Raw genomic sequence first — 43,713 nt, 5'->3', positions numbered from 1 at the left:
CGTCACTTAACTCATTCGACTTTTGGGGAGGTACTCCTTTTTTCGTGCCTTGAAAACCTTGCGAGACTAAGGGTTCAAATTATGAAATTGACTCATTTACTGATTTTTTTAATCCTCCCATCATAGTAGTAGATTAGTGGATGCTCGGCCACACTGGTTCATTTTCAATTAAGGACAACTTATTCGGTTTCCTTTCTCATTTCGACAACTTTTTTATCATTTATGTCGAACGCCGATCCCACCCTTTCAAGAAAAAATTCATAGCCTCGGTTTCAGTGAAAGCGTTGATTAGTAAAGGCTTCTGCCGCTCTCTTAAATGAAAATTTTTGGGATTGAGATTTTATCCTTTTCTTTTAAGCAATAATTTATTATAATTACAATGTGAGAATGATTATTGGTATCTAGTTAGTACTTTTCTTGCTGCTAGAAAGATAATCTTTCTATATTAATTCTTATTTGAAACAGGGAGGAGAATTTTTTATGGAAAACAACGGTAATATCGAGAAATGCCCTTTCCACGGCAGCGCTACAAGCAACAAGTCCCGCGGCACAACTAACAAAGATTGGTGGCCAAACGCGTTAAACTTAAATATCCTTCAACAGCATGATACAAAATCCAATCCGATGGATGACGATTTTGATTACACAGAAGAGTTCAAGAAACTGGACTACTTTGCCCTTAAGAAAGACCTTGAGGAGCTGATGACGAACAGCCAGGACTGGTGGCCTGCTGACTACGGACATTACGGTCCATTCTTTATTCGGATGTCCTGGCACGCTGCCGGTACGTACCGGATCGGCGACGGCCGTGGAGGCGGCGGAACCGGCGCGCAGCGCTTTGCGCCATTAAACAGCTGGCCTGACAACGGCAACCTTGATAAAGCACGCCGTCTTCTCTGGCCAATTAAGCAAAAGTACGGCAACAAAATCTCCTGGGCTGACTTACTCGTCCTTGCAGGGAATGTTGCAATTGAATCAATGGGCGGAAAAACAATCGGCTTCGGTGCTGGACGTCCAGACATCTGGCATCCGGAAGAAGACGTCAACTGGGGTTCTGAAACAGAATGGCTCGGTGACAACCGCTACTCCGGTGAACGTGAGCTGGAAAATCCGCTTGCCGCTGTGCAAATGGGTCTGATCTATGTAAATCCGGAAGGACCTAACGGAAAACCGGACCCAATCGCCAGTGCGAAGGATATTCGCGAAACATTCGCCCGGATGGGAATGAATGATGAAGAAACAGTTGCTTTAATCGCCGGTGGTCATACATTTGGTAAAGCACATGGCGCAGGAGATGCAGCACATGTTGGCGCCGAACCTGAAGCGGCATCGATTGAAGCGCAAGGCTTAGGCTGGTTAAGCACGCACGGCAGTGGTAAAGGCCGCGACACGATCACAAGTGGACTTGAAGGTTCTTGGACTGCCAACCCAACACAATGGGATAATGGCTACTTTGATCTGCTGTTCAAATATGAATGGTGGTTGACAAAGAGTCCAGCAGGTGCTTACCAATGGCATGCGGTAGACCCTGACGAACAAGATCTTGCACCAGATGCCGAGGATCCTTCCGTTAAAGTACCAACGGTGATGTTTACGACAGATATGGCTTTGCGCTATGATCCTGAATACGAAAAAATTTCACGCCGTTTCCACGCCAACCCGGACGAATTTGCTGATGCGTTTGCCCGTGCCTGGTTTAAACTTCTTCACCGTGACATGGGTCCTCGCGCTCGATATCTTGGACCGGAAGTTCCGGAAGAAGAGTTTATCTGGCAGGATCCGATTCCAACCGTTGATTATCAATTAACTGATGCGGAAATCGAAGAGCTTAAAGAAAAAATCCTGACTTCAGGCCTTAGCGTGAGCGAGCTTGTCACAACTGCCTGGGCTTCCGCAAGCACATTCCGCGGCTCTGATATGCGCGGCGGTGCCAATGGAGCACGCATTCGTCTCGCGCCACAAAAGGATTGGGAAGTGAACCAGCCGGAGCAGCTTGCCAAAGTACTTTCTGTTCTTGAGGATATTCAAAACGGACTTGATAAAAAAGTCAGCCTCGCTGATTTAATTGTACTAGGTGGTAGCGCCGCCGTCGAAAAAGCTGCTCAGGATGCCGGCTTTGATGTAACGGTTCCATTCACACCTGGACGTGGTGACGCGACAGAAGAACAAACAGATGCCGAGAGCTTCGACGTGCTTGAGCCTTACGCTGACGGATTCCGCAACTATTTGAAGAAGCAATACAGCGTAAGCCCGGAAGAGCTTCTCGTCGACAAGGCACAGCTTTTAACACTTACTGCACCGGAAATGACTGTTCTTATCGGTGGTATGCGTGTTCTTGGTACAAACTATGGTGGTACCCAGCACGGCGTCTTCACTGATCGTGTTGGCGCGCTCACAAATGATTTCTTTGTGAACCTGCTTGATATGGGTATCGAGTGGAAGCCGGTCGACCACAACCTGTATGAAGGACGCGACCGTCAAACAGGAGAAGTCGTGCGTACGGCAACGAGATTCGATCTTGTCTTCGGTTCTAATTCTGTCCTTCGTTCCCTTGCAGAGGTTTATGCACAGGACGACAACAAAGAGAAGTTTGTCCGTGACTTTATCGCTGCCTGGGTGAAAGTGATGAATGCCGACCGTTTTGACATTAAATCAACCTCTTCTGACGCGAAGAAAGTATTAAGCTAATTTCATTAGCAAGTCCAAAAACGAAACAACCAGCGCTCACCGATGTTCTATTGGTGCGTGCTGGTTGGTTTTTTGTGTAATAGAATATGCTTCGTTTCCTCATAATAGCTTTTTCTCAAAAGAGAATACGAGATAATAGAATGTTATACGCCACAGCGAATCCGTTCACCAACAATCCCTGAAGAATACGAGCTCCTCTCTTTCAAACTTCCCCTTAACGTAAAAAATCAGGCCGGAGATCCTCCATATAACGTCATCTACTCAAACACCGTCACAATTACCCCATCACTGTTGTCACCCGACAGCTCATACTCGTGATTGTCCGGCACCGGAATGGTCATCCCTTCTGAATAAGGATAATAGGCAACCGTGTAGCTTTCACCGTTAACCGTAATGGAAATCTTCTCTTCTTCTTTTAAATAAGCCAAATACTCCTCTAACACAAAGTTCTTTTCCTTCATAACCGCGCTATGGGGTAAGCCGACATAGCGGATATGCCACGGCTCATATTCAATGCCGGTAATCTCGGTTTTATCTTTTGGATAGCGTAAAATAAAGCCGTATTTCCAAGCATTTTCCTCTATCCATATTCCTTCATCGGCCTCATACATCGTCGTCTCAGTCGAACCTACGTCAAGCGCCACTCCGACATTATGCTCGCTATAGCCTGCCGGCAGCGCATAGTCGGCTCCCCTCGTTTGATAAAGCTCGCCTTGCTCCTCAAAATCACGAAAGCCGCTGTTAATGACAAAATGCTGCACCCCGTCCTGCTCCGCGGCAGCGACCATCTCAGAAAATGCGAGTGCGACCTCTGTTGATAAATAGATTCCGCTGTTTAACAGAGTATATCCTTTTGTCAATTCACGCGCCTCATATAAATTGACGATATCAGACCTTACCCCTTCCTGTTGAACAGGGTATTCCCCGTTTACCAGAATCAGATTTCCCTGATAGAGTTGTTCTTTTCTAATCTCTTTTTGCTCCACCCTTTCGGAAGCCCCTTGCTCGTATTGCTGAATCTCCACTTCATGCTGGTGAAAAAACGGCACCCGCTCAACGATGACAAAAACGAGACAGCCAGTTAATAGTAATAAAAATCCCCACTTTTTCATTTTCGGTTCCCCCTACATCACGACTGACTATAGCGTAGAAAAAACCAATTAAATAAAAAGCAGGGAAAAGCTTAAATTTTTCTTAAATCCGTTCGTCCGTCCCCTCCTGTGGCAGACGCACTTCAAACATTGTCCGGATGACGCTGCTTTCGGCGGTAATCGTTCCACTGTGCTGCTCGACGATATTTTTCGCGATGAACAGGCCAAGTCCTGTGCTGTCCGCCTGATGCGTGCGCGCTTTGTCACCGGTATAGAACATCTCAAACAGATGCGGAAGCTCTTCCTCGGCGATATGGCTGCCATAATTGATCACTTGAATGACGATTTCCCCCGACTCGGAAAAACCATTTATATCAATATACTGACCATCAGAGCCGTAGCGATTGGCGTTGACGAGCAGGTTTTCAAATACGCGCGCCAGCAGGTCTCCATCGCCGAAAACCGCTAATTGTGGAGCGATATTCATTCGGGCGCTCACTTTATTTTTCTCGAAAACAGGATACATTTCCTCTATTAATTGATGAAGCAGCTCACTGAGATCGATCGTTCTTTTTTCAAGCGGCAGCATCCCGTAATTCATTCTCGTTACTTCAAACAATTCTTCAATCAGCCTCTCCAAACGCTGGGATTTCGTAAAGGCAATCGTTAAAAAGTGTCTGACCTGCTCCTCCGTTAAATTCTTCTCCTTCAAAATTAAATCAATATAGCCCAGCACGGAAGTAAGCGGCGTCCGCAGATCATGAGCGAGATTGACAACGAGCTGATCCTTGCTGCTTTCAGAAAACTCCCCCCTCTCAATCGCCTGCTGTAATTGCTCGCTTGCCAGATTAATGTCGCGGGCAATCTCGCCGAACTCATCCTTGGAACGGACTTGAACGCGATGAGTAAAGTCGCCACGGGCAAGAAAATGAATGCCGTTGGAAATCTCCTTGAAATAGGCAGAATACGGCTTGCTCAGGATAAAGAAAAAGAGAATCGAAAGCGGGATAAAAATGAGCAAAAAGAAGTTTATATCACCAACCGACCTAATAAAGGAACGAAGCCGGGTCAACTGATCTTCGTAATCGACAACCGTATAATAATAAAATTGCAAACCTTTATAAATGATATATGTCGCAAGGCCCGCAAGCAGCATGCTTATCCCAAACAAGAGCACCATCTTTGAACGAAAACTGCGCATCATCTTACCCATTGAACGTATATCCAACTCCCCAGACCGTCTTAATCCATTTACTTTTCCTCGCATCTTCCTTCAGCTTTTTCCGCAGCGTCCGAATATGAACCATCACTGTATTATCACGTTCAAAGTACGCCTCGCCCCATACGTGCTGAAAAATATTTTCCACACTGTACACTTTCTTCGGATGACTCGCCAGTAAATACAAAATATCAAATTCCTTCGGCGTTAGCTCAATCCGTTCATCATAAAGCAGAACGGAACGTTGTTCGGGAGAAATGACCAAGCCTCCATATTCCAGACTCGCTTGCTGATCAGGCTTTAGCTGATTTAATTTCATAAAACGCCGCAGCTGGGCATTAACCCGCGCTACCAGTTCAATCGGAGCAAACGGCTTTGTCATATAATCATCGGCACCGATCACCAGCCCGTGTACCTTATTAAAATCCGAGGTCTTCGCACTCAAGAAAATAATCGGCATATTATGCCGCTCACGAACGAGTTGGGTGACTTCATATCCGTCCAACTTCGGCATCATAATATCGAGAATCAGCAAATCGACCGGCTGCGCTTCAATCGCATCAACAGCCTCCTGCCCATCCGCCGCTTTAATGACCCTGTATCCTTCCTTCTCTAAATGGATCGCAACGAGTTCACCAATCTCTTCATCATCATCCGCGACTAAAACCGTTATCGGCTTCATCGATATCCCTCCCGAATCCTGATTCCACTTATTGTAGCTTATTTTCTATGATTTTCATAAAGAGTGCAATGTGCCGACAATAGTTCGAAACCTTCCGTGGTAACACCGCCTTATCTCTTACCCTTTCGCAAATCGCTCAAGTCTGAGAAAAGCAATATCGCGCTTCGTCTTGCCCTCGTTCGCCAGCTCACACAAAATGTCGCCAATGACGCTGGCGAATTTGAAGCCGTGACCGGAAAAGCCGGCGGCCATGATGACGCGCTCCGTTCCCGGCGCCGTATCAATGATGAAATGATGATCCGGCGTATTGGAAAACATGCATATCCCCATTTTCAGCAGCTTCCCTTCGGCCTTCGGCATGAAGTTTGCCAAAAAGCTTCGCAAGTCCCGTTCATCCTTCTCACCATGAAACGCCCGATCAATCGTATCCGGATCGGTTTCATCTCCCAAATCCATCCGCCCAACCTTCACTCCGCTGCCATCCACATCCGGAAATCCGTAATACGATTCACCATCCGGCAGATCGACAACAAAGCATGGGAAGTGATCGCGGTAGATGGTCCCCTCTGTCTGAAACCAGCCTACCGCTTTCCGCACGACTTCAATCGGCAGCTTCAGCTCCGGCAAAAGCTTCGCGCTCCACGCCCCCGCCGCGACGATCGCTTTACGTCCTCTGAACAGCCGGCCACCTGCCTTGACATGAACGGCATCATCCTGCTCGTCCACCACTTCCACCCGCGTGTTTTCGAGAATCGTCGCGCCATGCCGCAACGCAGCTTCCTTATAAGCCAGGACGCAAGCTTCACTTAACAAAAAGCCAGATACCGGGTCAAAGCACCCTTTGAAATCGCCCGGCAGATGAAAGCCCGGCCAACGCCGTTCAATCTCCTCAGCAGTCAACACTTCATGCTCCAGCCGATGCTGACGCGAGCTTTCAATCGTTTCCCGCACAAAGCCGGAATTCCGGTACCCAATCGACAAGGCGCCGACTTGCTGAAACAGCGTCCGCCCTGTCTCCTTTTCAAGCTCTTTCCACAGCGCCAGCGCTTCTTTTAAAAGCGGCACATATTGCCCTCCGTCTCCATAGCCCATTCTGAAAATACGCGTTTCCCCGTGGTGACTGCCGATGTTGTTCGGAATCGTCGATTGCTCAAGCACCAGAACCCTTTTTCCGCTCTTTGCCACATAATAGGCAGCCGCGATTCCCATTGATCCTCCGCCAATGACGATGACATCATAGCTTGCTTCCATGCCGCTCCCCCATTTCTCGTATTCTGCCCTTTCATAATACTACGAAAGAAAGCTTAATTCTGCATAAGAAAAGAAGCGATTTGCATGTCTGATCCAAAGAAGCTGCTGAAAAAGTGAAAATCGTACTTTTTCAGCAGCTTCAATCGAAAGTCAGCTTCCTTTTCTCAGCCTGTCTTTCAGCGTCGAAGAAGAGGATACCTCCAATGGAGACAAAGCACGGGACAGACCGAGCGGCCGGGCGATATTGGCATAAATTGATTCATAGCTGCCCGCCTTGATAGCATACGTTTCATGAAAAACGCCGACCGCCTTTGTTTTTGCCGCCTTTTGATAAAAGTGAGTCCACGCTTTCATATGTGTCTTTCCATGAGCATAAGCATGAAGGCTCTCGATGTCCTCCCAATACTGGGTAAAGACAATCGTTCGGCCGCCCCAGGCTGCATTATGGGAAAGAAAGCCATTATCCTTTTCTCTGTACAGCTCTTTCATCATCGGCGGCATCGCGGTAAATACCGGCCACCACGCCTTGATATTCCACCATTGCTGAATCCTCATGCCAATGATAAACAGAACAATATCGCGATCATTTGGAGCCGTATAACGTTTATTCACTTTATCCTCTCCTTTGTTTTTTTACACCAGCTTAATTCGGCCTTTGCAATCTCCTTGCCATAATCAAGCGTATACAGCCAAAACTCCGCGTCCGGGTGGGCGCGGATGTCCTTTTCAATTTGCTCATACACAGACAGCTTCAGCCGCAGCAGACGCTCCTGCTCTTCCACATGCTGAATCGCCAGTTCACGGCTCATTTCCTTACCAAAGAACAATTTTACGAGCAGCTCGTTTTTGTGCAGTCCCGCATCCTGCACCGGCACAGCGAGCCATTCCTGAAGCTTCTTTTTTCCGCTTTCGGTAATCGTGTATTCCTTGCGCTCCGGCTCCCCTTCCTTATTTATCGCCACTTGGACGGCGTAGCCTTCTTCAACGAGTGCCTTCAAAGCCGGATAAATCTGACCGTAGCTCATTTTCCAAAAATGACTGAAGCTGACATCAATCAGCTTTTTTATCTCATAGCCGGTTCGGCAGCCCGTCGTCAAAATCCCCAAAATAATCCACTTCGCCTCTATCTTCATTTGAACCCCCATATCCTAAAGATATATCTTAAAGATATATAATTGCACGTAAATTGTCAACTTCTCACTCGAAAAAAGTTTTACATACATACTGTATGTATGTTAAGATGAACTCAACTTAGAGAAGGAGTGAGCCAAATGAAATGGAGCAGTTTTTATCCTGTAATTATGACCGACCGCCTTACCGAAACGAGTCAGTTTTATCAGTGTTTTTTTGGCTTTTCTGTTGTTTTTGAAGCCGATTGGTATGTAAGCTTGAAAAAAGAAGATACAGGCGATGAATTGGCCATTTTGGATCAAACGCACGAGACGATCCCTCAGGCTTTCGGCAAGCCAATACAAGGAATGATTCTGAATGTCGAAGTCGATGACGTTGATCAGCTTTACCGGACGTTCATTAACGAACAGCATTTGCCGTTGCATCTGGACATTCGCGATGAACCATTTGGTCAACGCCATTTTATCACCAGTGATCCGAATGGAATTCTTATCGATGTCATCACCATCATTCCCCCTGACCAATCATTTCAAGCACAATATGAAGAGCAAGTGTGGAAGGATGAATAAATGTGGCCGCGTACACTCCTTTAAAATTCTATTTTGATCAGCGGCTCGCTGAACGGTTATCACGTTTAATCGAGCGCCATGATTCACACTTCAACTCAAAATCATTCATCGCCTATGTCGCGAAAAATGTTGAAGACAAAGAGCTGAAAGCGCGGGTCGACGTCATCGCAACCGCGTTACAGAACCACCTGCCCGCCGACTATGAACGCGCCCTGTCGATCCTGCTCCAAATTTTAGGACCGGAAAACGAAACAGAAGAGGGCATGTTTACAAATGGCTATTTTTTAATGCCGGTTGCGTATTTTGTAGAAAAATACGGTCATCACCATTTTCATGCTTCCATGCTTGCTCTAATGGAGATCACCAAGCGTCATACGTCCGAATATGCGATCCGTCCATATCTTGAATTGGACACTGACCGTGCAATCGCGTATCTTCAAAGTTGGATCACCGATTCGAACCCACATGTTAGACGGCTCGTTAGTGAAGGGACACGCCCCCGACTGCCGTGGGCCAAAAGAATAGAGCCGCTTCAAAACGATCCGGGCTATAACCTGCACTTACTAGAACAACTGCTTGATGATCCTTCCGCCTATGTGCAAAAGTCTGTCGCCAATCATATCAATGATTTAACGAAAGATCATCCGCAATTGGTAATCAACTGGCTCGAAACATGTCTGGCTGATCTCCGGCAGGTCAATGAGCGGATCATCAAGCATGGATTAAGAACTTTGATCAAGCAGGAAGAAAACAAAGCCGTCCAGCTCCTTGCGCGAGTGAACGGCTTTGTTAAACAGCGAAAAGAGGAAAAATCACGATGAGAAAAACAAAAGAAGAAACCGATATGACAATCCAACGAATGACGGCCATCGCCAGAAAGCTTTTTGCTGAAAAAGGCTACACGAATATCGCCCTCGAGGAAATTGTCCAGGAAGCCGGATTGACACGCGGGGCGCTTTATCATCATTTCAATAACAAAAAGGGGCTTTTTCTCGCTGTATTTGAAGAGGTTCAGCGCGATATCGCTCGACAGATTGAAACAGAAGCGATGAAAAGCACAGACTTATGGGAACAACTGCTCCTCGGCTGCCACGCCTTTGTCGTCTCAGCTTCAGAAGCTCATAATCACCGCATATTATTAGTGGACGGTCCGGCGATTTTAGGCTGGGACACGTTCCGCAAAATGGACCAGCAACACTCGATGAAGTCATTAATGGAGCATCTGGAGCTCTTGCAGAAACAAGGAATGATCAAGCCAATCGCCATCGAGGCGATGACACATTGCCTGTCAGGGGCGATGAATGAAGCGGCTCTCTGGGTCGCTGAACATCCCGACCACCAGCAAGCCGTTGATCAAGTGATGGACTCTCTCCGTGCACTGCTTCACGGGTTTAGGATGTAAGAAAAACGCGTAGCGTCCTTTTAAAAAAGAGATGTCTCAAAAGGTTGAAAAGACCCTCCGAGACATCTCCACTAACCACCCCCGGCATCACTCTCTCGAAAACAACTCACGCAGCTTCGTCCAGAATGACTTCTCTTCTTCTCGTTCAACCGGTGCTTCCTCCGGTTCTTCTTTTTCAACTCCTGCGGTTTTTATCACGAACTGCACCGTGTCGACATTGTGATTTTTTTCGGAGACAAAGGATACCGGGTCAAAGTCCGATTTGTCGTAATCGGAAATCATCGCATCAATTTCTTCCTGCATCTGTTCAGGCAGACTGCTCGTCGCCTCATGGAGCTTGCCTGTACCGTTGTGAAGAGCGTCGGCCCCGGCTGCTAACTCACCGCTCCCTTCTGTAGCTTCGCCTATTCCATGATGCAGCTCACTGTAAGCGGCAGATAATTGCCCAGCCCCGCCTGTATAGCGCACAAGCCCTTGGTGAAACTCGCTGTAATTAGCGGCTAACGCTGACAGTCCTTCTTGTAGCTGGGAGAACGAGCCGAGTCCATCGACCTGTGCGAGCGAGGAGGTAAGTCCGTCTGCAAGCGCCGTTAAGCTGTTTGCCATTTCCTTTGTTCCAGCGCTCACCTCCTTCAGGATTGAATCAACCGCGTCGAAGCCTTGTTTCGCGGCTGAATAGGTCACCTTCGCTTTTTGTGCGGCGGAGTATGCGTCAACGAGCTGGTCAACGACATCACGATCTGCGCCGCTCGCATATAATTGCTCAATTTGCTCCTGACTGACTGGCTGATCGGCAATGCCGTTCATCGCCTCATTAACTTGTTTGTAGGCAGCCGCATACTGAGTGCGTAGCTGCGCCAAGCCCTGTGAGGTTTCATGAAGCGCATCCGCCAGCTGGACAAGACCGTCCGGCAGTTGCTGCAAGTCTCCGACATTCATCTCCTCTGTCAGCTGAAGAGACTGGCTGACCTCGTTTAACGCCTGTTCAATGGTCGAGGACGCCTTTACCAGTTCCGCCGAGGAACCAGCCATTTCATCGAGCCCCTTTTTGTATTCAGCCGAGCCGTTTTCAAGGCTGCGCAAGCCGTCATTCAGCTGTGACATTCCCTTTTTCAGCTCGCCTACTCCGTCATCAATTTCCTTGACTCCATCTGTCAGTGAGTTGAATTCTCCTGCGATTTCGTCAGCCCCGGGAGCCTCGATCGCCATCGCCGGCGGCACAGCTGTGATGTCGATTCCACTAAACTCAAAGTCGGTGACATCGGCCGACAAACGGAGCTCTTTCTCTTCCCCCGGCATGACGGTGAATGTTACTTGCTTGTCTTTTCCGGCATTTGCGATCATCCCGTCGCTTGTCTCAAGCGTTTCATACGTATCTTCTTCAAACGTAAGGGCGATTTGCAGCAAATAGTTTTCAAAAAAGGACGGATCGACGTCTTCATTACGGGACGTATCAATCGTGATCTGCAGCCGGCCGTCTGCTCCGGCAAGCTCATCAGCCGCCATTTCCTCTCCATCCAACTCGTAGAAAATCGAAAAATTCCACGGCAGCTCCAGACGATCTCCAAGGTTTCCTTGATAGTACGCAGTTCCCTCCGCGGCCTCAAACCGCACTTCGTCACCACTCTGTTTCATTTCAGCCTCATTCGTCAAGTTTTTCAGACTGCTGTAAGGACCATAGTCGGTGATCATCCCCGCTTCGCTGACATGTAATGTGTTGACAACAAATATTTCATCTAATTGACCGTCACCATGTAAATTGGCATAAATCACTTCTTCTTTGGCGCTTAGCTCCCCTGCCTGACCCGTCTCTCCTGCTTCGTCCACCGCAGGAGCCGCATGGACAAGAAATGAAGGAACAATCAGCATGACAGCTAAGACGACAAACGGCAATCGTTTCATTTTCATCATCATTTCCCCTTATAAAAGTTTGCTTGTAATGTTGTTTTCCGAATCACTTTATCAAGCGCATACAGCATCGCCGGCAGGAAGAAGAGAACGAGCACAAACGCTAAAAGCGCCCCCCGGCCGAGCAACAATCCAATCGAGGATACGACCGGATTCGTTGACGTAATCCATAAAATAAAGCCGATGCTCGATAAAATGGAAGCCGAAACCGAAATCGAGAATGTCTTTTCGTCCAATGTATCGATGATCGCTTTCAGTGCCGGCATTTCTCTTCGCTTCTCTTTATACGTCTCAGTAAATAAAATCGCATAATCGACCGTCGCCGCCAGCTGTACCGTACTAATAATCAAATAGCCGATAAAATCAAACGACGTATTCGTAAAATACGGAATCGATAAGTTGATCCAGACAGCAGCCTGAATCGTGATGAGCAGGATGACCGGAAGCGAAATCGACTTGAACGTTAGAAGAAGGACGATCGCAATCGTTGCGACAGTCATCGTATTGACAAATGTATTGTCCTTTTGCACGGTGTTTTTAATATCATACAGTGCCACGCTTTCACCGAGGCTCAGCGTCTTGTCGCCGTAATAAGAGGCGGCTTTTTCCTGCACCGTTTCTACAATAGAAAACGGGATATCTCCTTCTTTTTCCCGCTCGGTATTAATGATGAGGCGGCTGTAATGCGCCGATAAAAACTCACTCGTGACCTCTTCCTCCAAATACTCCGGCGGAATGGCGCTGCCTACCGTATTGACATACGAAATGACATTCGTCACATGCCCGATGTCCTCCAATTCATGAATGAGCTTCTCTTCTTTGACAACATCATCTTTTGGCACGAGCAGCACAATCGGCGTCGATTCGCCAAACGCTTCCTTAATCGCGATCAAGTCGGCCCCGGTACGTGTTGACTCCGGCTGCTCTCCAAGCCCGTATGTGAACGCCGTGTTGCTTTGCGCAAGAAAGCTCGGAATCAAAATCGCCAGTACAAGGAGCAAGGACGGGTACTTCATTTTCATCACACGCCGGCCGATTCCCGCAAAACTTGGAACAAAACGTTTGTGCTGTGTTTTGTCCATCCATTTGTAAAACACCAAGGTTAAAGCGGGAAAGAACACCATCACACTAATAAAGCTCAGCAAAATCCCCTTTACCAAGCTTAAACCTAGATCGGCGCCAAGCTCAAAGCTCATCAGCATTAAAGCCATGAAACCAAAGAAGGTCGTCGCCGCGCTCGCTGCAATCGGGGCGAACGACTGCTTCATCGCAAGCTGCATCGCCTCTTCCGGGTTAGTCGTTTTTTTCCGATATTCCTGAAAACTGTGCAACAGAAAAATCGCATAATCAAGTGACACGGCGAGCTGCAATATCGGCGCCACCGATTGCGTGACAAAGGACACCTCTCCGATAAAAATGTTCGTGCCCAAATTGATCAGAACAGAAACCCCGATTGCCACGAGAAAAAAGAGCGGCTCCACCCATGAAGTCGTTGATAATACGAGAATCAGGATAATAATCGGCACAAGCAGGGCGGCGGCATACACCGTTTCCGTCCCGGCCATTTTCTGAGCAGTAGCAGTATTGACCGCTTCCCCGGCCATCGCCCCTTCCTCGCCAATTAACTGATAGATTTCATCCGTAATTCGTACTTCCTCACCCGGCCGAATACTTAGCTGAAACAGCGCTATTTCGTCCTTATAGTACGTCTCAACCGTACTGGCATCAGCCACTTCAATCGGCATCTTTATATCTACCGCATCATCAAGCCACATCACATCAGAGACGCCGTCAATCGCGGCAAGTCTTTCTTTAAACTGCAACGCCTCCTGTATACTGACATTCTCCACCATGACCCTCGTATCAGGGACCGAAGAAGTAAATTCATCTTCCATCACGTCAACCGCCCGTGTCGATTGCGCTTCATCTGGCAAATAATCCGCCATATTATAATTTACAGACACAAAAAATTGCGCTGCTATTGAGATCACCGCAAGAAGAATGAAAGTGATGACAATCATTTTTTTATGTGTTGTAATTCTCGCTGCTAACTTGATGATCATCCACCCTTTCTTGTTTTATAGCCTCTGACATATTATCATTATATAAACACGGTGTTGCCGAAACAACAAACAGTTTAGTAACATCCGTTTGTTGCCCGACAGATTTAGAATGTATGTTGGATATTTTTTTACAAAAGGGTGAACGATGATGAATGCCAAGCTTGACCGACGAAAAAAATATACCCGGATGATGCTGAAGGAAAGTGTAATGACCCTGTTAAAAGAGAAGCAAATTTCTTCGATTACCGTAAAAGAACTATGCGAACTTGCCGATATTAACCGCTCTACGTTCTACTCCCACTATGCAGACCCGTTCGACCTGCTGACAAAGATAGAAGAAGAAATCCTGACCGATATGCGGCAAACGCTCGGCAGCTACAATTTTAGTGAGGAAGAAGAAGCACTGCAGATGACGGAAAAGCTGCTGGAGTATGTGGCGGACAACCGTGATGTCTGTCAAATCCTATTAAGTGAACACGGCGATCCTCAATTTCAGCAGAAAGTGATGAAAATTACCGAGGAATTCATCATGAAGCATTGGAGGAGCATTCACAAAGCCGATTAAAAAATCTCAGAATATATGAGCCTCTATGTGATCAGCGGCAGTTTACATGTTTTGAAAGAATGGCTCGATAACGGGATGGACAAATCACCACAGGAAATGGCGGAACTGATTAATCATTTCACAAATTACGGACTTTCTTCACCGCTGTAAGAGCATAAAACGACCTTCAATGTTTTATTCAGCTTAGCAGTAGTAAGCGTTCCCACTTTAAAAAGTGCTATACTAACAGAAAAGCTGTCTGATGAAAGGAGAGAAGTCATGGAAAGCTATGTTGTCTATCTGCGGGGCATTAATGTCGGCGGGAAAAATAAAATCAAAATGGCGGACCTTCGCACATGTTTACATGAAAACGGCTGCCAAAACGTCCAGACCTATATTCAAAGCGGCAATATCGTGTTGCAGTCCGACCTGTCCGCTCAAGAGTTGGCCAGACAAATTGAAATGTTGCTCGCAAATCAATTTGAATTGGACAGCACCTTAATCAAAGTGTTAGCGCTGGACTTTGAGACCTATCGTGTGATTATCGAGGAGGCTCCACATGGGTATGGAGAGGAGTCGCAAGCAAACGACTATCGTTATGATGTTCTATTTTTGCTTGATGTGACGTCCGATCAGGTCATGAAAGAAGTAATGGTACGACCGGGAATCGATATGGCGTGGCAAGGTTCACATGCCATTTATTACCGGCGGCCGGGACCTGACAATCCAGATTATACGAAAAGCTACCTTAGTAGGCTAGTAAAAAAAGACATTTATCAATCTATTACCGCCCGCAATTGGAAAACGACCACGAAAATGTGGGACGCACTTAAAGAATTACAAGGAAGGTAAGTCTCCACCTTACACACCTCGCAAGGAGCCTGGGCCTTGTTCTCACCTTCTTGAAGCTGTCCCCTACTTCTACTGTTTTTCCGGCAGCTTTTCTTGAATGACGAGCAACAAGGTGGCAATAGGTCCAAGCAGCAACGAAATAAAAAACCAATTGAGTCCGGACCTGTTTTTTCCTTGCGCTAATCCTGCATTAATAAGGGCGAGCGTTCCCCAGCCCACATAAAACTGATTTTCCATCGTTTCTGAGCACCTTTCTTCGTTAACTGCAATGCTAAAAGTCAAAGACATCCGTTCTTACTAGAATAGTAAAACTGTACCATAATGATGATAGCCCTACAATATTGTAGAATAGTCAATGAAAAAACGGCTTCCTCTACTGCCGCAAAATCAGAGAAACAAACGCACGAAGCTGAAGATACGCTCCAGCTTCCTGCTCTTCCATGTATTATGCCAATCCCCTATGCTTGTTCTCTTCCGCATTTCCTTTTACTCGGGTTCTTGTCATTCGATCATCTTTAAGAAAGGTTTCGGCCTGAATGACACTCGGCCGTTCCATTGCAACTCCCTGAATGATCCGGTAGCTGTTCCAGCCAGCTTTCAACGGGGAAAATACTTTGTTTGCAGTTAAATAAGCGCCCAGCGCGCACGCGGCGACACCGGTTGCCGGGTCTTCATTGTATCCGGCCCGTTTTGGAAATTGACGTGCCTGGACAGACCACCCGCTTTCCGGCTCAAGCGCAAAAGGATAAAACCCTGTCGTGTTGAACTCATCACACAACTTCCATAAGTAGTCAAAATCAGGCTGAAGATTATGGAGGACATCGGTGCTGGTTACAGGCACAATCAGCTTGTAGCAAGACGTGGAAACGGATTGAATCGGAAAATCAGCGAGGGCATCCGTACTAATATTTAATGCCTTCGCTACCTCATCCTTTGTCGGGTTTACATTCATAAATTGAGGTGAGAATTGCTCCACACAAACATCTACATTTGATCCGTTTATCTCCCATTCCACTTTAATTGGTCCTAATTTCGTCTCGATTACCGTTGGCGAATGCTTGATCATTCCCCGGCTGACGAGAACGGTGATGCTGCCGATCGTCGCATGGATGCACATTTCCATCTCATGCAACGGAACAAAAAAGCGCAGCTTATGATCGCAGTCAGATCGTGTAGCTTTTACAAAAGCCAACTCATGACCAAATTGCTTGGTCATTTTCTGCATCATCGCTGTCGTTAAAACCGTCTGCGCGTAACACAACCGGGCATGGATTTCCCCCGCCCTTTTCCACGGAAAACACGGTTGTCTTTACGACCTGATAACTCAATTCTCTCCCCTCCTAATAAGCGGCTAGTTTTATTTTTATTATTATACATCCCGCTTACCGTGCCAACTCTTTGGCACAAACCGAAGCTACCATAGCTCTAAAACATATTCCAAAGCTAAAACACCTTCCGCTGGTAAATGACTGTCGTCACGCTCCAGGAGACAGCATAGACGACGATGATGACAGCCGTCGCACCCATATACAAAACCGGCATGGATAAGCTGGCAATGAAATTGGAAATGATCGTCAAACGTTCAGCGAAAAACATAAAAACACTCGGTCCTACCGCTGACAAAACGAGAAAGCTGATCAGGACAACCGTTGAAATATAGCCCGGTTTAAAAATATAGAACATTGGAAAGGTAAATGATGCAAACACTAGAAACAGGCCACCCCCAATCGCCATATCAGTCAGCGTAAACGGTTTGTTGAAGACAAATAACGCCACGCTTGCCACCGCCATGCCCACCCCCATATAAGCGATGGCGCCAAGATAGCGAGAGGCGATAATTTCCTTGCGGGTGTAAGGCAAGGAATTCAATAAAATATTCGTCTCCGCTCTTTCATCGTATGTGTACGTATTAAAGGGGATCAGAATGCTGGCAATCAGAAACGTAAACGCCGGATGCTTATCCATCATGATAAAGAACACAACCATAAGAAGATAGATAAGCAACAGCTTTTTCTGCAGGATAAGATCACGTCTGATTAAATTAAACATGCTGTTTCTCCCCTTTCAAGTAGTACATAATATCTTCCAAAGAGGCGCGTTCAATCACCACTGTGTTTCCGAATGTTTCTTTCACCGCCCCGATATTATCTGTTAACGCCTCAAACCCCGTCGACGCGCGATGAATACGGACAAAGGCTTTTTCTGTGTCCCGATCCAGCAGCTCGACGCCCCCTTTGACGAGCGCATAATTTTCTGCTACGTCGTGAATCGACTGATTGAACACGATTTCGCCATTCTGGATGAAAGCGATGTAATCGGCGATCCGGTCCAGATCCGTCGTAATATGCGTCGAGAAGAAAATCGTTCTGCGGCCATCAAGCATTAATTCCTGCAACAGGTCCAGCAGCTCCCGTCGAAAAATCGGATCTAACCCGGCTGTCGGTTCATCCATAATAATCAGCTCGGCATGATGGGAAAGAGCGATCGCCAAGGATGCTTTCATCTGCATTCCCTTGGAGAACGTTTTTATCGCTTTGTTCAGCGGTAGTTCAAATCGTTCGACATAGCGATGAAATAACGCATCATCCCAGCTTTTATATGCCGGCCCGACGATCCGCTTAATATCCTTTACGTTCAATCCTTCATAAAAGACATTGCCATCGTAGACGAAGCCGATGCGCTCCTTGATCGCCTTCTCATGCGTCCTGTAATCCAAACCGAACAGCTTCACCTCACCGTCATCCGGCTTTAACAGATTCATCATCATCTTAATCGTCGTTGACTTCCCGGCCCCATTCGCGCCGATAAACCCGGTCACAAAGCCCTGCTTTACTGCTAAATTCATATTGTGAACGGAAAACCCATTGAATGTTTTGCTTACATTTTTCATTTCAACTACATGCTCCATTCTCTTCACTCCTCATACAAAATCTTCAGCAATTGCTGCAGTTCATCAAGGGTCAGCCCGATCTCCCTGCTGTTCGTGATCACCGCAGTCAGCTGTTCCTCGATGACCTTCAGCTTCTTCTCTCTAATAACCTCTAAATTTTGCTCGGCGACAAACGAACCTTTTCCAACAATGGAATAGATAAACCCTGCCTTCTCCAATTCCTCATAGGCACGCTTTGTCGTAATCACACTAATTTGCAAATCCTTTGCGAGCTGGCGTATAGAAGGTAACGCCGCTCCCTCCTGAAGCTCACCCGCTAAAATAAGCGATTTAATTTGGTTCGTAATTTGTTCATAAATCGGCTCCTTTGAACTGTTGGAAATAATAATTTGCATGTCGATCCCTCTTCTTTATTTTTTGGATGTCCAGCACTTTTGAATATCTGTACATATTGTATATATAATTTATATACATTATATACACGCTCAGAGTATCGCGCAACAACTTTCTTAAAACGAAGACAGGATAAACGCAAAAAAGGGCCGGGAAAAAGGTTGTGTCTTTACCTTTTTTCCAGCCCTAAGCCAATGAGCGGCACCGCCAAATAGGTCAAGGGTAGCTTTGTCTTAAGCTCCTCTATACTAAGTCCGGCTTCTCTTCATTTTATGATAAAGAGACATAATGCCCCAAATAACGCTTGGCAGAGCGACCGCTCCAATGACCATATACGCAAGAAGGTGAATCGCGCTCCTTGAACCATCCACAAATGCCACGACCATTACCGCAATAGCGAAAAGAACAAATGGGATCATCCTCACTCCTTTCGCCAGGCCTTTCTTTCCTTCGACCTTCCATTTATTACTGTAAGTGGCGATTGCCGTCCAAGCAGCCGGGATGGCAATGATTGTGAGAATAACAGCTACTACTTGAAGAACGGATTTTAAGCTGCCAGCGCTTATCATCGTTCCGAGCCAGACGAGTACAGTGACGACGATTAACGGAATTACCAGAGCTTTTGTGAGACCATTCAGATTTTCATATTTTTCAACCGTCGTGTCCCGATCGCTGTAAATCGGCTTTGTACCCGGGGCCGCTCTAAACAAATGAATATTCCCTTCCGAAGCAACATGCGTCCAGCCGGCAGCTGAAAAGAAATCAAAGTACTCCTCCTCTTCCTCCTCTTTTAGTGACCGATAATCTACACTGTAGATATAGTCTAAGCTTTCCCCTTTTTCGAGCGTATACCCCATAAACTTAATGTCATTGACATGCCAGCCCTTCAACGAAAAACGACGTAATTTCTCCATGTCCTTCTCCTCGGCAAAAGCCAATCCGCCTGACATAATATATTTTGTTTGTTTCATTCTTCTCCCTCCTTCAATCCACTTTCCGCTAATTGAATCATCAGCTTTCTCAGCTTCAGATCTTCCTCTAATACTTCCCTGCCCGTCTCCGTCAGCAAATAGGTTTTGCGCCGGGAATCCGACCCATCATGTAAATAAATCCACTCCTGCTTTAATAGCTTTTTAATAATCGTATACATGGAAGCCGGGCCTATCGTAATCGCTCCTTTTGTCGTCTCTTCAATTAAATTCATAATCGCATAACCATGTCTCGGCTTCGTTAAAGCAGCCATTATATAAAACATCGAATCCGTTAATTGCTCAGTTGTCTTCAACTGATCACCCCCATATATCATTCGAGGATATATCATAATTTGATACATCGATCTAAAGAAAATATATCACAATTTGATATATCCGTCTATACATATATCATAATTTGATACATCAATTCTTAAAAAACGCCAACCTGCCCTGAAAAATTGCCGGACTTGGCTTTCTTTATTGCTTTTTTTATGAAATGCCGAGCGATAAGCGTCAAAGTTAACCCCTATTGTCTAAATATCCTATACATTCCTCTTCACTATGCGCTGTTTTCTCCGTTGTCGGTTCCCCGTAGTGAGCTACTCCGTCAATCAATGTATTTTTCTCACAGAACTGGACAACGTTTTTCCCCTTTTTGGTCAACCCATATAAGTATTCCAATTGAGGCTCATCCTGAAAAATCACCCTATAATGAGCATGATAAACAGTGCGGTTGATCCCGTGCTTCGGTTCGATTCTATGCTGCTTTACAATATCATCTTCCGTATATCCCACTTGCTCCAGGTGGGCAGGAATATGTTTATTGATAAGATAATTGTGATAAGGGTTGCCATTGTTCAGAAGATAAATCATGGCAAAAGGAGCTGCCACAAGTCCGATAAAACCAACCACCACAGCTATTTTCACTATCTGTTTAAAAGAAAACAAGCCGCTATCCCCCATCCGTTATTGGCAGTAAAAAGTCCAGCTCCTTACTACGCTTTGCTTACTTTATTTTCACCGCCCTTGATTGACAGGTCAAGCCTTTTTTTCCACAACCGACCAGCTCATCGCCAAAACAAAAAGAATCGCCGCCCCTCCCCAATATAAATAGCTAAAGCCGGCGCCAAACTGGAGTAAGAAGTAACCAAGAACCGGGCCTAAAGCCGCTCCTACATCCTGAGCAACGGCATAGATCGTAAGGAAAGAAACGACATTGGCCGTCTTTGAAGTGTCCAGTGCAATCGTGTCGATAATCGTCGTTAAAATAGTCGCCCCGGCCAACGCTAAAAGCGTAATGAAGAGCCAGACACCTATCGGGAGACTGAGCGAGATCATTCCAAAAACAACTCCAGCAAATACTAAAGACGAAATGAAAATCGGCAGCCTTCCCCGCGAGCCATCAGACCAGTGACCGACCGCCCTTCCGAGGAACGGCTCCCATCCCCACCTCATCGCCTGAATGATGCCGGATAATAACGTGACACTGACAACGACATTCAAAATGGAAATATGCTCTCCATAAAAATGTCCAATCACCGAACTTAAAGTCGATGCCAATATCCCCTGATATAACATCGCAATGAAAAAGCCGGAAACGATAATCGTCATTTTATACCCCGGTTTGCCGATAAAAGCCTTCCCTTGCTTTACGTCCTCTTTTTTTTCAAGGTCCGCCTGACCGTGAGAAATAGTTGAAGCCGCTAGTAAAGGCAAACCGAGAAGCGTCAATAAACCAAATCCAATGGCGACAGTGCTCAATCCAATGAAAGGAACTAACAGCCCCCCAATCAGCATCCCCATCAGACTCCCGGTGCGGTAAAGCCCATTATATAACCCCATCGACCGCCCCCGATGTTCCTTATCGGCATGCACGGCCACAATCGACAGACCCCCGATTCGAAAAAAGGACCAGGCCACGCCCCACAGGGCACGCAAAATAACCCAGGCGGCAAACCCTTCGAAAATACCATAGCCGATTGTGGTGAACCCGCCTAACAAAATCGCTATGACCATCCCGGTCTTTAATGAAATATGGTTGTACACCCAACCAATTATCGGACTGAAAGGCAGTCTAATAAAGCGATTGATCGACAGCAGCACCCCAACCTGCCAAATCGATTCAAGCCCTGCCGATTCCCAATAAATAGGCAAAGCAATATACAGCATGGAATCTCCTAAAAGACTTAACGCTGTCACGATTGCGACAACTACAATCGGGTTCGCAGACATCCGGGCTTTAAGTGCCATCTTGACTCACCCCTTCAAGGGAGATAATATCGAGTGATGCAACTCATCGTATGTATTTCTATATCATACCGATTATTCAGCGGGTTTTGTTTAATTTTTTGAAATTTTCTTTGTATGAGCAAGCTGTATCTACCTTTTAAATCAAAAAAGCTGAAAAAAAGGTTTTTTACCCTTTTCCCAGCCTCGTCTTCAAATCATGGCTACATCGTGTTAATATCAATAACAAAACGGTATTTCACATCTGACGCTAACACTCGTTTGTACGCCTCGTCAATTTGATCGGCAGATATGACTTCAATCTGGGGTACAATCTGATGCTTCCCGCAAAAATCGAGCATTTCCTGCGTTTCGCGGATGCCCCCGATCATGGAGCCCGCAAATGAACGACGGTGGCCGATCAAAGAGAACGCGTTTACTTCCAGCGGCTCGGCAGGGGCACCGACGTTTACCAGCGTTCCATCGAGCGTTAGCAGGGAAAGGTATGCACTAATATCAATTTTTGCACTGACGGTGTTAATGATCAGATCAAACGTACCGGCCAGCTTCTCGAATGTCTCCGGCTCGCTCGTCGCAAAGTAATCGACTGCCCCGAATTGCAGGCCGTCTTCTTTTTTCTTTAATGTTTGGGAGAGAACCGTTACTTCCGCCCCCATGGCGTGGGCGATCTTGACCGCCATATGACCAAGTCCTCCCATACCAACGACCGCCACCTTCTTACCTGGCCCGGCTCCCCAGTGATTTAATGGTGAATATGTCGTAATGCCTGCGCACAGCAATGGTGCAGCCGCATCAAGTTCTATGTTATCAGGGATGCTCACGACAAAGTCTTCAGTTACAACAATATGAGTGGAATAACCACCTTGCGTATACTCACCATATTTGTCGACACCAGCGTAGGTAGGGATATTGCCTTTCAGACAGTACTGTTCTTCCCCCATACGGCAATTCTCGCATTCGCCGCAGGAATCAACCATACATCCTACTCCTACCCGGTCACCAACTTTATGCTTCGTTACCCCGTCCCCGACAGCTGTTACAATTCCGGCAATCTCATGTCCGGGGACGAGCGGGTACTGAACCGGGCCCCACTCCCCCTGTGCAGTATGGATATCAGAATGACAGATTCCAGAATATTTAATTTCAATTAATACATCATGCACATCAAGCTCGCGCCGCTTAATTTCGGCTGCTCGAAAGGATTTGTCTGGGCCGTCGACAGCCCGTGCTTTAGCCGTTATCATTGATAAAACCTCCCAAAATATAGACTGTGCAAGAGACTCGTACGTTCTCTTCACAAATAATCGTAATACTTATAGCTAACTCTAGGTCAAGTAATGAATCAAAACTAGTTCCAGCAGCCTTTTATTTTAGCCGGCCACGCCCATTAAGCATGGACTTTGACGACTGAAACATACAATGATAGAATTTCCCACAACCTAAAGTTAACTCTACGTCCAAATAGTATCGAAGGGAGAAAAAGGATGAAAACCTATTCGATCAGCGAGGTTGCTAAAGAATTGAATCTTACCGTCTATACGTTGCGCTACTACGATAAAGAAGGACTTATTCCTTTTGTGGAACGGACAGCCGGGGGAAAACGGTTGTTTAAAGAATCTGATATCAATGCGTTAAAGGTGATTGAATGTTTGAAATCGACCGGGATGCCAATTAAAGAGATAAAAAATTTCATCAGCTGGTGCATGGAAGGAGATTCAACCTTGCAAAAAAGATATGAGATGTTTTTGGAACGAAAAGCCGCCGTCGAAGCAAAAATGAAAGAACTACAACAAACAATGGAAGTGATCGAGCACAAATGCTCCTATTACAAAACAGCATTGGACGCCGGAACGGAAGATATTCATCAAGAGAATAAAATAGAGATTTTCAATTAATATCAGAGCCCGGAGAAAAAGGTTTTTCCGGGCTCTGATACATCCTGCTTTCCTCTATTCATTTTCAAACCAAAAAGAGGTTAGCCTCGTCTAATATGTAGGAGGAGGTGAAACGTAAATGAATGAGCTGAAACAAGTCGCCATAACCGATGAAATGATAACAGATAAGGAACAGATCATTGATCAATTAATGCACGAATATAGCGATGATCTCCTCCACCTTGTTTATACATATGTAAGAAACAGAACGACCGCGGAGGATTTGACCCAAGAAATCTTTATTAAGTGTTATGAAAAATTAGATCAATTTAATCAACAGGCATCGATCAAAACATGGGTATACCGAATAGCCAGCAATCATTGTAAGGACTATTTACGAAGCTGGCATTATCGGAAAATATCACTAAACGAGAAAGTGTTTAACTACCTCCCTTCCAAAGCAAAACATGTTGAAGAAGAGATCATTGCTAAGAACGAAGAAAACCGTTTGGCTCTTGCTGTTATGGAGCTACCTGTAAAATATAGAGAAGTCGTTTTTCTCCATTACTATGAAGAGCTTTCCTTAGCTGAAATAAACAAGATCACTGCCGTAAATATTAATACGATCAAAACAAGACTAAAGCGCGCGAAAGAATTATTAAAAGACAGCATGATAAAGGAGGTTTAACGATGAGCGATCCATTCAGCAATCTAAAAAGCACGATGAAAAACACTGTTTTTAAGGAATTCTCCTTTTCAGAAGAGCGAAAAAAGGCAGTAAAAGACGTTATCCATGGAAAACTGTCTCAACACCAGCTTCATTCGTGGAATATCGAGACGCTAGTAGCCATCTTCGAATCGCTTCAATTTGGAGCAAAGCACGGCTACGACATCTCCACCCAGCTCATACAAAAAAATGAACGCAGTTTCCAAAGCAATGAAGGACAGCTTTATACACTCTTACATCTCCTAGAAAACAAACATTTCCTCACGTCACAATGGAAGGAAGAAAAGAAATACTATGCCTTATCTAAAAAAGGGGAAAAATACGTAGCTGCTTACAAACGTGGAAGCGTAAAACAGCAGCTGGCGCTTAAACACTTACTTGAGGAGGCAGCTCTATGAGTTCTTCTAATTTCGAGGAATTTTTAACGAAAGTAACCTCTAAAGTGAAAGCCAAGGAAGCTCACAGCATAATCAAAAAAGAGCTTACCCACCACCTTCAGGAGCTCAGCCATTCCTTTCAGCAAAAAACAGCCTCTAAAGAAGAAGCAGATGAAAGAGCCATTCAGGAGATGGGCAACCCCTTTACTCTCGGAGAAAACTTAAATCGCCTTCATCGTCCGAAAATCGATTGGCTCCTGATTGCTTTATTTGTCATCATTGCCGGAAATAGCTTCCTGCCATTGATCCATGGAAATCTTGCGATGTCATTACCAAGCACTTTTTATTTCAGCCGGCAGGCCATCTGGTTGACTCTTGCTGTTGTTGCTATCGTTGCTTTTTTATTCTTCGATTATCGAAAGCTAAAAAAATATTGGTGGTTCTTTTACGGAAGTGGTTTGCTTTTGCTGTTGTATACGTATCTATTTGGTCTTATGAAGAATGGAGCCGTAAGGTGGATTTCGATCGCGGGGATGTCCGTTGATTCATCAGCGATAACCTTATTTTTATTTTTTCTTGCGTGGGCGGGGATCTTGTACAATATCAATACGTTCAACACTTGGATGAAACAAGCGCTACTGTTTATTCTATTCTGGGTGCCGATCCTTTTCTACTTGGTACTTCCACATATGATGTTGGGCATCATTTACTTTTTTTGTCTTCTAACTATGTTTGCTTGTTCTAACGTCCATAGGAAATTAGCTTTTACATTAGTGGCCGCCAATGTGATGATGAGTATACTTTTGTTCAATGTCTTTCTGGCTTCTAGCTACCGTTTAACGAGACTATTAATATTTCTAAATCCAAATGCTGATCCACATGGTGCAGGGTATACCTATTTACTTGTCAGAGATATTCTTTCACAGGCAGGATGGCTCGGTAACGGATTTTCCACTGCTTTAATCAGGCAATTGCCAGCTACGCACACAGATTACGTATTTCCTTTTCTCGTCTATTCCTTTGGCTGGGCGTTCGGAATCGCTCTTTGCCTCATACTGTTGCTTTTCATTGTACGTATTTCGAGAAATGCCTTTAAAACAAAGGATAGGTATGGAAGATTATTAGTAATCGGCGGAGCTGCCTTGATTGCTGTTCCCACGTGCTGGAATATACTAATGGGCCTTGGAGTGGTACCGCTTATGGAAGTTTCTCTGCCGTTTATCAGCTATGGCGGAAGCATGCTACTTGTTAACTCTGGTATTTTAGGTCTTATTCTAAGCGTCTACCGCAGAAAGGATCTCGTCAATCCAACGATCATACATTCATAGAAGCCCAATGAGGGCTGAGGCAAAAGGTAAAAAAAACAACCTTTTGCCCCAGCCCCTTAACATATATGTGGAATTCCCACTTTTTCTATATATCTCCTTATCCATATGTTAAAATATGTTTCATTCAAAAAAGGGAGTGCTTACGTTGAATCCTGTGCTCAATACCTGGTTGAACAGAATCCTGCTGATCGTAATGGTGATATTGATGATTCCATCAGCCTTCAATCCTATCTATCTCTATGCGTTTTTCTTCGTTATAGCCACCCTGTTTATAAATCGATCATTTTCACTTGATGTACAAAGGAAGCATAAACTATCCTTTCGGTTCACTTCTATCCTTATCTTAGTCATAACATGTATGATGATGATAAGAAATTGACGAATTCACGTTCGTTTAGTTGATTTGCTCTGCCAGCTCTAAAATAATTCCCTCTGGTCCGCGAATGTAGCATAGTTTATAAGTGTTTTTATAGTCTTGTATCTCACCAATCAGTTCGTCTCCCTTCTTTTTTAATTTCATCACAATGGCTTCCACATCCTCAACAGCGAAGGCAATATGGCGGATTCCCAATGTATTTGCCAAAGGGTGCTGTATTCCGGCTCCATCTGTCGGCGTGTGGAATTTTACGAGTTCTATAGTTGTCTCACCGTCCGGCGTGCGCAACATAGCAACTTCCTCTTTAACGCTCTGAAGACCTATGATCCGCTCCACCCAATCTCCTTCCACTTCCATCTCTCCCATCATTTCAAGACCGAAGTCAAGGAAAAACGATTTTGCCGCTGGAAGATCGTTGACGATGATTCCTACATGATCTATTCGATTAATTTTCATTTCCCACACCTCCTTTACTACCCAGCTTATCACACAGCTCTCCTGCAAATTTCTTTCCGATTGCGTTAGATCTGCCACAAGCACGAAGATAGTCACAATGCCCTGTTTTGCTTTAAATTGTTTTGATTTTGTCCGGACGTGGTATCGCTCATTACGCAAGAAAAATGCTGCAAATCTATTTAATTACGGAGAAAGAAACAGGACTTTTGTAAAAAATATAGAACATTTCTATAAATAGGGAATAAAGGGGATGGAGACAATGGGTCGATTGCTTACTTCTTCTCATGCAAAAAAAGGGCTGCAAAAAGTACAAAATGTTGCCAAGCTAATACGGACCAAGCGGGATCATACAAAATCATTAGAAAGCCAAACAGAGGATATCCGCAAAATGTTGGATGATGAATTAGAGCAGGATGAGTTTTTCGTTATCGTGGACCATTCCGGGAAGGGTGTCGTTCATACGAATAGACTGCGGGAAGGATCCTTTTTCACTGATGACGTCGGGCTTAAGGCGGCCCGGACCGCGGAACCGTTACTTCAGCTATATCCCAGAAATACAGGGGAAGTCTTACTTGACGCCTCATGCCCGCTATTTCAAGATAAAAATGGAAAGCGGTACAACCTAAGAATGGGACGATTGATTCACAAGCCGTTTCTCGGCATACTTTTTGCCGCTTTAAATGGGGTCGCTGCGCTTTCAGCAGCGATTGCCTCAAAGCTGGTCGGCGGCACACCATCAGACATGCTTATTGTGTTTCTGTGCACATTTGTTACCGCTTACATTTTCAGCTTCTTTTTCCATAGGCTCCTTATCACCCATTTAAGAAGCTGGTACTCCGTTACCCGTTCGATTTCCTCCGGTGACCTGAGTGCGGAAGTCAGGACGGTCGAGCGGAGAAACGAGTTTCATCAAATTGGCTATGAAATTAATAAAGTCATTTTAGGAGTTCGCTCCATTATAAAAAACATCGAGAGCTCGATCAAGACTGTTAACCATATTAGTGATGAGCAGGAAGCCGCTTCCCAACGGTTATCAGCTGCCTTTCAACAAATATCCGCAACGATGCAAACCTTTCAAGGCGGCTCGGAGCAACAGCAAGGTTCAGTGAACCTCGCCCACCAAATGGTAAATGAACTGATGAAGAAAGCAGACAGTATGGCAAACGAAGTGAACAAAGCGGTTACCGGCGCGGATCAAGCTCTTATCACCGCAAAAAAAGGCGAGGACGCTGTACTCTCCACCACCACGATCATGAAAACGATTGAAGAAGATGTGAGATGTACGGCAGAAAAGATTAAAAAGATTGCCACTGAAGCCGATGCAGTAATGAATAAAGTGTCCTCCATTACGGACATTGCCGAACAAACAAACTTACTTGCCTTAAACGCATCCATCGAAGCAGCCCGCGCCGGTGAATCCGGGAAAGGATTCGGTGTTGTGGCGACGGAAGTAAGAAAATTAGCCGAAGGAACAAATGAATTCGCCAAAGATATTTTATCGTCCTTACAACAGACACAGCGTGATTTAAGCGATGCCGTTCTCCAAGCCGAGAATAATATGAACTTTATTAAGAACGGCATGAATACCGTATCCTTCGCCGGCCAGACGATCTCAGAATTAAAGGCAAGCTCCTTAAAGACAAAAGAGTTAGTCGAAAACAACCAAACCTTTGCTCATGATGTCATGGCCGAAGGGAAAAAGCTCGAGCAAATTATGAAAGAAATTAACGCCATCGCCCATGACTTTACGTCTATGATTCAGGAAACAACTTCAACGATGGAAACGAATGTAGAAGGGATCCAAACACTCGCTAACGATTCCGCCTTACTCGCAACCGAAGTAGCCCAATTAAATAAAATCGTCAAACGCTTTCGTTATTCCTCTGTGACCTGAACTTAGAACTACCTGGGGACAGACAAAACAAATGATAGACTAAAGTCAATCCCAAACTAAAAAGCAAGGAGTGGTGCTTTGAGGTCATGCCAACCAGCAGCGCTCTGTTGCTTCATTCGAATAACGATGAAGGAGAGAACCACATGCACTTGAAAAGGATTTTATTTACTCTTACAGGCAGCTTAGCATTTATCTTTTTTGCCCTCATGTTTTATTTCAAACAGACTGCTTTATTTATTCTTGCCGCAGCGTTATGCATAGTTTGTATAACGCTGGCTCACATTTTTAACAAAACAACATGCAGGCATTGCGGGAAGACAGGCAGACATTATGGACAGCCATTTTCACACTGCCCATTCTGCGGGAATCCTTTTGAACCTTCTGGGAAATCGTCTTAACTTGTCATCTTAGTGCAGACAGCATCTCTGCTCTTATGGCTTCCTGCTATACACCTCATAAGCAAAATAGCCAACTAATAAACCAATGCCCGCTCCTAACCCAATAATAGACAGTAACGGAATTTGGACGATCATGCTAATAATCACACTGACGGCCGTACCTGCCAGCATCCCCAATGGTAGTAAACTATCTAACAGGGATTGCGCGCTTTTCGATTTTTTCTTACCTAGAGTGCCTTGTTTATGTTTTGATTGAAGCCTTTTAATCACAAAGACCGCAATTCCCGCCACTACGACAAGAGGGAATAAAATACGCCCAATTTCCATCATTGAACCCATATTAAAAACCCCGCTCCCTTTAAAATTTTTCAATTCTAGCATGTTCACTACCATATCCCATTCACGGCCGTTGATGCACTGGTTGATGCCAACCAACTATATAGGAGCCTCGCTCTGTATCTTAGCATGAAAAATAAGAGACTGGAACAAAAGGTTGTTTTTTACCTTTTTCCCAGCCTCTCTAAGCAATGAGCGGAACCGCCACGATCTTTTAAAGCCGTTGTGAGTGGGTTTCTCACAACGGGCTTGTGGCGTGTGAAGCCATTGCCAGTAGGTCCAAAGCTAGTTTTGTCTCAAGCTCTTTTATAAAATAGACAAGCCTATTTTAAGAAGTTATCCAGAAACTTACTCGCATCACTATTGAACTTCCACATCACCCCGAATTGATCAATTACGATTCCAAAGCTTGCTGACCATGGTGTTGACGATAACGGCATGATCACCGTCCCCCCTTCCGCAAGCTTTTCAAAGCTTTTTGTATTCATTTCCGGATCAGCATCAATGATACTAATTAACACGCTATTTCCCTTTGTGATTTCTCCCGTCATAGCCTGCATCGAAGGCGGCACATCAGAGAGCATTAAACGGTTGCCAAAAAACTCAATACGCGCTTCCATAATCATGTTTTGCTCTTCTTCCGTCATTGGGACATTTGGATTTTGACCGAAAGCATCAAACCTGACTTTTTGCACGCTTGTTGCTTGTAATGCCACTTCATAAAAGGATAACGCCTCTTCCGCGTCCCCATTAAATTGTAAATATGTGATGGATTTCATTATTGATTCCCTCCTTTTTATAGTTGAAGTATAATGGAGTATAGGCGACATATATATGTCGTATATGGGAGGCTACTATGAAAAAAGTTGAGCGGCTTATCTCTATCGTGATGATCTTGTTACAACGAGAAGTTGTTCCGGCATCAGAATTCAGCCGGCTTTTTCATGTAACGAGACGAACGATTCAGCGTGATATGGAAGCATTAAGTTATGCGAACATCCCTGTTTATGCGGAATATGGAGCAGAAGGGGGATATGCGCTGATGGAAGAATATAAATTCGATAAGCGACTACTGAATCAACAGGATATCGAAAATATCCTCGTCGCTTTAGGCGGCTTTGAGCAACTGATTCAAAACCAGGAAATTCAAGCTACTATACAAAAAATCAAAGGAATGACCAGCGCAGATATTTCTCCCAAACTAGATTTATCCTTCTACGATTGGCCGGGAAGAAGAGACATGAAGGAAGATATTTCTTTGATCAGGCAAGCAATCGAGAACCACCGGCTACTAAAATTTGAGTATGTCGACCAAAAGGGAAACAAAACAGCCAGAGTCGTCGAACCTTATAAGATGCATGTAAGTGAGATGCAGTGGTATCTGCTCGGTTACAGCTTGGAACGAAACGACTACCGGACATTTAAATTAGCGAGGATATTACACATTGAAAAAGGCGGTTTTTTTACCCCACGGGCTGATCCCGAGCTTAAAGAACAAACAAAGCCCAACGAACCACATTTAGTTCGTGTTCAGTTAATGCTAGATGTTTCTGTCAGAGATCAATTTATTGAACGCTATGGCAAGAGGGCGGTTACGAAAGAGCCATCAGGCAGTTACCTGACGACCATTGAACTACCGGAGAATCCTTTTGCCTATCAGTTTTTAGCCGGCTTCGGTAACAAAGTTAAAATTATAAAACCAAACGATTACATTGAAAAATACGTCACCTTTTTGGAGCAGGCGGTGGAGCTGTACAGACAGCCAGAAAAGTAGACATTTTCATAAGGACGCTACCTGCAAGCGTCTTTAATGGTTGAAAAAACATGCCTCACCTTATCGCAATAAAACCTCCATGAAAAAACTGCCAGCAAGAGTTTTGTCTCTTATGTTGACAGTTTTTTTATGGCTTTATTATTGTAGCTTTGGAAGAAGCTTAATGCTATAAAAACACCCTATTGCATGGTAGAACGATATTCATGAAAAGGTGACCGGTACACTTAAGATTCCCCTCAATCCTTTGCACAAAAGGAGCTCATAGGGAAAGTATGAATGACGCCAATGCCCCAATACTTGTAATGGTCCGAATGTGATTCCAGGCCGTCCATTTTGACATGTAGCTTTTCCAAAACGATACACTTTCTGTATCTTCGGCATCTACACTAGCTAATGCATCATTGAGGGGAACATTGCATAGCACCGTGACCAGAAAGCCGCCAAGAAGGTATAGCACACTGCCCACAAGTAAATAAGCAGAACCGGGATTCCCCCAACTAACCAGGGAAATCACAATAAGTAAAACGGAAGCTAGCGTTGTTCCCATAAATACAGCAAGGAACCATCGATTTAGCACCGTTCTATTTATAGACTGCATGGCAGCAACCCCCTGCTCCGTCGGAAGGTGAGCAAGTGCTCTCATGACAAATGTTGAAAATGCAAAGAATAACCCTGCAACTAAGCCAGACCCTAAAGCAGTACAAAAAATCAGATAGGATGTAAACTGTTCAATCATTTCCCACCATCCCACACTCCACTTGCGGCAGTACGTCTTGCATAATCGCTAAAATCTCTCGGTTCCCGCCCCAAAGCGTGCTGTACACCATTTGTGACATGAGAATTTCGGCCGTCCAGCACCTTAGTAAATAACTCTACCATCAGCGATATAACGTCGTTAGGCACGCCTTGCCGCTGAAGAGCAGATATGAAATGCTCTGTGGATATACACGTATAACGAATATCCCTGCCGCTTGCTATGGCGATTTCCTCTGTCACTTCTGCAAAGGTAAGTGCTCTAGGCCCAGAAAGTTCATAGACCTCTCCGACATGTTTAGTATCCGTAAGCGCTGCAACCGCAACATCTGCTATATCTTCAACATCAACAAACGGTTCTTTCACATCTCCCACCGGTAAGGCAATCATCCCGCTACGTACAGGATCGAGGAGAAAATGTTCACTAAAGTTTTGGGCGAACCAACTTGACCGTAAAATGGTCCACTCCGCACCGGAATCCTGAAGTGCTTTTTCACTGCGTTGTGCCTCATCTTCTCCACGTCCAGATAGTAACACTAACCGTTTCACACCTTGTTTTACTGCCAGCCTTGCGAATGAGCCAACCGCCTCTGCAGCGCCCGGTGAAGCCAAATCAGGGTAATAAGTGAGATAGACTGCACTTACTCCCCCCAACAATGGTTTCCAGGTGGCTTGATCATTCCAATCAAAAGGTAGCTTGCCGGAGCGCGAGCCGATTCTTATTGGGATCCCTTGCTTAGTAAGTCGTTCTGCCACCCTTCTTCCGGTTTTCCCAGTTCCCCCTAAAATTAAAATGAGTCCTTGAGCCTTTCCCACACTCTGATTCATAAAAAATCCTCCTTCTATTCGTATTTATTTTGAAAGCCTGGCATCACGACCTACTCCTCCTTTCATCCAGACCTCAATTTGTTTGTGCAAGCAACTATTTTGGTGAAAATAAAGACTTTACTCTTTATTTTCCAATTGATCGCTTATTTTATCTAAATGAAGGGTTAATTCGTCTCCCTCCCTTTCCCCCAATATATCTCTATATCGCTGACGAAGATTCATCCAACATTCATGAATTGTTTTCTCAAGATTTTTCCCTTTTTCCGTTGTGTAAATGAGTGACATTCGACCTTCTACTTTATTATAAACCAATCCTTTAGAAGTAAGCTTTTCAATCAGACGAGTGACGGTGGAAGGCTTGAGATGAAGAATTTCACTTAACTCCTTTTGAGAAATTCCTTCCTTCTCATAAACAGCCATTAGTAAATAAGCATAGGTTGGTGACAAGCCGCTCCTTGCAAATTCATCCTCCGCCATTTTGCTAACAATCCTACTCAACCGACTTGACGTAAAGTACAGGCATTCTTTCAAATAGTTATCAAGCATAACTGTTCCCTCAATTCCAACTAATTGTTTGCACATACAAATATACAAACTTTTTATTATATTGTCAATGGCAAAAAATTCGGAATTTACGAAAAAGATAGAAGGAAGAAGTACAAAACTGAAATTTGAAGAATACAGTCCCATTACTTTAGAAAAAGTAAACAGGATTTATGTGAGTGAATTTTTGAAAGGAACGGAATAGAGGTCCCATTGATCCGTTCAAAGAACAAGGAGCTTGAAACAGAGACTGGTCAAAAGGTAAAAAAAACAACCTTTTGACCAGCAGGAGTGAGGCATCTTATTAATTTTCTACTACTACTTTACCAATCATACTTCCCTTTTCGACCATTTTGTGTGCTCGGCGTAATGTTTCGGCATTCATTGGTTTGAGTGTTTCTGTAAGGGTTGTTTTTATTTTCCCTTGATCTATTAGTTTACTAAGTTCTGATAAAAGTTCATGTTGTTTTATCATGTCAGATGTTTGATACATCGATCTTGTAAACATAAATTCCCAAGCAAATGTTACACTTTTATTTTTTAAAGCTGTGAGATCAATAGGATTATCCATTTCTACAATTGAACAAATTCGTCCTTGTGGAAGAATAATATCAGCCATGTTCTCCCAATGCTGCTCTGTTTCATTCAAACATAAAATGTAGGGAACGCCCTCTATATCGTATTGTTCCAGTTGAGTGCGAAAGTTTTCATGATAGTTAATGATATAATCAGCACCCAGTTTGTTCACCCATTGCTTACTCTCTTCTCTGGATGCTGTAGCAATGACTTGTAATCCTGCCAGCTTAGCTAATTGAATCGCTATTGATCCAACTCCCCCAGCTCCCCCAATAATAAGAATACTCTTCGATCGGTTTTCCTGATGGTTGTTTATATCAATCATTAAGCGATCAAATAAACTTTCCCATGCCGTGATCGATGTCAATGGCAAAGCAGCTGATTGAGCAAAATTTAAAGACTTTGGCTTTAATCCAACAATTCTTTCATCCACTAAATGGTATTCGCTATAAGTTCCGGGGCGTGTTAAGTCCCCAGAATAATAAACTTCATCCCCTGGTTTAAATATCGTACATTCGGGTCCAACTTCTTCCACCACTCCGCTGGCATCCCATCCTAAAATCCTCGGTTCTTTTTCTTCTTTATCTTTTGGAGCACGAACCTTAACATCGACTGGATTAATTGAAATCGCCTTAATTTTAACAAGTAGGTCTTTTTTTGTTGGAACAGGTTTTTCCACTTGGACATCCATTAAACTTTCTTCCTTTTCAATAGGTAAATATTTGTATAATCCAACTGCTTTCATTTAAAAGCCCTCCTTTTTTAAATTCGTATTTATTATAACGAATTGAACAGGAAGGGGTAAGTACGCACATTTATGTAACCTGGTATCAACTATGTTACTAACCACAAAAGAAAGGAAGGAGTTAGGGCGTCCTTTCTTGTAATCTGATGTCACCTATGTTACTAATTAGGAAAGAAATGAAGAACAAGAAGAACGTTAGAAAGGTATGAGCATGGATGAGAAATCGAAAGAAAGGTTATGGCTGCCCCGAAGGATGCCCGGTTGAAGGAACTCTTGATGTAATCGGCGGGAAATGGAAAGGTGTCATTCTGTTTTATTTATTAGATGGAAAGAAGAAGAGATTTAATGAATTCAGCAGATTAATGCCCGGTATTACAAAACGAATGCTATCTCTCCAATTAAAAGAACTTGAGGAAGATGGAATTGTTCATCGGGAAGTTTATCCCGAAATCCCTCCTAAAGTGGAATACTCATTAACGGAGTTTGGTAGAACGCTAGAACCAATTATTTCTCTAATGAATGAATGGGGAGAGAATTACAAAGAATTTTTAAAGGAAAACAAGCGACAAACAAACATGAATTAACATAAGCAAAACAAGCTTCACACCGTCTGTCGGGCAAAAAAAATCAAACCATTATCCGATAAAGGGCTTTCCTAATGCACTTCATTTCAATGTGCAGCTCAAATCATTGTCGACCATCTGAACATGACCCCTTTCTGCTCCAAATAACGCTACCGTCTTCTCGGAACGATCCGGCAAAATCTCAACACCGGACAACATGTTTGGTTAAAAAAACCCCCACTGGATTGTTATCTAATGGGGGCTTATAATGTGAGAATAAAAGGCTCTATACTAAGATGTGAAAAGGGCAAATAGTCAAACAACCTTTCTCCCCGCCGCATTATGCCCCATCTGTAATTCTCCCAAGGAAAAAACCATCTACTTTCTCTAGCTTCCCTCTCCAAAGGGTTTTCCGTTGAGCTGGGGTAGGGAGACGATCACCAAAATATATGTTCACGTGCTTCATATGAATAAAATGTACTTCTTCGCTCTTATTACTATCCAGCCCTTTCACAGCAGAAGCCAATTGTTCACTGATTTTGCGACTCATATCATTACCTTGCTCAAAATGCTCACTCAGCTCTTCAAAATATTCTTTTGCTGATATAAGAGTACCGGTGACAAGGCATCCTTTCACATTTAAGGTTATGTCTAAGGCAAAACTCCGCTTATTTGCTGCATTGACAAAAAATTCGAGAATTTGATCTTTATGGCCAGACTGCTTACTCAATTCCCTATCTCCTTTCAACACGGTGGCTAAGGAAACGTACTTACATTAAGCTTTTCTCCCTCTGGAGCTTTTAGATGATTTAGTAGAGGAAGAACGTTTAGCTTTCGAGGTATTGCTCTTATCCTCAGATTCTTCACTTGTTTCTTCCTCCGTATCTGGCTCTTCTTCTTTACCTTCACCCTCGGAATCGTCACTCGTTTCTTCTTCCGAGTCGGCTTCTTCTTTGCCTTCATTATCATTTCCAAGCAAACCTTTGATGCTTTCTTCTAATTGGTCTAAACGGTCGTTTAGCTTGTTGCTGCTAGAACTGCCCTCCGTTTTTTCTTGGTCTGAGGATGGTGTCTCGCCACCAGTTATTTTCCCAAGGTAGAAGCCATCAATTTCACTTAATTTACCTCTCCAGAGCACTTCTCCTTCTGAAGGGGTTGGGTTACTATCCCCGCAATACACTTTGGCTTCTTTTAGGTGAATAAAACTTGCAGAAGGTTCCTCACTTTTTTTTGCAGCCTCTCCCGCTTGAGCTAGTTGATCACTAAGGTGATGAGAAATTTCGTTCCCACCTGCAAACGTTTCGCTCATCGTAGAAAAGTAATGTTTAGCAGAGACCATTGTTCCGCTAACAATGGCTCCACCAACGTTTAAGGTTATGTCCAAAGCAAAGTCATGTTTATTAGCGGCTTGGACAAAATATTCTAAGATATTATCATTTGAAGCACTCATCTTAACAACTCCCTTCTCCTATTCGTTTGAAGATGTATCGTCATCACTTGAGAGAGTTGTGCCATTTTTCGATTTAGATTGTGAGGAGGTATTACGCTTTTTACTCGTATTCCCTTTTTTTGAAGTCGTATTTTTCTTAGCTGTTTTTTTATCATCTTCCTCAGACTCTTCTTCACTCTCATCAGCTTCATTATCATCATCTGAATCTTCATCTTCTTGGTTTGATTTATCTTTCTCTTTCGAAGAATTCTCTCCCTTATCCTTTGAGTCTTCTTCATCGTCACCCTTATCTTTTTCGTTTTGACTATCAATTAGCTTGGTTACCATTTCTTCAAGTCTTCCTAGACGATCTTGGAGATTTTCATTTTCTTCTTTCAATGCTTCATAGTCTTCATTTTGGCTATTTTCTTCATCAGTGGCGTCATTTGATGATTCTTCATTATCATCATTATTTTTTGAATCATTATCCTGGTTGAATAAACTCATGGCCGAGCTCTTGATAGATTCTGCAGCTTGCTTCGATTTTTCTTTTGCCATTTGACCAAAATCTGATCCTTTGCTCTTTAGCTTGTCACTATCAATCCTGTCTTTCATTCTCTTTGCATTCTCTGGTGTAGCCAAATAACCAACAGTTGCTCCAATTAATCCACCGGCAATCGAACGCTTAATAGCACTACCATTTGAACCTGATTCCTCGTTAGCTGCGCCTTCATTATTCGTTTGCTGATCCTCCGTTTGATTTTCTACTTTTTGTTGTTCTGCCATGATCAAAACCTCCTAATTAATAATTAAACTCCGTGTTATTTAAACGATTTGTACCTAGTTTATTTTCGAGAGACTCTACCCTCTCTCTTAACATCTCATTTTCTTTTTCCAAGTTCTTTGTGCTGTTATTTGCTGCCTTAGAGCTTAGATAAGGATCTTGCTCCCACCAGTCCATACCGATTTCTTTTGCTTTATCTACTGATGCGACGATTAAACGAATTTTAATCGTTAATAACTCAACATCAGCAATACCAACTGTGATATCCCCTGCAATGACAACGCCTTTATCTAATATTTTCTCTAATACATCTACAATCGTGCTTGATTGCATTGAGTGTTCGACTGCCATAATCAAGTCCTCCTTCCTAATCTAGTTAAAGCAAACTTCCTAGGGGACCAAGGTCGATATTTAAATCATCTGCCTCAAGTCCAAAAATACTTTTTAACTCTTCCATTTTTTCTTCGAGATTCATTAAAGCTTCGCCTAAGTTTTCAATTTGTTCATCCGTCAACGTACCGCCTTCCACACGCCGCATCGCATGCCGCTCCACAATCTGGCGCAGAAGCTCGATAACAGTGAGAACTAGCTGCGCTAAACCATGTTCAGCGTTATCCGGATCTAAATGTATTCTTCCATTTGTTCTGCTGGCCGGTTGCATCCATTAACTCCTCCCTTTGTAGATCAAAATTATCTGATGAAACAGATGTATGCTGCTTTGCCTGGACGAGAGATTCTACCGAAGCAATTAATACTCTTACATCTAAATAGACTAAATCTACCCCTGCAATAGAGATCACTAGATCAGCTTTAATAGCCACTCCCTTATCAAGAATCACATCTAAAATGTCAATTAAGGCGATGTCTTTGTCTTCAATTGATTCTCTTAGAGACATATTGACTCCTCACTTATGAAAATTGGGAGAAATGGTAGGCTGGCCAAGGCCCTGATGCAACAAACTGCCATCCCCGCTCCCCCATTTTTTTTTCATAGTCTTGAATTTGTTCTAAGAATGTTTCGACATCCTCTTTAGGAATGAGGTATACACCATTCCACGTCATGTTCTCTTTTTTTCCCGTCACATCCTTGTTCCAGTTTCTTTTCACTGTACCTTGCGAAACATATCCAAGCAGATGGTTATGCACTTCTTCACCGATACGTTTCTTCTCCGCTTCCGCTTCCTCTGCGATGATTTTATCGAGTTTTTTATTCTCAAAAAACTGCTTTCCTCTAGGTAATTTTTTAATTTCTTCTTTTTTAGCTTCAACCGCTGGATTATTCTTTGCTACTTCTTCGTTCAACTGCTGATCATCGCAATATATTTTAACGTTCCACTCTTCATTGCCTTTAATGGAGTTAAACGTTTCGGCGAGTTTCATCTCATGATCTTCAATGGTTTTCATTACACTCTCTTCTGATTTATACAACGTACAGAATTTGAGCGGAATCGTCGTATAGCTTTTCGCTAGCTGCATCACTGTCTCATGATGATGGAAGGCTTTTTCTTGAAGCCACTCCATATCTTCATCCACACGCTCTTTAATCTTTTCTTCTGAATACTCTCTTCCATCTAACCTGCAAACAACAGCACTATGCTGCCCTATGTTGATTAAATAAAGCTCTTCCTCAGGATCAAATCCTTTCATTGCTGGAAGCGACTCGCTGCTTAATTCAGAGGTTGGAATGACTCCGTATAAATAAATCAATTGTTCCATCTTTCCTACTCCTTTTTCCTTCGCTGTGCCATCTGCTCCCATTGTTCAATCTCCAGCTGTTTCGCTACTTCATAGCGAGTAAGCAGCTCTTCTTCCTTTGCTTTATAAGCTTCTTCAGGAATTTCGCCAAGCTCATACATCATTTGGAGCTGAATCAGCTTCTGTTGGATTGTTGGCAGATCATATAGCTCTTTATCTGCTTCTTCTTTCACTTTTTCACCGATTTTTATAACAAGGTTAATGGGGGCTGTCACCAGCTTGTGGATCATCAGCTTTCCTCTACCTTCAACCTGATATTGACAAAATTATAGGCTGGCCAAGGGCCGGTGTAGTTAAATTCCACTTTGTCCTTCCACTTCTCATGAGCCTCATTAACCTTTTGATCAAACTCTTCCTCTTTATCTCGATCGACGAGAAAAGAGGCGTTTACCAGCATCGTTTCTCCAATGGGATCATTCGCTTTTGCAGCCACTGCCGACTTTTCTAACGGCTCATATACCTCATCTTTTACCTCGTTTCGCAAAGACGTCATAAACTGTTGAGCAGCATCTCCAATTTTAATCCGCTCGTAATAGCTCGCTGCTTCAGATTTCCCTTTAACAGCATGTGCCATTTTCTCTAAATTGGTATTTTTCCTCACTGTGGCTTCAAGCCATTCTTTTTTTGCAATCACCTTTAATCCGACTTCAATTTTTCCTTTTATTTCTGGGAACAGCTTTGTAAATTGGGGATATAAATTCTCAAGTAATACCCCCACATCTTCTGATGACTGAAATACATTTCCAAAACTAACAGGAATAACTGTGTCTTTTTTTTTCATTACGACGGAAACGACATGCTGGTGCATCATAAGATTCTCTTTATTCGGGTGATAGATCTTCATAGGAACGTCCGCCGCTACCATCGCCGCGTTTTTATAGCGGACCGTAAAAAGCTTTCGCTTCACACCTTCAAATTCTACTTCACCAAAGTCATCATCTATATCAGTCTCTATCCCACAGAATATATACGTACCCATTTTTATCTCTTGGTTCATCTTGAAAACCCCTTTATTTAAGCTATTTCTATCTCCTGATTAATGAGAGACGTTCATTTGTTTTAATGCTTTTACGATTCGTTCTTCTGCTGCCTTCATTGGTTGATCTGCGTCTATACAGCGGCTTAGTTGATGACCTAAAATGTCCAAACATAGCTGCTTGAATTCCTCATTTTCTCCATCAATGGCGATGCCCTCTTCTACGACCAGCTTTGCAATCATGAGTGAAGCTCTTAAACTAGGTCCGCTTTCACCCGTACACTCTTCTCTTACTGTCGAGACAAGCGTTGTAATCTTCTTTGCCTGACTCTCCTCAAGACCGAATTTCCCAGCTGCGATAGTGGCTTCATGTTCTTGATCTTTATAATCCACAATAATCGAAATGACACGATCTAATAAGGCATCCTGGGTTTTAAATACTCCGGCATATTCTTCTGGATTACTTGTGAAAATGACTCTAAAATCAGGATGAACAGGAACAAACGGCTCGGTTTTCTTTAAACCGTACAGGGGCAAAATCTTCTCTTCAAGAATGGATAAAAATAAATTATTCGTTGTAGGCTTAGATCTCGTGAATTCATCGTAAACAAGCGTATAACCATGTTTAACCGCTTCAAGCAGTCGTCCATCTCTCCATGTTTCGTGGACAGTTTCGTCCTTTTTGTAAACTGAGCGCACGTAGTTATCAACAATTTTCTTGCTTGTATAGCCTGTAAAATCACCGATTAAATCTTTATTATCTAACTCATGGTGTCCATGAATCAGCATAACCGGACGTCTTCTTTTTTTAGCAAGGGCGAGTGCCAGAGAGGTTTTTCCGGCGCCTGTTGGACCTGTGTAATGAATAGGGTAGCCTGCTTTTAAATAACGCAAGGAGCGAGCTAGCAGCTGTTTTGTATCTTCATCTTGAATGAGACCGTCAGTTTTTGTTTTGCTACTATTTTTTAATACAGTCACTGCTATCCCTCCTACTCATTACTGTTCTTTCATTGATCGATGGCACTTCTATAACGCACTTCACGCCTTCTAAAAGAAGTGACTTCTTTATCCTCGTTTAGAGCTACATCATATACGCCGATCATTTCATCTTTTGCATATTTTTTCATGTATTCTTTTTCTTCAATGACTTCAACAATTAAATGCCAGCCGCCATTTTCCGCTTCTTCCACTGTCGTTATTTTATGAAGAGGGGCCACGTGTTCATTGAAGAAGTCGGCGACATTATTCATGATTTCTTTTATTCCCATAGTGCCCTCCTGCTTATCAGACAACGTACAGCCGACCTGATCCGACTGTCATTACCGCCATTTATATACTAAATGCTGCATTTCTTTCATTCGGCTGCTCTGGCAGGCCTTCTTCTTCTACCTCATCACGCAAGAGACCTACTGCTTCCGCATAGCGCAACCACGTATCAACACTTGCAATAACGACACGCGCTTCAACGGTTAAGATTTCGATCCCGACGACCGAAACCCTGACAAAAGCATCAATGACAATTCCTTTATCTAAAATACGGTCAATGACCTCCGCTAAACTTGAGCTATCGGTACTTTTCTGAATAGCCATTTCTCATGCCCCTTTCTTTATTAAGAACCCATCGTCTTAATGTCATTTGAACTTTTAACATCCTTATAACTTTTGATGCGTGAAACGCCTTTAATCTGGCTGACTCCTTTTATTTTCTTGTCATCTTTTTCATTTTGGTTTGAAGAGATTTTTTCTTGAAAATCTTCTCCGGCTTCTATTGCATTGCCGATTTTATCTTTGACCTTCAGTAAGGTCTCTTGCGCTTTCTCTTTCCCCTCTTCTGCCTTATCATGCAGCTTATCGGCACCCTCATTTTTTGCATCTTCAAGCTTATCAGCAGCATGATCAGCTTTGTCTTGGACATTTTCAATAAACTTTTCTTTTGCTTTGTCTTTGACCGTTTCTTTTAGTTCATCTTTGATTGGTTCTGGAGTATATTCGACTATTTTTTTTACCGCTTTGCCGGCAGCTTTTTTAAATGTGCTCATCGAATTCCTCCTCTTCTACTCTGAATCAATGAACGCTATTTCTTGGACTCTACCAAGTTTTTTAGCATTTCTTCGATTCTTTCTAAACGATCACTTAATTGTTTATTTTCTTCTTTTATTTCGTCGTATTCAGAAGAAGACTGTTCTTGGGAGGATTCTTCTTCCTTACTCTTATCTTGTTGATCTTCTTGTTGTTCGTTTCTTTTCTTCGGTAAAAATCCTCCCCCACTCATGTACTCGGAGGCCGTTTGTCTAAAGCTGTTAATGGCTTGCTCCATTACGATTTCTTGGGCTGTTCTTTTTAATTCTTTTCCTGCCGACCTCATAACTTCAGACTCACTTAAACTTTTCATTACCTTCTTGCTTGTACCAGGACTTGATAATAAACCAATTCCTGCTCCTACTACCCCGCCAATCAACGCCAGGTTCAGAGAATTCGTTTGGTTGTTTTTGTCTGTGCTTTGCTCGCTCTTTTCTTTCGTTGTCATATGGCTTCCACCTCGCTTTTAAATTAGGCTATTTACCCCATTAGAAACTAAATTGCGGCTGTATGTTTTGCCCTCTCTCTGGCAGACCTTCTTCCTCTACTTCATCACGCAAAAGCCCCACGGCTTCCGCATAACGCAGCCAAGTATCCACACTAGCAATCACAACCCTCGCTTCTACCGTTAGAATTTCAATACCTACTAATGAGACTCTGACAAAGGCATCAATCACAATCCCTTTATCTAAGATTCTGTCAATCACTTCTGCCAGACTTGAACTATCCGTACTTTTTTGAATACTCATCTAGCTCACTCCTTTATCGATTGTTTCTTGCGCTTAATCATAGGATCGAACCTCACCAAACGAAGAACAACCAAATTCTGACGGTTACGGGTCTATTCCTTTGAAGATAATGATTAAAACGAGTCTTTAGTATCGATTAAACGAATTGCCATATTTTTCATCAAAAAGCACTCCTTACTCCACGAGTCGATTCGTTGAAATCATACAGGCCCTGGTTTGTTACCGGATTTATTACTATTTCGTTTCTTGATTAGATCCATAAGTTAAATAGTACTTAAGTCAGACCGGTGGCATGAGAAATAGCTATTGTCAATCCTTTCACATGGATACTTTTTACCTTGCCTTCCACTAAACACAAAAGAGGCTGGACAAAAGGTTGTTTTTTGACCTTTTTCCCAGCCTTGTATATTAAGCACAAGAGGTTCGCTACCTCTAGTGCTTTTTTTAGTATAGTTTTCTATACTAAAAGCAACGCTGTGGATTAGTAGC

Annotated in this window: 54 protein-coding genes and 1 pseudogene; 13 read left to right on the top strand and 42 right to left on the bottom strand. The window is 43.7% G+C overall.

The window, feature by feature from the left end; genetic code table 11:
* The first annotated feature begins 480 nt into the window (after positions 1–480).
* Entirely contained in the window at positions 481–2,688 is a 2,208-nt protein-coding gene (gene katG, locus ABMB67_RS20855; RefSeq protein ID WP_354573213.1) for a catalase/peroxidase HPI, read from the top strand.
* Between the two features lie 257 nt (positions 2,689–2,945).
* On the opposite strand, the gene ABMB67_RS20850 is transcribed toward katG, so the two are convergent.
* The 6 genes from ABMB67_RS20850 to ABMB67_RS20825 all read right to left on the bottom strand — a co-directional run bounded on the left by ABMB67_RS20850 (position 2,946) and on the right by ABMB67_RS20825 (position 8,064).
* On the bottom strand, positions 2,946–3,800 hold the full coding sequence (locus ABMB67_RS20850; protein WP_354573212.1) for a M15 family metallopeptidase: 855 nt from the start codon (positions 3,798–3,800) through the stop codon (positions 2,946–2,948).
* 82 nt (positions 3,801–3,882) lie between these two features.
* A complete protein-coding gene (locus tag ABMB67_RS20845; protein WP_251225135.1) occupies positions 3,883–4,992 on the bottom strand; it encodes a HAMP domain-containing sensor histidine kinase in 1,110 nt (369 codons plus the stop codon).
* Positions 4,985–5,680, bottom strand: coding sequence for a response regulator transcription factor (locus tag ABMB67_RS20840; RefSeq protein WP_354573211.1), 696 nt, complete (start codon positions 5,678–5,680; stop codon positions 4,985–4,987). Before ABMB67_RS20840 ends, ABMB67_RS20845 begins: the two co-directional genes overlap by 8 nt.
* A gap of 117 nt (positions 5,681–5,797) precedes the next feature.
* On the bottom strand, positions 5,798–6,931 hold the full coding sequence (gene solA / locus ABMB67_RS20835) for an N-methyl-L-tryptophan oxidase (RefSeq protein ID WP_354573210.1): 1,134 nt from the start codon (positions 6,929–6,931) through the stop codon (positions 5,798–5,800).
* Positions 6,932–7,081: 150 nt separating this feature from the next.
* A complete protein-coding gene (locus tag ABMB67_RS20830; protein ID WP_251225132.1) occupies positions 7,082–7,543 on the bottom strand; it encodes a DUF4188 domain-containing protein in 462 nt (153 codons plus the stop codon).
* Positions 7,540–8,064, bottom strand: coding sequence for a PadR family transcriptional regulator (locus ABMB67_RS20825; RefSeq protein ID WP_354573209.1), 525 nt, complete (start codon positions 8,062–8,064; stop codon positions 7,540–7,542). Before ABMB67_RS20825 ends, ABMB67_RS20830 begins: the two co-directional genes overlap by 4 nt.
* A gap of 138 nt (positions 8,065–8,202) precedes the next feature.
* Here ABMB67_RS20825 and ABMB67_RS20820 point away from each other — a divergent pair, with 138 nt between their 5' ends.
* The 3 genes from ABMB67_RS20820 to ABMB67_RS20810 are packed head-to-tail and all read left to right on the top strand — an operon-like array spanning position 8,203 to position 10,033.
* Positions 8,203–8,631, top strand: coding sequence for a VOC family protein (locus tag ABMB67_RS20820; protein ID WP_354573208.1), 429 nt, complete (start codon positions 8,203–8,205; stop codon positions 8,629–8,631).
* 2 nt (positions 8,632–8,633) lie between these two features.
* Positions 8,634–9,452, top strand: a complete 819-nt coding sequence (locus ABMB67_RS20815; RefSeq protein ID WP_354573207.1) for a DNA alkylation repair protein — start codon at positions 8,634–8,636, stop codon at positions 9,450–9,452.
* On the top strand, positions 9,449–10,033 hold the full coding sequence (locus tag ABMB67_RS20810; RefSeq protein ID WP_354573206.1) for a TetR/AcrR family transcriptional regulator: 585 nt from the start codon (positions 9,449–9,451) through the stop codon (positions 10,031–10,033). Before ABMB67_RS20815 ends, ABMB67_RS20810 begins: the two co-directional genes overlap by 4 nt.
* 87 nt (positions 10,034–10,120) lie before the next feature.
* Here the strand turns inward: ABMB67_RS20810 and ABMB67_RS20805 are convergent, their stop codons facing one another.
* Both ABMB67_RS20805 and ABMB67_RS20800 read right to left on the bottom strand, forming a co-directional pair.
* On the bottom strand, positions 10,121–11,941 hold the full coding sequence (locus tag ABMB67_RS20805) for a YhgE/Pip domain-containing protein (RefSeq protein ID WP_354573205.1): 1,821 nt from the start codon (positions 11,939–11,941) through the stop codon (positions 10,121–10,123).
* Positions 11,942–11,943: 2 nt separating this feature from the next.
* Positions 11,944–14,004 (bottom strand): efflux RND transporter permease subunit, encoded by a 2,061-nt coding sequence (locus ABMB67_RS20800; RefSeq protein ID WP_354573204.1) that lies wholly within the window; start codon positions 14,002–14,004, stop codon positions 11,944–11,946.
* Positions 14,005–14,149: 145 nt separating this feature from the next.
* Between ABMB67_RS20800 and ABMB67_RS20795 the strand changes: the two are divergent.
* Both ABMB67_RS20795 and ABMB67_RS20790 read left to right on the top strand, forming a co-directional pair.
* Positions 14,150–14,719: pseudogene (locus tag ABMB67_RS20795) on the top strand (TetR/AcrR family transcriptional regulator).
* Positions 14,720–14,827: 108 nt separating this feature from the next.
* Positions 14,828–15,400, top strand: coding sequence for a DUF1697 domain-containing protein (locus ABMB67_RS20790; RefSeq protein WP_354573203.1), 573 nt, complete (start codon positions 14,828–14,830; stop codon positions 15,398–15,400).
* A 69-nt stretch (positions 15,401–15,469) separates the two neighbouring features.
* Here the strand turns inward: ABMB67_RS20790 and ABMB67_RS20785 are convergent, their stop codons facing one another.
* The 11 genes from ABMB67_RS20785 to ABMB67_RS20735 all read right to left on the bottom strand — a co-directional run bounded on the left by ABMB67_RS20785 (position 15,470) and on the right by ABMB67_RS20735 (position 23,148).
* Positions 15,470–15,637, bottom strand: coding sequence for a hypothetical protein (locus tag ABMB67_RS20785; RefSeq protein ID WP_251225123.1), 168 nt, complete (start codon positions 15,635–15,637; stop codon positions 15,470–15,472).
* Between the two features lie 208 nt (positions 15,638–15,845).
* Positions 15,846–16,616, bottom strand: coding sequence for a PhzF family phenazine biosynthesis protein (locus ABMB67_RS20780; RefSeq protein ID WP_354573202.1), 771 nt, complete (start codon positions 16,614–16,616; stop codon positions 15,846–15,848).
* Complete coding sequence (locus ABMB67_RS20775; protein WP_354573201.1) at positions 16,594–16,728, bottom strand: hypothetical protein; 135 nt, start codon at positions 16,726–16,728, stop codon at positions 16,594–16,596. The genes ABMB67_RS20780 and ABMB67_RS20775 overlap by 23 nt, the downstream gene beginning before the upstream one ends.
* A gap of 115 nt (positions 16,729–16,843) precedes the next feature.
* Positions 16,844–17,449: an ABC-2 transporter permease gene (locus ABMB67_RS20770; RefSeq protein ID WP_354573200.1), complete on the bottom strand. Its 606-nt coding sequence runs from the start codon at positions 17,447–17,449 to the stop codon at positions 16,844–16,846.
* Complete coding sequence (locus tag ABMB67_RS20765; protein WP_354573199.1) at positions 17,442–18,308, bottom strand: ABC transporter ATP-binding protein; 867 nt, start codon at positions 18,306–18,308, stop codon at positions 17,442–17,444. Before ABMB67_RS20765 ends, ABMB67_RS20770 begins: the two co-directional genes overlap by 8 nt.
* 5 nt (positions 18,309–18,313) lie before the next feature.
* Entirely contained in the window at positions 18,314–18,685 is a 372-nt protein-coding gene (locus tag ABMB67_RS20760) for a GntR family transcriptional regulator (RefSeq protein ID WP_251225120.1), read from the bottom strand.
* 246 nt (positions 18,686–18,931) lie between these two features.
* Positions 18,932–19,654, bottom strand: coding sequence for a DUF2812 domain-containing protein (locus tag ABMB67_RS20755; RefSeq protein WP_354573198.1), 723 nt, complete (start codon positions 19,652–19,654; stop codon positions 18,932–18,934).
* Complete coding sequence (locus tag ABMB67_RS20750; protein WP_251225118.1) at positions 19,651–19,968, bottom strand: PadR family transcriptional regulator; 318 nt, start codon at positions 19,966–19,968, stop codon at positions 19,651–19,653. Before ABMB67_RS20750 ends, ABMB67_RS20755 begins: the two co-directional genes overlap by 4 nt.
* 208 nt (positions 19,969–20,176) lie before the next feature.
* Positions 20,177–20,605, bottom strand: a complete 429-nt coding sequence (locus tag ABMB67_RS20745) for a DUF3139 domain-containing protein (protein WP_251225117.1) — start codon at positions 20,603–20,605, stop codon at positions 20,177–20,179.
* A gap of 90 nt (positions 20,606–20,695) precedes the next feature.
* Entirely contained in the window at positions 20,696–21,907 is a 1,212-nt protein-coding gene (locus ABMB67_RS20740) for an MFS transporter (RefSeq protein ID WP_354573197.1), read from the bottom strand.
* A 200-nt stretch (positions 21,908–22,107) separates the two neighbouring features.
* The gene (locus ABMB67_RS20735) at positions 22,108–23,148 is read right to left on the bottom strand and encodes an NAD(P)-dependent alcohol dehydrogenase (protein ID WP_354573196.1); all 1,041 of its coding nucleotides are present in this window, start codon (positions 23,146–23,148) and stop codon (positions 22,108–22,110) included.
* A 240-nt stretch (positions 23,149–23,388) separates the two neighbouring features.
* On the opposite strand from ABMB67_RS20735, the gene ABMB67_RS20730 reads away from it, so the two are divergent.
* The 4 genes from ABMB67_RS20730 (at position 23,389) to ABMB67_RS20715 (ending at position 26,210) form a co-directional block, all read left to right on the top strand.
* Positions 23,389–23,799 (top strand): MerR family transcriptional regulator, encoded by a 411-nt coding sequence (locus ABMB67_RS20730; RefSeq protein WP_251225113.1) that lies wholly within the window; start codon positions 23,389–23,391, stop codon positions 23,797–23,799.
* 118 nt (positions 23,800–23,917) lie between these two features.
* Complete coding sequence (locus ABMB67_RS20725) at positions 23,918–24,466, top strand: sigma-70 family RNA polymerase sigma factor (RefSeq protein WP_354573195.1); 549 nt, start codon at positions 23,918–23,920, stop codon at positions 24,464–24,466.
* Positions 24,467–24,468: 2 nt separating this feature from the next.
* Positions 24,469–24,903, top strand: coding sequence for a PadR family transcriptional regulator (locus ABMB67_RS20720; protein WP_354573194.1), 435 nt, complete (start codon positions 24,469–24,471; stop codon positions 24,901–24,903).
* Positions 24,900–26,210 carry an FtsW/RodA/SpoVE family cell cycle protein gene (locus ABMB67_RS20715; protein WP_354573193.1) on the top strand — a complete coding sequence of 437 codons (1,311 nt, stop codon included), beginning with the start codon at positions 24,900–24,902 and terminating at the stop codon, positions 26,208–26,210. Before ABMB67_RS20720 ends, ABMB67_RS20715 begins: the two co-directional genes overlap by 4 nt.
* A 394-nt stretch (positions 26,211–26,604) precedes the next feature.
* Here ABMB67_RS20715 and ABMB67_RS20710 read toward each other — a convergent pair whose 3' ends face one another.
* The gene (locus ABMB67_RS20710) at positions 26,605–27,042 is read right to left on the bottom strand and encodes a VOC family protein (RefSeq protein WP_354573192.1); all 438 of its coding nucleotides are present in this window, start codon (positions 27,040–27,042) and stop codon (positions 26,605–26,607) included.
* 259 nt (positions 27,043–27,301) lie between these two features.
* Between ABMB67_RS20710 and ABMB67_RS20705 the strand changes: the two genes are divergently transcribed.
* Positions 27,302–28,936 carry a methyl-accepting chemotaxis protein gene (locus ABMB67_RS20705; RefSeq protein ID WP_354573191.1) on the top strand — a complete coding sequence of 545 codons (1,635 nt, stop codon included), beginning with the start codon at positions 27,302–27,304 and terminating at the stop codon, positions 28,934–28,936.
* Between the two features lie 431 nt (positions 28,937–29,367).
* On the opposite strand, the gene ABMB67_RS20700 is transcribed toward ABMB67_RS20705, so the two are convergent.
* Together ABMB67_RS20700 and ABMB67_RS20695 are read right to left on the bottom strand one after the other, a co-directional pair.
* Complete coding sequence (locus ABMB67_RS20700; protein WP_390188961.1) at positions 29,368–29,673, bottom strand: hypothetical protein; 306 nt, start codon at positions 29,671–29,673, stop codon at positions 29,368–29,370.
* 320 nt (positions 29,674–29,993) lie between these two features.
* Positions 29,994–30,449 (bottom strand): VOC family protein, encoded by a 456-nt coding sequence (locus ABMB67_RS20695; RefSeq protein ID WP_251224794.1) that lies wholly within the window; start codon positions 30,447–30,449, stop codon positions 29,994–29,996.
* Positions 30,450–30,526: 77 nt separating this feature from the next.
* Between ABMB67_RS20695 and ABMB67_RS20690 the strand changes: the two genes are divergently transcribed.
* A complete protein-coding gene (locus ABMB67_RS20690; RefSeq protein WP_354573190.1) occupies positions 30,527–31,444 on the top strand; it encodes a helix-turn-helix transcriptional regulator in 918 nt (305 codons plus the stop codon).
* A gap of 259 nt (positions 31,445–31,703) precedes the next feature.
* Here ABMB67_RS20690 and ABMB67_RS20685 read toward each other — a convergent pair whose 3' ends face one another.
* The 4 genes from ABMB67_RS20685 to ABMB67_RS20670 all read right to left on the bottom strand — a co-directional run bounded on the left by ABMB67_RS20685 (position 31,704) and on the right by ABMB67_RS20670 (position 34,889).
* Positions 31,704–32,180: an anthrone oxygenase family protein gene (locus ABMB67_RS20685; protein ID WP_354573189.1), complete on the bottom strand. Its 477-nt coding sequence runs from the start codon at positions 32,178–32,180 to the stop codon at positions 31,704–31,706.
* Complete coding sequence (locus ABMB67_RS20680; RefSeq protein ID WP_354573188.1) at positions 32,177–33,025, bottom strand: NAD(P)H-binding protein; 849 nt, start codon at positions 33,023–33,025, stop codon at positions 32,177–32,179. The genes ABMB67_RS20685 and ABMB67_RS20680 overlap by 4 nt, the downstream gene beginning before the upstream one ends.
* A 117-nt stretch (positions 33,026–33,142) precedes the next feature.
* Positions 33,143–33,502, bottom strand: coding sequence for a MarR family winged helix-turn-helix transcriptional regulator (locus ABMB67_RS20675; protein WP_354573187.1), 360 nt, complete (start codon positions 33,500–33,502; stop codon positions 33,143–33,145).
* A gap of 370 nt (positions 33,503–33,872) precedes the next feature.
* The gene (locus ABMB67_RS20670; protein WP_354573186.1) at positions 33,873–34,889 is read right to left on the bottom strand and encodes a zinc-binding alcohol dehydrogenase family protein; all 1,017 of its coding nucleotides are present in this window, start codon (positions 34,887–34,889) and stop codon (positions 33,873–33,875) included.
* Positions 34,890–35,104: 215 nt separating this feature from the next.
* On the opposite strand from ABMB67_RS20670, the gene ABMB67_RS20665 reads away from it, so the two are divergent.
* Positions 35,105–35,473: a winged helix-turn-helix transcriptional regulator gene (locus ABMB67_RS20665; protein ID WP_354573185.1), complete on the top strand. Its 369-nt coding sequence runs from the start codon at positions 35,105–35,107 to the stop codon at positions 35,471–35,473.
* A 319-nt stretch (positions 35,474–35,792) separates the two neighbouring features.
* On the opposite strand, the gene gvpU (ABMB67_RS20660) is transcribed toward ABMB67_RS20665, so the two are convergent.
* From gvpU (ABMB67_RS20660) to ABMB67_RS20585, 16 genes are all read right to left on the bottom strand, one after another.
* Positions 35,793–36,182, bottom strand: a complete 390-nt coding sequence (gene gvpU / locus ABMB67_RS20660) for a gas vesicle accessory protein GvpU (RefSeq protein ID WP_354573184.1) — start codon at positions 36,180–36,182, stop codon at positions 35,793–35,795.
* 45 nt (positions 36,183–36,227) lie between these two features.
* Positions 36,228–36,902, bottom strand: a complete 675-nt coding sequence (gene gvpU / locus ABMB67_RS20655; protein WP_354573183.1) for a gas vesicle accessory protein GvpU — start codon at positions 36,900–36,902, stop codon at positions 36,228–36,230.
* A gap of 18 nt (positions 36,903–36,920) precedes the next feature.
* The gene (gene gvpT, locus ABMB67_RS20650; RefSeq protein WP_354573182.1) at positions 36,921–37,667 is read right to left on the bottom strand and encodes a GvpT/GvpP family gas vesicle accessory protein; all 747 of its coding nucleotides are present in this window, start codon (positions 37,665–37,667) and stop codon (positions 36,921–36,923) included.
* A 16-nt stretch (positions 37,668–37,683) separates the two neighbouring features.
* The gene (locus ABMB67_RS20645; RefSeq protein WP_251224780.1) at positions 37,684–38,016 is read right to left on the bottom strand and encodes a gas vesicle protein; all 333 of its coding nucleotides are present in this window, start codon (positions 38,014–38,016) and stop codon (positions 37,684–37,686) included.
* A gap of 25 nt (positions 38,017–38,041) precedes the next feature.
* A complete protein-coding gene (locus ABMB67_RS20640; protein ID WP_251224779.1) occupies positions 38,042–38,326 on the bottom strand; it encodes a gas vesicle protein K in 285 nt (94 codons plus the stop codon).
* Positions 38,277–38,561, bottom strand: a complete 285-nt coding sequence (locus ABMB67_RS20635) for a gas vesicle protein (protein ID WP_251224778.1) — start codon at positions 38,559–38,561, stop codon at positions 38,277–38,279. The genes ABMB67_RS20640 and ABMB67_RS20635 overlap by 50 nt, the downstream gene beginning before the upstream one ends.
* Positions 38,562–38,574: 13 nt before the next feature.
* Positions 38,575–39,423 carry a GvpL/GvpF family gas vesicle protein gene (locus ABMB67_RS20630; protein WP_251224777.1) on the bottom strand — a complete coding sequence of 283 codons (849 nt, stop codon included), beginning with the start codon at positions 39,421–39,423 and terminating at the stop codon, positions 38,575–38,577.
* Positions 39,387–39,650: a gas vesicle protein GvpG gene (locus ABMB67_RS20625; protein WP_251224776.1), complete on the bottom strand. Its 264-nt coding sequence runs from the start codon at positions 39,648–39,650 to the stop codon at positions 39,387–39,389. Before ABMB67_RS20625 ends, ABMB67_RS20630 begins: the two co-directional genes overlap by 37 nt.
* Complete coding sequence (locus ABMB67_RS20620; RefSeq protein ID WP_251224775.1) at positions 39,650–40,417, bottom strand: GvpL/GvpF family gas vesicle protein; 768 nt, start codon at positions 40,415–40,417, stop codon at positions 39,650–39,652. Before ABMB67_RS20620 ends, ABMB67_RS20625 begins: the two co-directional genes overlap by 1 nt.
* A 39-nt stretch (positions 40,418–40,456) precedes the next feature.
* Positions 40,457–41,374, bottom strand: coding sequence for a gas vesicle protein GvpN (gene gvpN, locus ABMB67_RS20615; RefSeq protein WP_354573181.1), 918 nt, complete (start codon positions 41,372–41,374; stop codon positions 40,457–40,459).
* Positions 41,375–41,403: 29 nt separating this feature from the next.
* Positions 41,404–41,664, bottom strand: coding sequence for a gas vesicle protein GvpO (gvpO, locus tag ABMB67_RS20610; protein WP_251224773.1), 261 nt, complete (start codon positions 41,662–41,664; stop codon positions 41,404–41,406).
* A gap of 61 nt (positions 41,665–41,725) precedes the next feature.
* Complete coding sequence (gene gvpJ / locus ABMB67_RS20605) at positions 41,726–41,986, bottom strand: gas vesicle protein GvpJ (RefSeq protein WP_251224772.1); 261 nt, start codon at positions 41,984–41,986, stop codon at positions 41,726–41,728.
* 20 nt (positions 41,987–42,006) lie between these two features.
* Positions 42,007–42,435, bottom strand: coding sequence for a gas vesicle protein GvpQ (gene gvpQ, locus ABMB67_RS20600; protein WP_354573180.1), 429 nt, complete (start codon positions 42,433–42,435; stop codon positions 42,007–42,009).
* A 35-nt stretch (positions 42,436–42,470) separates the two neighbouring features.
* Complete coding sequence (gene gvpT, locus ABMB67_RS20595) at positions 42,471–42,923, bottom strand: GvpT/GvpP family gas vesicle accessory protein (protein ID WP_354573179.1); 453 nt, start codon at positions 42,921–42,923, stop codon at positions 42,471–42,473.
* Positions 42,924–42,963: 40 nt separating this feature from the next.
* Positions 42,964–43,224: a gas vesicle structural protein GvpA gene (gene gvpA, locus ABMB67_RS20590; protein ID WP_251224769.1), complete on the bottom strand. Its 261-nt coding sequence runs from the start codon at positions 43,222–43,224 to the stop codon at positions 42,964–42,966.
* 263 nt (positions 43,225–43,487) lie between these two features.
* Positions 43,488–43,713 (bottom strand): hypothetical protein (locus tag ABMB67_RS20585; protein WP_354573178.1); only part of this gene is annotated, 226 nt, incomplete at its 5' end.

It is taken from the genome of Halalkalibacter oceani, assembly GCF_040544555.1.
Lineage (GTDB): Bacteria > Bacillota > Bacilli > Bacillales > Bacillaceae_D > Halalkalibacter > Halalkalibacter oceani.
The sequence above is the reverse complement of the archived record's forward strand: the minus strand, read 5'-3'. Positions and strand labels throughout refer to the sequence as shown.

Excerpts from the sequence above, each read along its gene's own strand:
- ABMB67_RS20845 (WP_251225135.1), bottom strand. The coding sequence starts at position 4,992 with ATGGGTAAGATGATGCGCAGTTTTCGTTCAAAGATGGTGCTCTTGTTT.
- ABMB67_RS20735 (WP_354573196.1), bottom strand. The coding sequence starts at position 23,148 with ATGATAACGGCTAAAGCACGGGCTGTCGACGGCCCAGACAAATCCTTT.
- katG (WP_354573213.1), top strand. The coding sequence starts at position 481 with ATGGAAAACAACGGTAATATCGAGAAATGCCCTTTCCACGGCAGCGCT.
- ABMB67_RS20695 (WP_251224794.1), bottom strand. The coding sequence starts at position 30,449 with ATGAAATCCATCACATATTTACAATTTAATGGGGACGCGGAAGAGGCG.
- ABMB67_RS20810 (WP_354573206.1), top strand. The coding sequence starts at position 9,449 with ATGAGAAAAACAAAAGAAGAAACCGATATGACAATCCAACGAATGACG.
- ABMB67_RS20850 (WP_354573212.1), bottom strand. The coding sequence starts at position 3,800 with ATGAAAAAGTGGGGATTTTTATTACTATTAACTGGCTGTCTCGTTTTT.
- gvpU (WP_354573183.1), bottom strand. The coding sequence starts at position 36,902 with ATGAGTGCTTCAAATGATAATATCTTAGAATATTTTGTCCAAGCCGCT.
- solA (WP_354573210.1), bottom strand. The coding sequence starts at position 6,931 with ATGGAAGCAAGCTATGATGTCATCGTCATTGGCGGAGGATCAATGGGA.
- ABMB67_RS20765 (WP_354573199.1), bottom strand. The coding sequence starts at position 18,308 with ATGGAGCATGTAGTTGAAATGAAAAATGTAAGCAAAACATTCAATGGG.
- ABMB67_RS20770 (WP_354573200.1), bottom strand. The coding sequence starts at position 17,449 with ATGTTTAATTTAATCAGACGTGATCTTATCCTGCAGAAAAAGCTGTTG.
- ABMB67_RS20690 (WP_354573190.1), top strand. The coding sequence starts at position 30,527 with ATGAAAAAAGTTGAGCGGCTTATCTCTATCGTGATGATCTTGTTACAA.
- ABMB67_RS20720 (WP_354573194.1), top strand. The coding sequence starts at position 24,469 with ATGAGCGATCCATTCAGCAATCTAAAAAGCACGATGAAAAACACTGTT.
- ABMB67_RS20715 (WP_354573193.1), top strand. The coding sequence starts at position 24,900 with ATGAGTTCTTCTAATTTCGAGGAATTTTTAACGAAAGTAACCTCTAAA.
- ABMB67_RS20820 (WP_354573208.1), top strand. The coding sequence starts at position 8,203 with ATGAAATGGAGCAGTTTTTATCCTGTAATTATGACCGACCGCCTTACC.
- ABMB67_RS20700 (WP_390188961.1), bottom strand. The coding sequence starts at position 29,673 with ATGGGTTCAATGATGGAAATTGGGCGTATTTTATTCCCTCTTGTCGTA.
- ABMB67_RS20840 (WP_354573211.1), bottom strand. The coding sequence starts at position 5,680 with ATGAAGCCGATAACGGTTTTAGTCGCGGATGATGATGAAGAGATTGGT.
- gvpO (WP_251224773.1), bottom strand. The coding sequence starts at position 41,664 with ATGGGAATAAAAGAAATCATGAATAATGTCGCCGACTTCTTCAATGAA.
- ABMB67_RS20665 (WP_354573185.1), top strand. The coding sequence starts at position 35,105 with ATGAGAAATCGAAAGAAAGGTTATGGCTGCCCCGAAGGATGCCCGGTT.
- ABMB67_RS20705 (WP_354573191.1), top strand. The coding sequence starts at position 27,302 with ATGGGTCGATTGCTTACTTCTTCTCATGCAAAAAAAGGGCTGCAAAAA.
- ABMB67_RS20640 (WP_251224779.1), bottom strand. The coding sequence starts at position 38,326 with ATGCAACCGGCCAGCAGAACAAATGGAAGAATACATTTAGATCCGGAT.
- ABMB67_RS20710 (WP_354573192.1), bottom strand. The coding sequence starts at position 27,042 with ATGAAAATTAATCGAATAGATCATGTAGGAATCATCGTCAACGATCTT.
- ABMB67_RS20780 (WP_354573202.1), bottom strand. The coding sequence starts at position 16,616 with ATGACCAAGCAATTTGGTCATGAGTTGGCTTTTGTAAAAGCTACACGA.
- ABMB67_RS20785 (WP_251225123.1), bottom strand. The coding sequence starts at position 15,637 with ATGGAAAATCAGTTTTATGTGGGCTGGGGAACGCTCGCCCTTATTAAT.
- gvpA (WP_251224769.1), bottom strand. The coding sequence starts at position 43,224 with ATGAGTATTCAAAAAAGTACGGATAGTTCAAGTCTGGCAGAAGTGATT.
- ABMB67_RS20625 (WP_251224776.1), bottom strand. The coding sequence starts at position 39,650 with ATGATCCACAAGCTGGTGACAGCCCCCATTAACCTTGTTATAAAAATC.
- ABMB67_RS20760 (WP_251225120.1), bottom strand. The coding sequence starts at position 18,685 with ATGCAAATTATTATTTCCAACAGTTCAAAGGAGCCGATTTATGAACAA.
- ABMB67_RS20805 (WP_354573205.1), bottom strand. The coding sequence starts at position 11,941 with ATGAAAATGAAACGATTGCCGTTTGTCGTCTTAGCTGTCATGCTGATT.
- gvpQ (WP_354573180.1), bottom strand. The coding sequence starts at position 42,435 with ATGAGCACATTTAAAAAAGCTGCCGGCAAAGCGGTAAAAAAAATAGTC.
- gvpJ (WP_251224772.1), bottom strand. The coding sequence starts at position 41,986 with ATGGCTATTCAGAAAAGTACCGATAGCTCAAGTTTAGCGGAGGTCATT.
- ABMB67_RS20645 (WP_251224780.1), bottom strand. The coding sequence starts at position 38,016 with ATGGCAGTCGAACACTCAATGCAATCAAGCACGATTGTAGATGTATTA.
- ABMB67_RS20790 (WP_354573203.1), top strand. The coding sequence starts at position 14,828 with ATGGAAAGCTATGTTGTCTATCTGCGGGGCATTAATGTCGGCGGGAAA.
- gvpT (WP_354573179.1), bottom strand. The coding sequence starts at position 42,923 with ATGACAACGAAAGAAAAGAGCGAGCAAAGCACAGACAAAAACAACCAA.
- ABMB67_RS20680 (WP_354573188.1), bottom strand. The coding sequence starts at position 33,025 with ATGAATCAGAGTGTGGGAAAGGCTCAAGGACTCATTTTAATTTTAGGG.
- ABMB67_RS20825 (WP_354573209.1), bottom strand. The coding sequence starts at position 8,064 with ATGAAGATAGAGGCGAAGTGGATTATTTTGGGGATTTTGACGACGGGC.
- ABMB67_RS20740 (WP_354573197.1), bottom strand. The coding sequence starts at position 21,907 with ATGGCACTTAAAGCCCGGATGTCTGCGAACCCGATTGTAGTTGTCGCA.
- ABMB67_RS20630 (WP_251224777.1), bottom strand. The coding sequence starts at position 39,423 with ATGGGAGCAGATGGCACAGCGAAGGAAAAAGGAGTAGGAAAGATGGAA.
- ABMB67_RS20730 (WP_251225113.1), top strand. The coding sequence starts at position 23,389 with ATGAAAACCTATTCGATCAGCGAGGTTGCTAAAGAATTGAATCTTACC.
- ABMB67_RS20620 (WP_251224775.1), bottom strand. The coding sequence starts at position 40,417 with ATGAACCAAGAGATAAAAATGGGTACGTATATATTCTGTGGGATAGAG.
- gvpT (WP_354573182.1), bottom strand. The coding sequence starts at position 37,667 with ATGGCAGAACAACAAAAAGTAGAAAATCAAACGGAGGATCAGCAAACG.
- ABMB67_RS20635 (WP_251224778.1), bottom strand. The coding sequence starts at position 38,561 with ATGTCTCTAAGAGAATCAATTGAAGACAAAGACATCGCCTTAATTGAC.
- ABMB67_RS20755 (WP_354573198.1), bottom strand. The coding sequence starts at position 19,654 with ATGAAACAAACAAAATATATTATGTCAGGCGGATTGGCTTTTGCCGAG.
- ABMB67_RS20670 (WP_354573186.1), bottom strand. The coding sequence starts at position 34,889 with ATGAAAGCAGTTGGATTATACAAATATTTACCTATTGAAAAGGAAGAA.
- ABMB67_RS20725 (WP_354573195.1), top strand. The coding sequence starts at position 23,918 with ATGAATGAGCTGAAACAAGTCGCCATAACCGATGAAATGATAACAGAT.
- ABMB67_RS20685 (WP_354573189.1), bottom strand. The coding sequence starts at position 32,180 with ATGATTGAACAGTTTACATCCTATCTGATTTTTTGTACTGCTTTAGGG.
- ABMB67_RS20800 (WP_354573204.1), bottom strand. The coding sequence starts at position 14,004 with ATGATCATCAAGTTAGCAGCGAGAATTACAACACATAAAAAAATGATT.
- ABMB67_RS20675 (WP_354573187.1), bottom strand. The coding sequence starts at position 33,502 with ATGGCGGAGGATGAATTTGCAAGGAGCGGCTTGTCACCAACCTATGCT.